Here is a 57,671-nt window from a genome sequence, read left to right as displayed (position 1 = left end):
TTTCAGGCCGGCAGCCTGCGCCGGGCCTTTCGGATCGAGTTCCGCCAGCACCGGCGGCAACGCCGGACGCCATGGGCGAATACCCAGCGAGCGAATCGGATCCGGCTCGTCAGCGCCCTTGAGCCATTTATCCAGCACCAGCTCACGCGGCGAATCCGCTGTGGAACCCTGCTCACGAACCAGCAACTGAAGGGAACCGCTTTCACCAAGACGGCGAACCAGTTGCAGATTTACTGCACCCCAGCCCGAAGTCGGCTCACCATCAATGGCAACAATTTCCTGACCTGCACTCAAACCCGCCCTGGCGGCGATACTGCCGGACTCAACGGCACCAATGACTGGCCGCACCTGCTCGCTGCCAAGCATGGCGAGCACCCAGAAAAAAATCATCGCCAGCAAGAAGTTGGCAATCGGCCCCGCCGACACGATAGCAATGCGCTGACGGACGGATTTGCGATTGAAGGATTGATCGAGCTGATCGGCCGGCACTTCACCTTCGCGCTCGTCGAGCATTTTCACGTAGCCACCCAGCGGGATGGCGGCAATCACGAATTCAGTGCCTTTCTTGTCGTGCCAGCGCAGCAACGGCATACCGAAGCCCACGGAGAAACGCAGCACTTTGACTCCACAGCGACGTGCGACCCAGAAATGGCCGAATTCGTGGAAAGTGACCAGCACGCCCAGGGCTACCAGGGTGCCGACAATCATATAGAGCGCGCTCATCTACTTTCTCCGCAACTTATCCGGTGCTGCATGGGCCAACGTATTGCAGCACTTACCGCCCGTGACGACTCAACCACTGCCCGGCCAGTACTCGCGCTTTCGCGTCAGCCGTGAACACCGCCTCGAGATCATCCACCGCAACCACGGGCTCGAGATTTAACACTTCTTCGATGATACTCGCGATTTCCAGATAGCGAACCCGCCCGTCGAGAAAGGCCGCGACAGCCACTTCATTCGCCGCATTGAGCATGGCTGGCGCGCTATTGCCAGCCTCTGCGGCCTGACGCGCCAGGCGCAGGCATGGGAAACGCTCTTCATCGGGAGCCTGGAAATCCAGGCGCGCAATGGCAAACAGATCCAGCGGTGCGACACCCGAATCGATACGCTCCGGCCAGGCGAGCGCATTGGCAATAGGCGTACGCATGTCGGGATTACCCAACTGAGCCAGGACCGAACCATCGATGTAATCGACAAGCGAATGAATCACGCTCTGCGGGTGAATCACCACTTCGACCTGCGACGGCTTGGCATCAAACAGCCAGCAGGCTTCGATCAGCTCGAGGCCTTTGTTCATCATGCTGGCCGAATCTACCGAAATCTTGCGCCCCATGGACCAGTTCGGATGGGCACACGCCTGATCAGGGGTTACATGCACCAGCTCAGCCATAGGCGTCTGACGGAAAGGACCACCGGAAGCTGTCAGCAAGATACGACGGACACCGACCGCACCCAGCCCACGAGCAAAATCCTGCGGCATGCACTGGAAAATCGCGTTGTGCTCGCTGTCGATCGGCAGCAGCACCGAACCGCTTTTACGCACGGCCTGCATGAATAACGCACCGGACATCACCAGTGCTTCTTTGTTGGCCAGGAGTATTTTCTTGCCAGCCTCGACCGCCGCCAGCGTCGGGCGCAGGCCCGCCGCGCCAACAATGGCGGCCATGACGGCATCGACCTCAGGATCGGCAGCGACCTGACACAGCCCCTCCTCCCCCACCAGAACGCGGGTCGACAACCCGGCCGCACGCAAGTCGTCCTGCAAGCCTCGGGCAGCGCCCTGCTCTGGCACAACGGCAAACCGTGGCGTATGACGGACGCACAACGCGAACAACTCACTCAGGCGAGTGAAACCGCTCAAGGCGAACACCTGATAACGCTCAGGATGACGAGCGATGACGTCGAGCGTACTCAGACCGATCGAGCCGGTAGCCCCCAGAACGGTAATCTGTTGAGGGCGGCTCACGGTGCAGCCATCCACAACAACACCGCGAACACCGGGATCGCTGCCGTCAGGCTGTCGATGCGATCGAGTACACCACCGTGGCCGGGCAGCAGATTGCTGCTGTCCTTGACCCCGGACTGGCGCTTGAACATGCTTTCGGTGAGGTCACCCACTACCGAGATGAACACGATAATTGCGGCACCGATCAACCCTTTGAAAAGCTCGGCAACCGTCCAGTCGCGAACCAGGCCGACAATGACGGTGATGACCAGGCTCAGCGCCAGACCGCCATACACGCCTTCCCAGCTCTTGCCGGGACTGACCTGCGGTGCCAGCTTGCGCTTGCCGAAGGCCCGACCGGAAAAGTAAGCACCGATGTCGGCACCCCAGACCAGCACCATGACGGCCATGATCAACCAGTTGCCCAATGGGTATTGTTTGATCTGCACCAGACCTTGCCAGGCCGGCAGGAGAATCAACAGACCGATCACCAGTTTGGTCGCCGCACTGGACCAACGCTCGCTCGAACGCGGATACGTCAACACCAGGTACGTCGCCACGCCCCACCACAGCACCGAAGCGCCCAACACCCAAGGTGCCAGGCCCGGCAGGATATGCATGACAAACAGCATCAACGCGACGACTGCAGCATAGGCAACGCGGATCGGCTGCTCAGTGAAGCCCGCCAGACGCGCCCATTCCCAGGCACCGAGGGTCACGACCAGCCCGATGAACAGCGCGAAACCGGAGCCTTCGAGCAGGAAAAACCCGCACAAGGCGATCGGCAACAGGATCAGCGCGGTGATGATTCGTTGTTTGAGCATTAAACCCGGGCCCCAGCCTCGACCTGCTCGCTCGTTTTACCGAAGCGGCGCTGGCGAGAAGCGAAATCGGCCAGCGCGGTGCGCATGGCGTCGTGTTTGAAGTCCGGCCAGAACAGGTCGGAGAAGTACAACTCGGCGTAGGCCAGTTGCCACAGCAGGAAGTTGCTGATGCGGTGCTCGCCACCGGTACGGATGCACAAGTCCGGCAACGGCAGATCGCCAGTGGCCAGGCAGGTTTGCAACAGTTCCGGGGTGATGTCTTCCGGACGCAGATGCCCGGCCTGAACTTCCCGCGCCAGACGCTGTGCGGCTTGCGCGATGTCCCACTGACCGCCGTAGTTGGCGGCGATCTGCAGAACGAAGCGATTGGTGCCCGCGGTCATCGCTTCCGCTTCACGCATCGCAGCCTGAAGCTCCGGATGAAAACGCGAACGGTCGCCAATGATGCGCAGACTGATGTTGTTGTCGTTGAGGCGCTTGGCCTCACGACGCAACGCCTTGAAGAACAGATCCATCAAGGCACTGACTTCATCGGCCGGACGCTGCCAGTTCTCGCTGGAGAAGGCGAACAGGGTCAATACCTCGACCTTGGCCTCGGCACACACCTCGATCACTGCACGAACCGCGTCCACGCCCGCTTTATGCCCGGCGACACCCGGCATAAAGCGTTTTTTCGCCCAGCGATTATTGCCATCCATGATGATCGCGACATGACGCGGCACCGCGGACGGCACTGACTGCTTGGTCTTTTCCATGAAAACGCGACCCTTATACGGCCATCAGGTCTTTTTCTTTCTGCGCCAAATTCGCGTCGATTTCAGCCACGTACTTTTTGGTCAGATCATCAATTTCACCAGTGGCGCGACGTTCTTCGTCTTCACTGATTTCCTTTTCCTTGACCAGATCCTTGAGCTGGCTGTTCGCATCACGACGGATGTTGCGCACGGCAACACGGGCATCTTCAGCGACATCGCGAGCCTGCTTGGTGAAGCCCTTGCGGGTTTCTTCGGTCAGAGCCGGCATGGAGATCAGCAGCAACTCACCCAGGTTGGTCGGGTTGAGGTTCAGACCAGCACTGCCGATGGCCTTGTCGACGGCACCGAGCATGTTGCGCTCGAAAGCGACCACTTGCAGGGTACGGGCGTCTTTGACAGTGATGTTGGCGACTTGCTTGATCGGGGTGTCGGAACCGTAGTACGGCACCATCACGCCTTCGAGAATGCTTGGGTGCGCCTGGCCAGTACGAATACGGCCGAAGTTGTGCATCAGCGACTCGACGGATTTCTGCATACGCTCTTTAGCGTCTTTCTTGATTTCGTTGATCATTGTTGGCCTTCCTCGATCAGGGTCCCTTCAGCGCCGCCATGCACGATGTTCAGCAGGGCGCCGGGTTTGTTCATGTTAAATACGCGCAACGGCATCTTGTGGTCGCGGCACAGGCAAATGGCGGTCAGATCCATAACACCCAACTTGCGATCCAGCACTTCATCGTAGGTCAGATGATCGAACTTCTCGGCATGCGGGTCTTTGAATGGATCAGCGGTGTAGACGCCATCGACCTTGGTCGCTTTCAGCACGACATCGGCATCGATTTCGATTGCTCGCAGGCAGGCCGCCGAATCCGTGGTGAAGAACGGATTGCCGGTACCGGCCGCGAAGATCACGACTTCCTTGGCATTCAGGTGGCGCATGGCTTTGCGACGATCGTAGTGATCAGTCACGCCAACCATGGAAATCGCCGACATCACGATGGCCGAGATATTGGCACGTTCCAGCGCGTCGCGCATGGCCAAGGCATTCATCACGGTGGCCAGCATGCCCATGTGGTCGCCGGTGACCCGATCCATGCCGGCCGCGCTCAGCGCTGCACCGCGGAACAGGTTGCCGCCGCCGATCACCAGGCCGACCTGGACGCCGATGCCGACCAGTTGGCCGACTTCCAGCGCCATGCGGTCCAGAACTTTCGGATCGATCCCGAACTCTTCCGAGCCCATCAGGGCCTCGCCGCTAAGCTTGAGTAGAATGCGTTTATAGCGAGCCTGATAACCACTGCCCTGCTGAGCCATTGCGAATCTCTCCTGCGGCGTATTTTAAAAATTCTTTGCGAGCTGTTTACAGCTGGCGTTCACTCTAGCTTGGCGCTGCTTCAGCGCCATCGGAACATGGCTTTGTAAGCCAGTTCCAAAAGGAAACCAATTAAAAATTGGTGCCCCATCTGAAAAGAGGCTGCGCGCGTAAGCGGGCAGCCTCTTCAGGGCGACAGTTAAAAAACCGTCTTATTGCTTGGCGGCAGCCAGCTGGGCAGCAACTTCTTCAGCGAAGTTGTCGACCGGCTTCTCGATGCCTTCGCCTACTTTGAAGTAGGTGAAAGAAACGATTTCTGCACCGGCTTTCTTGGCCAGTTCGCCAACCTTGATTTCAGGGTTCTTGACGAACGCCTGCTCAACCAGGCTTGCTTCAGCCAGGAACTTGCTGATACGGCCTTTGACCATGTTCTCAACAATGTTTTCTGGCTTGCCTTTGATTTTTTCTTCGTTCAGCTGCAGGAACACGGCTTTTTCGCGCTCGATAGCTTCAGCAGAAACTTCCGATGGCAGCAGGAACTCAGGGTTGCTGGCCGCTACGTGCATAGCGATGTCTTTGGCCAGCTCAACGTCGCCGCCCTTCAGAACAACCGCAACACCGATTTTGTTGCCGTGCAGGTAACCACCAACAACATCACCTTCAACGCGAACCAGGCGACGGATGTTGACGTTTTCGCCAACCTTGCCGACCAGTACCAGGCGAGCAGCTTCTTGAGCTTCGATCAGCGGAGCGACGTCAGTCAGCTTGTCGGCGAACGCTTTTTCAACGCTGGCAGCAACAAATGCCTTGAAGTCGTCCTGCAGAGCCAGGAAGTCGGTCTGCGAGTTCACTTCCAGCAGAACGGCGGATTTACCGTCTTCTTTCAGAGCGATAGCGCCTTCAGCAGCCACGTTGCCTGCTTTCTTGGCAGCCTTGATGGCGCCCGAAGCACGCATGTCATCAATGGCTTTTTCGATGTCGCCGCCAGCCTTGGTCAAGGCCTTTTTGCAGTCCATCATGCCTTCGCCAGTACGCTCGCGCAGTTCTTTGACCAACGCTGCAGTAATCTCTGCCATTTCAAAATTCCTCTTGGATAGGTTTTCAACCATTCCACCCGATCGAACGGGCGTTCAATTCTTCCCGAACCACCCTTGTTAGCAGCTGCAAGTTACAAATGATGTAAATGCGCCACCGGACAAATGGTTTTCGAGGTGGCAAAAAGGGGGCCAAGCCCCCTTTTTGCTTACTGAGTCAACGCCAAGGCGTCAGTTACTCAGCTGCAGCTGCCGGAGCTTCTTCAACGAACTGCTCGGTGCCGCCAGCAACGTGGTTGCGACCGCGGATTACTGCGTCAGCCATCGAACCCATGTACAGCTGGATAGCGCGGATTGCGTCATCGTTGCCTGGGATGATGTAGTCAACGCCTTCCGGGCTGCTGTTGGTATCGACTACGCCGATAACCGGGATGCCCAGCTTGTTGGCTTCGGTGATCGCGATGCGCTCGTGATCAACGTCGATAACGAACAGAGCGTCTGGCAGACCGCCCATGTCCTTGATACCACCCAGGGAACGATCCAGCTTTTCCAGGTCACGGGAGCGCATCAGCGCTTCTTTCTTGGTCAGCTTGGCGAAAGTACCGTCTTCGGCTTGTACTTCAAGGTCACGCAGACGCTTGATGGAAGCACGGATGGTTTTGAAGTTGGTCAGCATGCCGCCCAACCAGCGGTGATCGACGTACGGCGAACCGCAACGTGCTGCTTCTTCAGCAACGATCTTGCCAGCGGAACGCTTGGTGCCGACGAACAGAATCTTGTTTTTGCCCTGGGCCAGACGCTCTACGAAAGTCAGAGCTTCGTTGAACATTGGCAGGGTTTTTTCAAGGTTGATGATGTGGATCTTGTTACGCGCGCCGAAAATGTATTTACCCATTTTCGGGTTCCAGTAACGGGTCTGGTGACCGAAGTGCACACCGGCCTTCAGCATATCGCGCATGTTGACTTGGGACATGATAGTTCCTTAATAAGTCGGGTTTGGCCTCCACGTATCCCAATGACCAACCAGCAGCATCAGCTGAAGGCACCCAGGTCATCGTGTCGACACGTGTGTGGATTTAAGCCTTTCGGGGTATCCCCGGAAAGCGGCGCATTTTATATCACAAGGCTCGCAAAAACGGAACCCGGATTCTCAATTCCTGACGCGCGCCTTTATCCGCGCCCTTGGAATCGCTCAAGAATGCGCCTATCTATAGAGAGAAGCGATGTACAGAGGCTCAGATTTGCGCTGTTCGTCTGTTAGAATCGCGTTTTTCAGGGCGGTAAAGATTGATCGCACACTGCCCATTCCGTTTTGACAAGCGCCATCGAGCGTAGAGAGAGCCTGTATGACCGTCACCCTCAAAACCCCGGAGGACATCGCAAAAATGCGTGTCGCCGGCAAACTGGCCGCCGATGTGCTGGAAATGATTGCTGAACATGTCAAGCCGGGCGTCACCACTGAAGAGCTGGACCGCATCTGCCACGACTACATCGTCAACGTGCAGCAGGCCATCCCTGCCCCGCTCAACTACAAAGGCTATCCGAAGTCGATCTGCACCTCGATCAACCACGTGGTCTGCCACGGCATCCCGAACGAGAAGCCATTGAAGGACGGCGACACGCTGAACATCGACGTCACCGTCATCAAGGACGGCTACCACGGCGACACCAGCCGCATGTTCCACGTCGGCACCGTGCCGGTCTGGGCCGAGCGCCTGTCGCAAGTGACCCAGGAATGCATGTACAAGGCCATCGAAATCGTCAAACCCGGCTGCCGCCTGGGCGACATCGGTGAAGTGATCCAGAAGCACGCCGAAAAGAACGGCTTCTCGGTGGTTCGCGAGTTCTGCGGCCACGGCATTGGCAAGGTGTTCCACGAAGAACCGCAGATCCTGCATTACGGCCGAGCCGGCACCGGCATGGAACTGAAAGCGGGCATGACCTTCACCATCGAGCCGATGATCAACCAGGGCAAGGCCGACACCAAGGTGTTGGGCGATGGCTGGACCGCAATCACCAAGGACCGCAAGCTCTCGGCCCAGTGGGAACACACCCTGGCAGTGACCGAAACCGGTTACGAGATCTTCACCCTGCGCAGCGACGACACCATCCCGCGCGTTTCGGCCTGATCCGGTCCGCACAGCTCTCAGCCTTATAGATAGGAAAGCCAATCGATGCCGCAGGTGGATCCCGAACTCTTCGACCGTGGCCAGTTCCAGGCTGAACTGGCCCTGAAGGCCAGCCCGATCGCGGCCTTCAAGAAGGCCATCCGCCAGGCGCGCGAGGTGCTCGACGAGCGCTTTCGCAGCGGCCGGGAGATTCGCCGGCTGATCGAGGATCGTGCGTGGTTCGTCGACAACATCCTGCAAAAGGCCTGGGAGCAGTTCAACTGGAGTGAAGATGCCGACATCGCGCTGGTCGCGGTCGGCGGCTACGGTCGCGGGGAATTGCACCCTTATTCCGATATCGATTTGCTGATCCTGCTGGACAGCGCCGACCACGAAGTTTTCCGCGATTCCATCGAGCGTTTTCTGACGTTGTTGTGGGACATCGGCCTGGAAGTCGGTCAGAGCGTTCGCTCGGTTGAAGAATGCGCCGTTGAAGCCCGCGCCGACCTGACGGTCGTCACCAACCTGATGGAAAGCCGCACCATCTGCGGCCCCGAGCACTTGCGCCAGCGCATGCTCGACGTCACCAGCACTGCGCACATGTGGCCGAGCAAGGAGTTCTTCCTGGCCAAACGCGCCGAGCAAAAGGCCCGTCATCACAAGTACAACGACACCGAATACAACCTGGAACCCAACGTCAAAGGCTCGCCCGGCGGACTACGGGATATTCAGACGATTCTGTGGGTCGCCCGTCGCGAATACGGCACCCTGAACCTGCGGGCATTGGCCGGCGAAGGGTTTCTGGTCGAGAGCGAAAACGCCCTGCTGGCTTCATCCCAGGAATTCCTGTGGAAAGTCCGCTACGCGCTGCACATGCTCGCCGGCCGCTCGGAAGACCGCTTGCTGTTCGACCACCAGCGTTCGATTGCCGGCCTGCTGGGGTTCAAGGGCGATGACGCCAAGCAAGCCATCGAAAACTTCATGCAGCAGTATTACCGGGTGGTCATGAGCATCGCCCAGCTCAGCGACCTGATCATCCAGCACTTCGAGGAAGTCATCCTCGCGCCCGAAGACGAAGCGCCGCCGCAGCCGATCAACTCGCGGTTCCAGTTGCACGACGGCTACATCGAGGCGCGCAACGACAACGTGTTCCGCCGCACGCCGTTCGCCATGCTCGAAATCTTCGTGCTGATGGCCCAGCAGCCGGAAATCAAAGGCGTGCGCGCCGACACCATTCGTCTGCTGCGGGAAAACCGGCACCTGATCGACGACGATTTCCGCAACGACATTCGCAATACCAGCCTGTTCATCGAACTGTTCAAGTGCAAGATCGGCATTCACCGCAACCTGCGACGGATGAACCGTTACGGCATCCTCGGGCGCTATTTGCCGGAGTTCGGCTTCATTGTCGGACAGATGCAGCACGACCTGTTTCACATCTATACGGTCGACGCGCACACCCTGAACCTGATCAAGCACCTGCGTAAGTTGCAGTACACGCAAGTGTCGGAAAAATTCCCGCTGGCCAGCAAGCTCATGGGCAAGCTGCCCAAGCCCGAGCTGATCTACCTGGCCGGCCTGTACCACGACATCGGCAAGGGCCGGCATGGCGATCACTCGGAAATCGGCGCAGTGGACGCCGAAGCCTTTTGCCAGCGCCATCAATTGCCGATCTGGGACAGCCGCCTGATCGTCTGGCTGGTGCAGAACCATCTGGTGATGTCGACCACCGCCCAGCGCAAGGACTTGTCCGACCCACAGGTGATCCATGATTTCGCGCAGATCGTCGGTGACGAAACCCGCCTGGATTACCTGTACGTGCTGACCGTCGCCGACATCAACGCCACCAACCCGACGCTGTGGAATTCCTGGCGCGCCAGCCTGCTGCGCCAGCTCTACACCGAGACCAAGCGTGCGTTGCGTCGCGGCCTGGAAAACCCGGTGGATCGCGAAATGCAGATCCGCCAGACCCAGAGCGCCGCCCTGGACATTCTGGTACGCGGCGGCAACGACCCCGACGACGTCGAGCAGTTGTGGTCGCAACTGGGCGATGACTATTTCCTGCGTCACACCGCCGGCGATGTGGCCTGGCACACTGACGCGATCCTCCAGCAGCCGGCCGATGGCGGCCCGCTGGTGCTGATCAAGGAAACCACCCAGCGCGAGTTCGAGGGCGGTACGCAGATCTTCATCTACGCGCCGGACCAGCACGACTTCTTCGCCGTGACCGTGGCCGCGATGGACCAGCTCAACCTGAACATTCACGACGCCCGGGTCATCACCTCCAGCAGCCAGTTCACCCTCGACACCTACATCGTGCTCGACACCGACGGCGACTCGATCGGCGATAACCCGGCCCGGGTCAAACAGATCCGCGAAGGCCTGACTGAAGCCCTGCGCAACCCCGACGACTACCCGACGATCATCCAGCGTCGCGTACCGCGCCAGCTCAAGCATTTTGCGTTCGCGCCTCAGGTGACGATCCACAACGACGCCCAGCGCCCGGTGACGGTGCTGGAGCTCAGCGCACCGGATCGCCCAGGGTTGCTGGCGCGGATTGGCACGATTTTTCTGGAATTCGACCTGTCACTGCAGAACGCCAAGATCGCCACGCTCGGCGAGCGCGTGGAAGACGTGTTCTTCATTACCGACGCCAACAACCAACCGTTGTCTGACCCACTGTTGTGCAGCCGTTTGCAGGATGCGATCGTCGAACAGCTCAGTGTCAGCCAGGAACCCGATATCAAATTGTCGCGAATCAGTATCTGAATTAACAAATTTCCCCCTGTGGAGACCTGTCCTTTGTAGGAGCCGGCTTGCTGGCGATAGCATCGCCTCGGTGTGTCAGTCGTACCGGAGTGATGCAATCGCCAGCAAGCCGGCTCCTACAGAGGGCAGGCCTCCACATTGAACGAGATCTACCGATGAACAACGCTCTGTCCCAGTTGCAGCCTTACCCGTTCGAGAAGCTCCGCGCCCTGCTCGGCAGCGTCACGCCAAACCCGGACAAGCGCCCTATCGCGCTGTCCATCGGCGAGCCGAAGCACCGTTCGCCAAGCTTTGTCGCCGAAGCCCTGGCAAGCAATCTGGACCAGATGGCCGTGTATCCGACCACCCTCGGCATTGCGGCCCTGCGTGAAGCCATCGCCGCGTGGTGCGAACGCCGCTTCAACGTGCCGAACGGCTGGCTCGACCCGGCACGCAACGTGCTGCCGGTCAACGGCACCCGCGAAGCGCTGTTCGCGTTCACCCAGACCGTGGTCAACCGTGGCGACGACGCCCTGGTGGTCAGCCCGAACCCGTTCTATCAGATCTATGAAGGTGCCGCGTTCCTCGCCGGCGCCAAGCCGCATTACCTGCCGTGCCTGGACGAGAATGGCTTCAACCCGGATTTCGATGCCGTTTCCCCGGACATCTGGAAGCGTTGCCAGATCCTGTTCCTGTGCTCGCCGGGCAACCCGACCGGCGCGCTGATCCCGGTCGAAACCCTGAAAAAACTGATTGCCCTGGCCGATGAGTACGACTTCGTGATCGCTGCGGACGAGTGCTACAGCGAACTGTATTTCAACGAACAAACCCCGCCCGCCGGCCTGCTCAGCGCCTGCGCGGAACTGGGCCGCAAGGACTTCAAACGCTGCGTGGTGTTCCACAGCCTGTCCAAGCGCTCCAACCTGCCGGGCCTGCGTTCGGGTTTCGTGGCCGGTGATGCCGACATTCTCAAAGGCTTCCTGCTGTACCGCACCTACCACGGCTGCGCGATGCCGGTTCAGACTCAACTGGCCAGCGTTGCTGCGTGGAATGACGAAGTGCATGTGCGCGCCAACCGTGCGTTGTATCGCGAGAAGTACGACGCGGTGTTGGAAATCCTCGGCCCGGTGATGGACGTGCAGCGCCCGGATGGCGGTTTTTACCTGTGGCCGAATGTTGAAGGTGATGACGAGGCGTTCTGCCGCGATCTGTTCGTCGAAGAACACGTGACCGTGGTGCCTGGCTCTTATCTGTCCCGTGACGTTGACGGTGCGAATCCGGGTGCCGGTCGGGTGCGCATGGCGCTGGTTGCGCCACTGGCCGAGTGTGTGGAAGCCGCTGAACGCATCCGCGCCTTCATCCAGCGCCGCAAATAAACACAAACCTGTAGGTGCCGGCTTGCCGGCACGAGCGACGCTATTTCACCTGCCCCAGATTGGCTTCGCTCAAGTCCAGCTCCCCCAGCACCTCGCGCAACACGTCATCACCAATCTGGTGGTGACGGCTGAGCTTATACAACTCCAGGCGTTGCGCCCGCAGCGCCTTCAAGCGCAGACGCCGTTCCAGCAGGTCCATCTGAAACGCCAGCGCCTGGGCTTCCGCCGAATCGTTGAACACCTCCAGTTGATGCCGATACTCGGACATGATCCGTGCCTTGAGTTCGACAGCAAGCGCCGCCTGGGCGGCGTCCTGCGGATTGGCCTCTTCGGTTTCGAGCGCATGAATGGCGGCTTCGGCGGTCTTGCGCCAGGCATCGCGCACTTCACTGCGACGCTTGTCGTCAGGGCTCTTCTCGATGCCGCGAAGCAACAATGGCAATGCAATACACGCCGCAATCAGCGACAGCAGAATGACCCCGGCCGCGATGAAAATCAGCAGATCGCGCTCAGGAAACGCCTCATTCCCCATCAGTATCGGCACTGACAACACACCCGCCAGCGTCACCGCACCGCGCACCCCGCCGACGGTCAACAACCAGCAGGAGCGCGCCGTCGGCACTTGCGTCATTTCGCCCTTGCCGCGCCAGCGACGCAGCAGCCCCGACAATCGCCAGATGCTCTGCACCCAGACAAACCGCAACACCACCAACACCAGGAAAATCGCCACCACGTCGAGGCAGCGATACAGCAGCGTTGGCCACAACGACGTTTCGTGGCTGGCCACGGCTTTGATGATGTCCGGCAACTGCAAACCCAGCAGCAGGAAGATCAGCCCGTTAAACGCGAACTCCAGCAGTGACCAGACGCTGCGGTTGAGCAGTCGGGTGCTGGTCTGGCGCGGCAGCAGATCGAGCCAGCTCTGCATCATCCCGGCCGCCACGGCAGACAGAATCCCCGAGCCCCCCAGGCGTTCGGCCAGCACGTATGCCGCAAACGGCAGCAACAACATGAAGACCACGTGAGTCGCCGGATCATCCCAACCGCGAGCGATCATCCACGAGCGCAAACGCCCGACCAGCCAGCTCAACGCAACACCGACCGCCAGGCCACCAACCGCCACCAACACGAACGTCAGGCTAGCGTTGGCCAGCGAGAACACCCCGGTCACCGCCGCGACCAGGGCGAACTTGAAGGTCACCAGGCCCGACGCGTCATTCATCAGCGCCTCGCCCTGCAGCATGTGCATCAGTGGTGTCGGCAGTCGGTTTTGAGAAATCGCCGAGACGGCCACGGCATCCGTCGGCGACAACACCGCCGCCAGGGCAAAGGCCACCGGTAGCGGAATGCTCGGCAACAACCAATGAATGAAGTAACCCGCACCGACGACGGTAAACAGCACCAGGCCGACCGCCAAGGTCAGGATCGGCCCCCGCAGTCGCCAAAGCTCGCGCTTGGGCATGCGCCAGCCGTCGGAGAACAACAGCGGTGGCAGAAACAAAAACAGAAACAATTCCGGGTCCAGGGCGACGTGCAAACCGAGCGTCGGCCAGGCCAGCAAGGCGCCGGCACCGATTTGCACCAGCGGCAATGGCAACGGGATCACGCGTCCGACCAGGCGCGAAACACTGACCAGCATCAACAGGATCAGGACGGTGTAGGCGGTTTGCATAAAGCGCGGTTCCCGGACAATCGACAGCATTGAAGTGCCATATTTGCCGCTTAGACTGCGGGTTGACCGTTGTACCAATGTCGCAGGCTGTCGCCAGTCTCGAAAAAACCCAAACCCTGCAGGAGCCGAGCTTGCTCGCGAAAGCGGCCTGACATTCAACATTGATAGTGGCTGACCTGCCGCTTTCGCGAGCAAGCTCGGCTCCTACAGGGTTTTGGGTTTTAAGCGGACGGTCATGGCATAATCCGTCACCTTTTTTTTCCAGCACCTGTAAAGGGGGCAATTCCTTGACCGATTCAAGCAAAACGTTGCACCTTTTCGGCATCAAAGCCTGCGACACCATGAAAAAGGCGCGCACCTGGCTCGATGAACACGCTGTCAGCTATGACTTTCATGATTACAAAGCGGTCGGAATCGACCGTGAACACCTGAGCCAATGGTGCGACGAGCACGGCTGGCAAGTGGTGTTGAACCGTGCAGGCACGACCTTTCGCAAGCTCGACGACGAACGCAAAGCCGATCTCGACCAGCCGAAAGCCATCGAACTGATGCTCGCACAACCCTCGATGATCAAGCGCCCGGTGCTCGATCTCGGTGACCGAACCCTGATTGGCTTCAAGCCAGATATCTACGCGGCAGCGCTCAAGTAAGCCAGCCCGTTCAATTTTGTTAGAGGTATTTACATGTCCACTTCCGTATTCAGCCTGGCCTTTGGTGTCGGCACTCAAAATCGCCAGGGCGCATGGCTCGAAGTGTTTTACGCTCAGCCGCTGCTCAACCCGTCGGCCGATCTGGTCGCGGCCATCGCGCCGGTTCTGGGTTACACCGAAGGCAATCAGGCCATCGCGTTCAGCACCGCCCAGGCTTCGCAACTGGCTGAAGCACTGAAAGGTGTCGACGCAGCCCAGGCCGCCCTGCTGACCCGTCTGGCCGAAAGCCACAAGCCGCTGGTCGCCACCATTCTGGCCGAAGATGCACCGCTGACTTCCACGCCTGAGGCTTACCTCAAGCTGCACCTGCTGTCCCATCGTCTGGTCAAGCCGCACGGCCTGAACCTGGCCGGCGTGTTCCCGCTGCTGCCGAACGTCGCATGGACCAGCCAGGGCGCGATCGACCTCGGCGAACTGGCCGAACATCAACTGGAAGCCCGTCTGCGCGGCGAGCTGCTGGAAGTGTTCTCGGTAGACAAATTCCCGAAAATGACCGACTACGTCGTGCCGGCCGGCGTGCGTATCGCTGACGCGGCCCGTATCCGTCTGGGCGCTTACGTCGGCGAAGGCACCACCGTGATGCACGAAGGTTTCGTCAACTTCAACGCTGGCACCGAAGGCCCGGGCATGATCGAAGGCCGCGTTTCCGCTGGCGTGTTCGTCGGCAAGGGTTCGGACCTGGGCGGCGGTTGCTCGACCATGGGCACCCTGTCGGGCGGTGGCAACATCGTGATCAAGGTCGGCGAAGGCTGCCTGATCGGCGCCAACGCCGGTATCGGTATCCCGTTGGGCGACCGCAACACCGTTGAATCGGGCCTGTACGTGACCGCTGGCACCAAAGTGGCGCTGCTGGACGAAAACAACAAACTGGTCAAAGTCGTGAAGGCTCGTGAACTGGCCGGTCAGCCGGACCTGCTGTTCCGCCGCAATTCGGAAACCGGTGCCGTGGAATGCAAAACCCACAAATCGGCGATCGAACTGAACGAAGCGCTGCACGCTCACAACTAAGCAGAGCGTCACGACCACCTGTTCTTGTAGGAGCGAGGCTTGCCCGCGAAGCTTTTGGGGATCTCACCGGCCCCTTCGCGAGCAAGCTTCGCTCCTACAGGTCCGGCGTAGCCCAGACCATCAGGTCAGGCGTACGTCCGCCCATGTTTAGCAGGGCCCGATACCATGATGATTCTCTCCCCCTGGCGCGCCGATTTTCCGGCCATCGCCGCCCTGCAACGGCAAGACCAGACCTATCTGGACAACGCCGCCACCACGCAAAAACCTCAAGCCCTGCTGGATGCCCTGGCGCATTACTACGCCAATGGCGCAGCCAACGTGCATCGGGCGCAACACTTGCCCGGCGCGCATGCCACCCAGGCGTTCGAGGACAGCCGCAATAAAGTCGCGCAATGGCTGAATGCCGGTGATTGCGGACAGATCATCTTCACCCACGGCGCGACCTCGGCGCTGAACCTCCTGGCCTATGGCCTGGAACACCTGTTCAATCCGGGCGATGAAATTGTCATCAGCGCCCTGGAGCACCACGCCAACCTGCTGCCATGGCAGCAACTGGCCCACCGTCGCGATCTGAAACTGGTGATCCTGCCGCTGGACGCCGACGGCTTGATCGACCTCGACACCGCCGCCGCGTTGATTGGCCCGCGAACCCGCTTGCTGGCGGTCAGTCAGCTGTCCAACGTGCTTGGCGCCTGGCAGCCATTGCCCGCGCTGCTGGCGATGGCCAAGGCACACAACGCGTTGACCGTGGTCGATGGCGCCCAAGGCGTGGTCCATGGCCGACACGATGTGCAGGCGCTGGGTTGCGACTTTTATGTCTTTTCCAGCCACAAGCTCTATGGCCCGGATGGCCTGGGGGTGTTGTTCGGCCGCCATGAGGCGCTCAAGCAACTGCGCCATTGGCAGTTCGGCGGCGAAATGGTGCTGGATGCGGATTACCAGCACGCACGCTTTCGTCCTGCTCCGCTCGGTTTCGAGGCAGGAACGCCGCCGATCTCCAGCGTGATTGGTCTCGGGGCGACGCTCGATTACCTCGCCGGCCTCGATCAGGATGCGGTTTCGGCCCATGAAGCCGCGCTGCATGACTATTTGTTGAAAGGTCTTGAGGCGCGCGACGGCATTCGCTTGCTGGGCAAACCGCAACTGGCCCTGGCGAGTTTTGTCGTCGAGGGTGTGCATAACTCTGATCTGGCGCACTTGCTGACAGAACAGGGGATCGCGGTGCGCGCCGGTCATCATTGCGCGATGCCGCTGCTGAAAAGCTTTGAACTGGCCGGGGCGATTCGGGTGTCGTTGGCGCTTTACAACGATTCCGAGGACCTGCAACGGTTCTTTGATGCGCTGGATCAAGCGCTGGAGTTGTTGCGATGAACCTCCCTGCCGATGCCGTCACAGCGCTGGAAACGTTTCAGAACGCCGCCGGCTGGGAGCAACGCGCGCGACTGCTGATGCAATGGGGCGCCCGGCTGCCGGCATTGAGCGATGTGGATAAGGTCGACGCCAACCGCGTGCATGGCTGTGAAAGTCAGGTGTGGTTGGTGGGATCGTTGCAGGACGGTCACTGGCAGTTTGCCGCGAGCAGCGATGCGCGGTTGATCCGCGGGTTGGTAGCGTTGTTGCTGGCGCGGGTTAACGGGTTGTCGGCGGTCGAATTGCAGCAGGTGGATTTGCCGGACTGGTTCAATCAGCTTGGACTCAGCCGACAGTTGTCACCTTCGCGTAGCAATGGCCTCAATGCCGTGCTCCAGCGGATGAATGAGTTGGCCGCGCCCCTGTAGGAGCGAGGCTTGCCCGCGAAAGCGGTGTGTCAGATAAAACGCCTTCGCGGGCAAGCCTCGCTCCTACAGAGATGGTGTTTCAAACACCTGGTTTGATGCGATCCGCCGGCCGCCGCACACCCGCCACAATCTTATCCACAGCCTTGGTCGCCGCGACCATGCCGAACGTCGCGGTCACCATCATCACCGCACCAAACCCGCCCGCGCAGTCCAGCTTCACGCCATCCCCGACAAAACTCTTCTGCAGGCAAATGCTGCCGTCCGGTTTCGGATAACGCAGCTGCTCGGTGGAAAACACGCACGGCACGCTGTAATGACGGGTCACGGTGCGGGAGAAGTTGTAATCGCGACGCAGGGTCGAGCGCACTTTCGAGGCCAACGGGTCGTTGAATGTGCGGTTCAGGTCGCAGACCTGGATCAACGTCGGGTCGATCTGCCCGCCCGCCCCGCCCGTGGTGATGATCTGGATCTTGCGGCGTTTGCACCAGGCGATCAGCGCAGCCTTGGCGTTGACGCTGTCGATGCAGTCGATCACACAGTCGATGTTCGGCGTGATGTATTCGGCCATGGTGTCGCGGGTGACGAAATCCGCCACCGCGTGCACCGTGCAATCCGGGTTGATCCCGCGCAGGCGCTCAGCCATCACCTCGACCTTGGGCTTGCCGACGGTGCTGTCCAGCGCATGCAACTGACGGTTGGCATTGCTGACGCAGACGTCGTCGAGGTCGAACAGCGAAATCTCGCCCACGCCACACCGCGCCACCGCTTCCGCAGCCCAGGAGCCGACGCCACCGACGCCGACGATCGCCACGTGCGCCGCGCGCAAGCGCTCTAGCCCTTCGATGCCATACAAACGGGCGATGCCTGCAAACCGCGGATCTTCTGTGCTCATGACCATTACCCCAAAAACCGGCGCGCATTATAGGGCCACACGCCAAAAGATCTAAGCTACAAGCGACAAGTGTAAGAACTTATGTGAAAGCCGATTGCCCAATGTCGTGCAATTCCCTGTCCGATGTACGTTCAGTGAACTGCCGGTGTAGGATGCGCGCCCCTTGGCGATCGCCAACCGTTCCTTCGTTCCACAGCCTTTGGAACCCGAAATAGCTATGTCATCGCGTAAATTTGGACTCAACCTGGTCGTGGTGCTCGCCATCGCAGCCTTGTTTACCGGCTTCTGGGCGCTGATCAATCGCCCGGTCACCGCCCCCAACTGGCCTGAACAGATCTCCGGTTTCTCGTACTCGCCGTTCCAGCAAGGCCAGTATCCGCAGAAAGAGCAGTACCCGACCGACGATCAAATGCGTCGCGATCTGGAAATCATGAGCAAGCTGACGGATAACATCCGTACCTACTCGGTCGATGGCACCCTGGGAGACATTCCCAAACTGGCAGAGGAATTCGGCCTGCGGGTCACCCTGGGGATCTGGATCAGCCCGGACCTGGAACGCAACGAGCGGGAAATCACCCGGGCCATCGAAATCGCCAACTCCTCACGCAGCGTGGTTCGTGTGGTCGTAGGCAACGAGGCCATCTTCCGTAAGGAAATTACCGCTGCCGAACTGAGCGTGCTCCTTGATCGCGTTCGCGCAGCCGTGAAGGTGCCGGTCACCACGTCCGAGCAATGGCACGTCTGGGAAGAACACCCGGAACTGGCCAAGCACGTCGACCTGATTGCCGCGCACGTCCTGCCTTACTGGGAATACATCCCGGTGGACAAGGCCGGCCAGTTCGTCCTCGACCGTGCCCGCGACCTGAAAAAGATGTTCCCGAAAAAACCGCTGCTGCTCTCGGAGGTTGGCTGGCCGAGCAACGGCCGCATGCGTGGCGGCACCGATGCCAGCCCGGCAGATCAGGCGATCTACCTGCGTACGCTGGTGAACAAGCTTAACCGCCAGGGTTTCAACTACTTCGTGATCGAAGCGTTCGACCAGCCGTGGAAGGCCAGTGACGAAGGTTCGGTGGGCGCGTATTGGGGCGTGTTCAACGCTGCGCGTCAGCAGAAATTCAACTTCGAAGGCCCGGTCGTCGCGATCCCGCAATGGCGCGTGCTGGCCATCGGCTCGGCGGTGTTGGCCCTGCTGTCCCTGACCTTGCTGATGATTGACGGCTCGGCCCTGCGTCAACGTGGCCGCACCTTCCTGACTTTTATCGCCTTCTTGTGCGGTTCGGTGCTGGTGTGGATCGGCTACGACTACAGTCAGCAATACAGCACCTGGTTCAGCCTGACCGTAGGATTTCTCCTCGCACTCGGCGCACTCGGGGTCTTTATCGTCCTGCTGACCGAGGCGCATGAACTGGCCGAAGCAGTCTGGACCCACAAACGCCGGCGTGAATTCCTGCCGGTGGTGGGCGATTCGGACTACAGGCCGAAAGTGTCGATTCACGTGCCGTGCTACAACGAGCCGCCGGAGATGGTCAAACAGACCCTCAACGCCCTGGCCAACCTCGACTATCCGGACTTCGAAGTCCTGATCATCGACAACAACACCAAGGACCCGGCCGTCTGGGAGCCGGTGCGCGATTACTGCGCAACCCTCGGTCCGCGCTTCAAGTTCTTCCACGTCGCACCGCTGGCCGGCTTCAAGGGCGGCGCGCTGAACTACCTGATTCCGCACACCGCCAAAGATGCCGAAGTGATTGCGGTGATCGACTCCGATTACTGCGTCGACCCGAACTGGCTCAAGCACATGGTGCCGCACTTCGCCGATCCGAAAATAGCCGTGGTGCAGTCGCCGCAGGATTATCGCGACCAGAACGAAAGCACCTTCAAGAAGCTCTGCTACGCGGAATACAAAGGCTTCTTCCACATCGGCATGGTCACCCGTAACGACCGCGACGCGATCATCCAGCACGGCACCATGACCATGACCCGGCGCTCGGTGCTCGAGGAACTCGGCTGGGCCGACTGGTGCATCTGCGAAGACGCCGAGTTGGGTCTGCGCGTGTTCGAGAAAGGCTTGTCGGCGGCGTACTACCACACCAGCTACGGCAAAGGCCTGATGCCCGATACCTTTATCGACTTCAAGAAACAGCGTTTCCGCTGGGCCTACGGTGCGATTCAGATCATCAAGCGTCACACCGCGAGCCTGCTGCGCGGCAAGGACACCGAGCTGACTCGTGGCCAGCGTTACCACTTCCTCGCGGGCTGGTTGCCGTGGGTGGCGGATGGCATGAACATCTTCTTCACCGTGGGCGCACTGTTGTGGTCGGCGGCGATGATCATCGTGCCGCAACGGGTCGATCCGCCGTTGCTGATTTTCGCGATCCCGCCATTGGCGCTGTTCGTGTTCAAGGTCGGCAAGATCATCTTCCTCTACCGTCGCGCCGTTGGCGTGAACCTCAAGGATGCGTTCTGTGCGGCGCTTGCCGGGCTGGCGTTGTCGCACACCATCGCCAAAGCGGTGCTGTACGGCTTCTTCACCAGCAGCATTCCGTTCTTCCGCACGCCGAAAAATGCCGACAACCACGGCTTCTGGGTGGCGATTTCGGAAGCGCGTGAAGAGATGTTCATCATGCTGCTGTTGTGGGGCGCGGCGCTTGGGATCTTCCTGGTGAACGGGCTGCCGAGCAACGACATGCGCTTCTGGGTGATCATGTTGCTGGTGCAGTCGCTGCCGTACCTGGCGGCGCTGATCATGGCGTTCCTGTCCTCGCTGCCGAAACCGGCCGTCGAGGCCGAAACGGCACCGGCAGTCTAAATCTTTGCAGATGCACTAAACGGCGGCCAATGGCCGCCGTTTTGCTTTAAGATAACCGCCATTTTCCAGGCCTTGCCCCCCATTTCCCGTAGGAGCGAGGCTTGCCCGCGAACGAAGCGACTCGGTGTAACAGATACACCTCATTATCGTTCTTCGCGGGCAAGCCTCGCTCCTACAGATAAAGCACCGGAGTTTTCCATGACGGCCCACGCCGACCTTTCGCCGACCCTTCAACTCGCCATCGACCTGATCCGCCGTCCGTCCGTGACGCCGGTCGACGCCGATTGCCAGAAGCAGATGATGCAGCGCCTGGGCGATGCCGGTTTTATGCTTGAGCCAATGCGCATCGAAGATGTGGATAACTTCTGGGCCACCCACGGCAAGCACGACGGCCCGGTGCTGTGCTTCGCCGGCCACACCGACGTGGTCCCGACCGGCCCGGTGACCGCCTGGCAGATCGACCCGTTCAACGCACTGATCGACGAACACGGCATGCTCTGCGGTCGTGGCGCAGCGGACATGAAAGGCAGCCTGGCATCCATGACCGTGGCCGCCGAGCGCTTCGTCGCCGATTACCCGGATCACAAGGGCAAAGTCGCGTTTCTGATCACCAGCGATGAAGAAGGCCCGGCGCACCACGGCACCAAAGCGGTGGTTGAACGCCTGGCGGCGCGCAAGGAGCGTCTGGACTGGTGCATCGTCGGCGAACCGTCGAGCACTACGCTGGTCGGTGACGTGGTCAAGAATGGCCGTCGCGGTTCCCTCGGCGCCAAGCTGACCGTACGCGGTGTGCAAGGTCACGTCGCTTATCCGCACCTCGCCAAGAACCCGATCCACCTCGCCGCCCCGGCGCTGGCCGAACTGGCCGCCGAGCATTGGGACCACGGCAACGATTTCTTCCCGCCGACCAGTTTCCAGATTTCCAATGTGAATTCCGGCACTGGCGCGACCAACGTGATCCCCGGTGATCTGGTGGCGGTGTTCAACTTCCGCTTCTCCACCGAATCCACCGTCGAAGGCCTGCAGAAACGCGTCGCCGATATCCTCGACAAGCATGGCCTGGACTGGCACATCGACTGGGCGCTGTCCGGTCTGCCATTCCTCACCGAACCGGGCGCGTTGCTGGACGCCGTCGCGTCGAGCATCAAGGACATCACCGGTCGCGAAACCAAAGCCTCCACCAGCGGTGGCACCTCCGATGGCCGCTTTATCGCGACCATGGGTACACAGGTGGTTGAACTGGGCCCGGTCAACGCGACGATCCACCAGGTCAACGAGCGCGTGCTGGCCGCCGACCTCGACGTGCTGACCGAAATCTACTACCAGACCCTGATCAAGTTGCTCGCCTGATGCTCGCCTGCCCGATCTGCAGCGAACCGCTGAACGCGGTGGACAACGGCGTGGCCTGCCCCGCCGGGCATCGTTTCGACCGTGCGCGTCAGGGTTACCTGAACCTGTTGCCGGTGCAGCACAAGAACAGCCGCGACCCTGGGGATAACCTGGCGATGGTCGAAGCCCGGCGCGACTTCCTGAACGCCGGCCATTACGCACCGGTGGCCAGGCGTCTCGCTGAGCTGGCGGCGCAATACGCGCCGCAGCGCTGGCTCGACATCGGTTGTGGCGAGGGTTACTACACCGCGCAAATTGCCGAGGCGTTGCCGAACGCTGACGGTTACGCGCTGGACATCTCCCGGGAAGCGGTCAAACGCGCCTGCAAACGCAACCCGCAGCTGACCTGGTTGATCGCCAGCATGGCGCGGGTGCCGTTGGCGTCCGGCAGTTGTCAGTTTCTCGCCAGCGTCTTCAGCCCACTGGACTGGGAAGAAGCCAAACGCCTGCTCAGCCCCGGCGGCGGTTTGATGAAAGTCGGGCCGACCAGCGGCCACCTGATGGAATTGCGCGAGCGGCTGTACGACGAAGTGCGTGAGTACACCGACGACAAGCATCTGGCCCTGGTGCCGGACGGCATGGCGCTGCAACACAGTGAAACCCTGGAATTCAAGCTGACGCTTGCAAGTGGTCAGGATCGCGCCAACCTGTTGGCCATGACGCCTCACGGCTGGCGCGCCAGTGCCGAACGCCGGGCGGCGGTCATCGAGCAGACAGAGCCGTTCGAGGTCACTGTTTCGATGCGCTACGATTACTTTGTTCTTCAATCTTAATTTTTGGTCTTGAGCAGCAGCTTGAGGCCGGCTAAATCCGCGAATGGATTTTTCAGACCCGCAGTGAGGACATCCATGCGCCAACCCGATATCGAGATTTACCTGAAAGACGCCGACGTCGACCACAAGGCCGTATCCGCCTGGCTCGGCGCGGCTCTGGGCCCGTGCACCGATTGGGTTCAGAAAGGTCAGACCTACAAGTGCAAGGCTGGCAACGTGCCAGTGACCTGGCTGCCGAAAGCGGTAGGAAAATGGAACAGCCTGTACCTGGAAAGCGACCAGACCCCGTGGGAAGACGACATCGCCTGCGCCCGCGCCGCGTTTGCCGCGCTGAACGTAGAAGTACGTTGTGCGCCGGGCAGTTGGGTCGAGGAAGAAGGTGAAGAGACAGCGGATCGCTGGATGCGCATCAGCGCCGATGGCGAAGAAGAGATCACCTGGAAAACTGCGTAACCCATCACACCACGAACCTGTAGGAGCGTGGCTTGCCCGCGAAGCTTTTAGCGTCAGTGATGACGCCTTCGCGGGCAAGCCTCGCTCCTACAGTGGGTTTTGGGTGATCTGGAGGGTGGTTTTACAGCCCCACCACATCCTCAGCCTGCAAACCCTTCTCCCCCGTCACAACGCCGTACTCGACCTGCTGGCCTTCAGTCAGCGAACGATGCCCCTCACCGCGAATCGCGCGGTAGTGCACGAACACGTCCACCCCGTCCTCGCGCTGGATGAAGCCATAGCCCTTGGCGTCGTTGAACCACTTCACGTTGCCGGTTTCGCGTGTTGCCATTTGTTCATACTCCCTTTTTATTATTGATCGGGCTTTTCGCAGGAAAGCCTCGGGAACGTCAGCCTGCGCATACCGGTCCCATGAGGGTGACGGCGACAGTGCGCCGAGTATATGTCAGACATTTAATCTCTCAATAGCACTTTGATTGCCGCTTTTTTGCCGATTTTCAGTGAATCCGGCACACTATCGACCGCCCGAGCAAACGCTCGGTTTATTCCACTCATGCAGAAGCCGTATGACCCGTTCCCCGTTCCGCCGTCTTGTGTTTGGCACCCTGCGCCGACTGCTCTATCTCTGGGTTCGCTCGGAGACGATCAATCAGTCGTCGTTCACCCTCAACCTCGACCGCAGCCGTCCGGTGTTCTATGTCCTGCAAAACCCTTCGCTGACCGACCTCGCCGTGGTCGACACCGAATGCAGCAAGGCCGGCCTGCCGCGCCCGGTGCTGCCGGTGTCTGTCGGCAATCTGCTGGAACCTGCCGCGTTCTTTTACCTGACACCGGAGCCCGACTGGCTCGGTCGCCAGGACAAACGCGGCGCGCCACCGACCCTGACCCGACTGGTCAGCGCCCTGAGCCAGAACGCTGCCGAAGACGCGCAGATCATTCCGGTCAGCGTGTTCTGGGGCCAGTCGCCGGACAGCGAATCGAGTCCATGGAAACTGCTGTTCGCCGATAGCTGGGCGGTTACCGGGCGCCTGCGCCGCTTGCTGAGCATCATCGTGCTGGGGCGCAAGACCCGCGTGCAATTCTCCGCGCCGATTCACCTGCGTGAACTGATCGAGCACAACAAGGGCCACGAGCGCACCGTGCGCATGGCCCAGCGGATTCTGCGGGTGCATTTCCGCAACCTCAAAGCCGCGGTGATCGGCCCGGACATTTCCCACCGTCGCAACCTGGTCAAAGGCCTGCTCAACCAGCCGCTGGTCAAGCAAGCGATCCTCGACGAAGCCGAACGCGGGAATATCTCCCCCGAGAAAGCCAAGGCCCAGGCCCTGCGTTACGGCAACGAGATCGCCTCGGACTACACCTACACCGCGATCCGCTTCATGGAAGTGGTGCTGAGCTGGTTCTGGAACAAGATCTACGACGGCATCAAGGTCAACAATATCGAAGGCGTGCAGAAGGTCGCCCCGGGTTACGAAGTGATCTATGTGCCGTGCCACCGCAGCCATATCGACTACCTGCTGCTGTCCTATCTGCTGTTTCGCAACGGCCTGACCCCGCCGCACATCGCCGCCGGGATCAACCTCAACATGCCGGGGATCGGTGGCCTGCTGCGTCGCGGCGGTGCGTTCTTCATGCGCCGTACCTTCAAGGGCAACCCGCTGTACACCTCGGTGTTCAACGAGTACCTGCACACCCTGTTCACCAAAGGTTTTCCGGTCGAGTATTTCGTCGAGGGCGGCCGCTCGCGCACCGGGCGCATGTTGCAACCGAAAACCGGGATGCTGGCGATCACCTTGCGCAGCTTCCTGCGCTCCTCGCGCATGCCGATCGTGTTCGTGCCGGTGTACATCGGTTATGAACGCGTACTGGAAGGCCGGACTTACCTCGGCGAACTGCGTGGTGCGAGCAAGAAGAAAGAATCGATCTTCGACATCTTCAAAGTCATCGGCGCCCTGAAGCAGCGTTTCGGCCAGGTGGCGGTGAACTTCGGCGAGCCGATCAAACTGGCGGAATTCCTCGACAGCGAACAGCCAGACTGGCGTCAACAGGAACTCGGCCCGCAGTTCAAACCGGCCTGGCTCAACGAAACCACCAACCGCCTCGGCGAGAAAGTGGCGCAGCACCTGAACGAAGCGGCAGCGATCAACCCGGTCAACCTCGTGGCGTTGGCATTGCTGTCCACCAGTCGCTTGGCACTGGACGATCGCGCCATGGCGCGGGTGCTGGATCTGTATCTGGCGCTGCTGCGCAAGGTTCCGTACTCGCCGCACACTACGCTGCCGGAAGGTGACGGCCGCGCGCTGATCGAGCATGTGAAGGACATGGACCTGCTGTCCGAACAGAGCGATGCGCTGGGCAAAATCCTCTATCTGGATGAGCAAAACGCCGTCCTGATGACTTACTACCGCAACAACGTGCTGCACATTTTCGCGTTGCCGGCGTTGCTCGCGAGCTTCTTCCAGAGTGCGTCGCGCATGAGCCGCGAGCAGATCCTGCGCTACACCCGCGCACTGTATCCGTACCTGCAATCGGAGCTGTTCATTCGCTGGTCGCTGGACGAACTGGATGCCGTGATCGATCAATGGCTCGAAGCGTTCGTCGAGCAAGGCCTGCTGCGTTTCGAGAACGACGTTTACCTGCGCCCGGCACCAAGCTCGCGGCATTTCGTGTTGCTGACGCTGCTGTCGAAGAGCATCGCCCAGACGCTGCAACGCTTCTACATGACCGTTTCCCTGTTGCTCAACAGCGGCCAGAACAGCATCAGCGCCGAAGAACTGGAAGACCTGTGCACGGTCATGGCCCAGCGCCTGTCGATCCTGCATGGCCTGAACGCGCCGGAATTTTTCGACAAGAGCCTGTTCCGCCACTTCATCCAGACGATGCTCGACCTCGACGTGCTCAAGCGTGACGAGGCCGGCAAGCTGAGCTATCACGAACTGCTCGGCGAACTGGCCGAAGGTGCGGCGAAACGGGTGTTGTCGGCGGAGATCCGCTTGTCGATCCGTCAGGTGGCGTTGCATCGCAGTGAGGATGCGGCGGAGTTGGTCACGCCTGTTTGATCGCGCGGCCCCCAGGGGTTCAGAAGCAAGGAAGCTTCCGATCCACCCTGACATCAATTCACCCCCTAATCAGGGAATTCCCCTACATCTAGTTCCGGTGCCTTGGCGATAGGCTGACCCCTCGTCATTTCCGACGATTTATTTGATAAGGAAATCAAAATGAGCAGCGAACCTGTAATGAACATCAGCGGTACCGTGTACTACCTGCACAAGATTGCCCTTCCACTGAACTCGACACTTTACGTCGATCTGCTGGATGTCACTGAGACTGATGCCCCAGCCAAACTACTTGCCCGACAAGTTATCTCTGATGCGGAAAAGAAAGCGTTAACCTTTTCCCTGCTGTACCAGGTTGCGGATGTCCTGCCTGGCAATAGCTATGCAATCCGTGCACGCATCGAAACCCCCGAGCATATGATTTACAAGACCATCAAACTTCATCGAGTGGAGCTGGGTGTAAACCACCTGCGCCCGGAGGACGTTGTCGTTCGTAGCGTTCGTGAAACACCGGAAGGTAACTTCTAAGCCCTCGCCTGAAAAAAACGCTAAATTGTCGTTGGCGCCAGTCTTCTTCAGGTGCCAACGACAAGGATTGAATGCATGAAAAAACTTTCGCTTCTGGGACTGGCTGCTTTGCTCAGTGCCTGCCAAACCCCGCAACCCGCCGCCAAAACCAGCCTCGATGGCGAAGTCTTCTACCTGCAACGCATCGCCCTGCCGCCGACTGCCACCCTGAGCGTCAGCTTGCAGGACGTATCGCTGGCCGACGCTCCTGCCGTGGTGCTCGACGAGCAGAAAGGCCCGGTCAAAGGCCAGGTGCCACTGCCGTTCCATCTGAGTTACGATCCGGCCCAGGTCAAACCCGGCCATCGTTATTCCGTCAGCGCGCGAATCGAAGTGAATGGCCAGCTGATGTTCATCACCACCGAACATCACGCCGTGCAACTGAATGGCAGCGACCCGCAGCCATTGAAAATTCGCGTCGACGCCGTCCGTTAATTCTTTTTTTGCTCATTTTTTTCCGAACAAGGAAGCCGCCATGTTCCGCCCTACCCTTCGCTTTGCCGGCCTGTTTGCAGGTTTGATGATTTCCGCCAGTGCCATGGCGCTGTCGCTCAGTGACTTGTCGCAAAAGGACGCTACCGGCGGCCTCAAGGATGCCCTGACCCAAGGCGCGCAACTGGCCGTGAAACAACTCGGTACGCCGGGCGGCTTCAGTAACAACCCGGACGTGAAGATCGAACTGCCGGGCAAACTGGGCAAGGTCGCCAGCAAAATGAAACAATTCGGCATGGGTGATCAGGTCGATCAGCTGGAAACCAGCATGAACAAAGCAGCGGAAACGGCCGTGGTCCAGGCTCAGCCGATCCTCGTGGATGCCGTGAAGAAGATGACGGTCGAAGATGCCAAGGGCATTCTCAGCGGCGGTAATGACTCCGCCACGCAATACCTGAACAAAACCAGCCGCGAACAGATCCGCGCCAAGTTCCTGCCGATCGTCAAACAAGCCACCGACCAGGTTGGCCTGGCCAAGCAGTACAACTCGTTCGCCGGACAAGCCGCGACCATGGGCGTGGTGGATGCGAAAAGCGCCAACATCGAAAGCTACGTGACCGAGCAGGCCCTGAACGGTTTGTTCGAGATGATCGGCAAACAGGAAGAAACCATTCGCCAGAACCCTGCGGCGGCGGCGACCAGTTTGGCGAAGAAGGTGTTTGGTTCGCTCTAAGCCTTAGTACAAGGCTCTGTGGGAGCAGGCATGCTCCCACACTGATTCAGGCCGATACAGGCCGTAGGAAAAACACCCACTCCCGCCCCACCTTCCTCTTCTCAAACACCTTCAAATCCGCCAGCCCGTTCAAGGTCGCCGACGCGGTGTTGTAAGAGCAGTTGAGATTTTCCTTCACATTAACTGCCGTAAATTCCTTGGCCATCCCGCTCTTGGCCACCTGGAATACGGCACGCTGCTTCTCGGTCAATTGCTCAAAAAAACCGGACGCCAACAACCAGCGATCAAAGCTGTCGGCGTACGCCAGACTTTTCCGATACGCCTTGGTGAAACCACTGACAGCACGCAAGACGACCGAACACTGGAAATCAATGAAGTACGTCAAGTCGAGGTCATCAGCTTCAGTGTTCAGGTAAGAGCGCCCGTACTTCACTGGCGCATTGCGCAACAAAATGCTGATCGCAATGTAACGAAAGGCAGAGAAGTCACTCTTGAACATGTACCAGTAGAACAACGCCCGCGCGACCCGCCCGTTCCCATCACGGAAAGGATGCTCATAGCCCAGGGCAAAATGCAGCGCGATGCCTTTGATCAGGGGATGAAGGTATTCCACGTGCTCAGGATCGTTGTGCGACTGGTTGATCCACTTCGCCAGCAACTGCAATCGTGACATCACCCCCGCTGCAGGAGGGGGCGTATGAACGGTGTTGCCTTCGCCATCCTGCACCACCACGTCATCGCTGCCCCTGAACTCCCCTGGCGAATATTGCGCATCATCAATACCTTCGACGCCAACCCGGTGCATGTCCAAAATCAGCGCGACACTCAGGGGTTCATAACGTTTTTCCCAGGCGAAGTTCATCATTTTGAAATTGCCGATCACCATTCGCTCATCCGGCGTGCGCGGCCGGCGCTTGCGCTTGAGCATGTCCTTGGCCACACGCGTGGTCGTCGCTGCACCTTCGAGTTGGCTGCTGCTGATCGCTTCGTCTTCGATCAGATCATTCAACAGATAGCTGAAATGCGCATGCTCGCCGATCTGACTGGTCATGAATTCCAGTGCAGCCGTTGTGGTTTGTCGATCGACGGCGGAAACCGCCTTGTGCGCCAGCGGCGTGAGCATGAAGTTGCCCCACCGAACAGGCTCGCCCAGCGGCAAAAGACTTGAGTACTGTGCCGTTCTGGCTTTCTTTACCAGCGCCCAACACAGGTTCGAATCCAGCCCCGGCGCCCAGCGATAACGCAACTCATCGAAGGGAAGATAGCGTCCCTGATCATCCAGCGGTTTGAGCAGGGCGAGGTAATCCGAGAGGCGCTCTTTGTGGGGTGACTTCCCCAACAGGTCGAACACCGGATCGGTCCGCCCCTTCAGCTTCGGTGGCTTTTTCATTATTGCTGTCTCAAAACCTCATGAAACTGAAGCTTGAGTACAGCATTCAGGTCCCTCTGACTCAATATCAGAGGTTTCTGAAATAGTTGTAGGAGCCGAGGATGCCTTCGCGGGCAAGCCTCGCTCCTACAGGGAATATGTCGTTCGCAAATTATACGGTCGACTCAAAACCTGTAGGAGCAAGGCTTGCCCGCGAAGGCGTCTTTGAATCCAACAAAAGTCAGGCGGGTTCTTTCTTGATGCGGAACCATGCCGCATACAGCGCCGGCAAAAACAGCAACGTCAACGCCGTCGCAACAATCAATCCACCCATGATCGCCACCGCCATCGGCCCGAAGAACACGCTGCGGGACAGCGGGATCATCGCCAATACGGCGGCGAGTGCGGTCAGCACGATCGGCCGGAAACGACGCACTGTGGCTTCGATAATCGCCTGCCACGGTTTGAGCCCGGCGGCGATGTCCTGCTCGATCTGGTCTACCAGAATCACCGAGTTACGCATGATCATCCCGGACAGCGCGATGGTCCCGAGCATGGCCACGAAACCGAACGGCTGGCGAAACACCATCAGGAACAGGGTCACCCCGATCAATCCCAATGGCGCTGTAAGAAACACCATCACCGTGCGTGAGAAGCTTCGCAGTTGCAGCATCAACAACGTCAGCACCACCACGATGAACAGCGGCACACCGGCCTTCACCGAATTCTGCCCACGGGCGGAATCTTCCACGGTGCCGCCGACTTCCAGCAAGTAGCCGTCAGGCAGCTCCGCGCGGATCGGATCGAGCGTCGGCATGATCTGCTGCACCAGCGTCGCCGGTTGTTCCTTGCCATAGATATCGGCGCGGACCGTCACGTTCGGCAAGCGGTTGCGGTGCCAGATGATGCCCTCTTCAAAACCGTATTCCAGCGTCGCGATCTGCGACAACGCCACGCTGCGACCGTTGTCGGTCGGCACCGCCAGGCTTGGCAGCAACGACAGTTCAGTGCGTTCATGCAACGTGCCGCGCAGCAGGATTTCGATCAACTCGTTGTCTTCGCGGTACTGACTGACGCTGGAACCGGTCAGCGAGCTTTGCAAAAACTTCGACAGGTTCGCCGTGCTCACGCCCAGCGCTCGGGCGCGGTCCTGATCGACGTTCAGATAAACCACTTTGCTCGGCTCTTCCCAGTCCAGGTGGACGTTGGCCACATGGGGATTCTCGCGAACCTTGGCCGCCACTTTTCGAGCCAGGGCGCGGACATCCTCGATGTGTTCGCCGGTGACCCGGAACTGCACCGGATAGCCCACTGGCGGGCCGTTTTCCAGACGCGTCACCCGCGAACGCAGGGCCGGGAATTGCTCGTTGAGGGTTTCGATCAGCCAGGTGCGCAGGGTTTCGCGGTCCTCGATGGTCTTGGCCAGGACGACAAACTGGGCGAAGCTCGCCGCAGGAAGTTGCTGATCCAGCGGCAGGTAAAAGCGCGGCGAACCGGTACCGACGTAGGCCACGTAATTATCGATGCCGGCGTGATCCTTCAGTAAACCTTCAAGGCGTTTAACCTCGTCGGCGGTGTTGCTCAGCGAAGCGCCTTCGGCCAGTTTCAGATCGACCATCAACTCCAGTCGTCCCGAGGCCGGGAAGAACTGCTGCGGTACAAAACGGAACAACACGATGGAGGCGATAAACAACACCACTGTCAGCGTGATCACCGTTTTGCGCCAGCGCACGCACCATTCCACCAGCCGTCGGACACGTTCATAAAAAGGCGTGTCGTACGGATCAGGCTGACCAATGCCGTGTTTCGCTGCATGAATCTTCGCCAGGTCCGGCAAGAGTTTTTCCCCCAGATACGGTACGAAAACCACAGCGGCAATCCACGACGCCAGCAGCGCGATGGTCACTACCTGGAAGATCGAGCGCGTGTACTCGCCAGTGCCCGATTGCGCAGTGGCAATCGGCAGGAAACCGGCGGCCGTGATCAGCGTGCCGGTGAGCATCGGGAACGCGGTGCTGGTCCAGGCGTAACTCGCGGCTTTGATCCGGTCAAAGCCCTGCTCCATTTTGATCGCCATCATTTCCACGGCGATGATCGCGTCGTCCACTAGCAAGCCCAACGCCAGCACCAACGCGCCAAGGGAAATCTTGTGCAGGCCGATGCCCAGGTAATACATGCAGGCGAAGGTCATCGCCAACACCAGCGGAATCGCCAGCGCCACTACCATGCCGGTGCGTACGCCGAGGGAGAAGAAGCTCACCAACAGGACGATGGCCAGGGCTTCCACCAACACTTGCACAAACTCACCAACACCGGTTTTCACCGCGGCGGGTTGATCGGAAACCTTGCGCAGTTGCATGCCGGCCGGAAGGTTTTTCTGGATCCTGGCGAACTCGATTTCCAGCGCCTTGCCCAGCACCAGAATGTCGCCGCCTTCCTTCATCGCCACGGCCAGACCGATGGCGTCTTCGGCCATGAAACGCATGCGCGGCGCCGGAGGATCGTTGAAGCCACGACGCACGTCCGCGACATCGGAGATACGGAACGTGCGATCACCGACGCGAATCGGGAAGTTCCTGATCTCTTCGACCGTCTGAAAATTCCCCGAAACCCGTAGCTGCAATCGCTCACTGGTGGTTTCAAAGAAACCGGCCGTGGACATCGCGTTCTGCTCTTCAAGCGCCTGCTGCACCGCCGCCAACGGCAAACCGAGAGTGGCGAGTTTGACGTTGGAGAGTTCGATCCAGACCTTCTCGTCCTGCAACCCGAGCAGGTCGACCTTGCCCACATCCTTGACCCGTTGCAGCTGAATCTGGATGCGGTCGGCGTAGTCCTTGAGCACCGCGTAATCAAAACCGTCGCCGGTCAGCGCGTAGATGTTGCCGAAGGTGGTGCCGAATTCATCGTTGAAGAACGGGCCCTGAATGCCCGGTGGCAATGTATGACGAATGTCGCCGATCTTCTTGCGGACCTGGTACCAGAGATCCGGAATCTCCACCGAGTGCATGGAGTCACGCGCAACGAACGTCACCTGGGATTCACCCGGTCGAGAGAACGACACGATGCGCTCGTACTCGCCGGTTTCCATCAGCTTCTTTTCAATGCGTTCGCTGACCTGGCGCGACACTTCCTCGGCGGTGGCCCCCGGCCAGTTGGTGCGGATCACCATGGCCTTGAAGGTGAACGGCGGGTCTTCGCTCTGGCCCAGCTTGGTGTAGGAAAGTGCGCCGACAATCGCCAGCAACAGCATCAGGAACAGTACGATCTGGCGGTTACGCAGCGCCCATTCGGAAAGATTGAAACCCATCAGGGATTACTCCTTGCCCGCTAGATTGACCACGCGGTTGGAGCGATCCACCGGGCGCACTTGCTGCCCGTCGTGAAGCACATGCACACCGGCCGCCACCACCCAGTCACTGGCGTTCAGGCCTTCGAGCACCGGCACGGTTTTCTCGCCGAACGGGCCGACCCGGACCGGCGCTTTCTTCAGGGTGTTGTTGACGCTGAGCACCCAAACGTAAGTGGCACCGTTTTCGGCGGTAACCGCCGAGAGCGGCACCGACAGCGCCACGACGTCGGCAGTCTGGATAAACACCCGGGCGCTCTGGCCGAGCTCGGCCGGAACCTTGCCGGCGTTGAAGGCAATGCGGGCAGCGAAGGTGCGGGATTTCGGGTCGGCGGCAGGCGACAACTCACGGATGCGCCCGGCAAAACGCTGGTCAGGTTGCGTCCAGAGTTCCACCGACACCGGCTGCCCGACCTTGAAACGACCGAAGCTCTGTTCCGGCAGGCTGATCAACACTTCGCGCTCGCCATCGGTGGCGAGGGTAAACACGGTTTGACCGGCGGCGACAACTTGCCCGACTTCCACCGCTCGCTTGGCCACCACACCATCCTGAGGAGCACGCAGCACGGCGTAGCTGGCCTGGTTGGTCGAGACGTTGAATTCGGCCTTGATCTGCTTCAGGCGCGCTTCACCGGATCTGTATAGATTTTCGGAATTGTCGTACTGCGAGCGGCTGACCATCTGACGATCCATCAGGGTCTTGTAGCGATCGCGCTCGGCACGTACGAGATTGAGATTGGCTTCGGCAGCCGCGACCTCAGCGCGGGTGGCTTCCAGTTGCAGGCGGACGTCCTGGGGATCGAGTTCGGCCAGCGGTTGATCGGCCTTGACCCGCTGTCCTTCTTCGACCAGTCGTCGGCTGACTTTGCCGCCAATGCGAAACGCCAGATCCGGCTCGTAGCGAGCACGGACTTCACCGGGATAGCTTTCCATCGCCTGTGTCGAAGGCTCTGGCTGCACCACCATGGCCGGTCGGACGGTGACTTGCGGTGCCTCTTCGTGACCACACGCAGACAATAAAAGCGCCAGACTGACTGGCAATGCGAGGGGCAAGGCATAGCGGAACATGGTGAAGGACCTTTCGCTAATGGTGCTTGGAATAATTATACTGACCAGTATGTTATTAATAGCAAACTCACCAGTCCAGTATTAAAAGCGAATAATGCCGAACAACTTTTCAGCACCCAATGGTCCGGGCCGCCCCAAGGATCTGGCCAAACGCCAGGCAATCCTCGATGCGGCGAAAATCCTGTTCCTGAGCAATGGCTATGCGAGCACCAGCATGGACGCCGTCGCGGCTGAAGCTGGCGTGTCGAAGCTGACCGTCTACAGCCATTTCAACGACAAGGAGACGTTGTTCTCCGCCGCCGTTGTCGCCAAATGCGAAGAGCAATTGCCTACGCTGTTTTTCGAATTGCCTGACGGCATTTCAGTGGAGACGGTGTTGTTGAATATCGCGCGCGGCTTTCATCACCTGATCAACAGCGATGAATCGGTGAACCTGCACCGGTTGATGATGACGCTGGGCAGCCAGGATCCGAAACTCTCGCAGATCTTCTTCGAGGCCGGGCCGGAGCGCATGCTGCATGGCATGGAGCGGCTGCTGACCAAGGTTGATCAAAGCGGTGTGTTGAGCATCGACAAGCCACGTAACGCGGCGGAGCATTTCTTTTGCCTGCTCAAGGGCGCGGGGAATTTTCGGTTGTTGTATGGCTGTGGCGAACCGTTGACCGGGGATGCGGCGGAGGAACATGTGCGGGAAGTGGTGGAGTTGTTTATGCGGGCTTATCGGCCAGAGACAGCCTGTTAATTATTGGGTGTCTGGACTGGCCTCTTCGCGGGCAAGCCTCGCTCCTACAGGGGCCGCGGTGCTTTTGTAGGAGCGAGGCTTGCCCGCGAAGGGCGCGACTCGGTCTTAAGGCTTGAGCGCCTTCTTCGGATAAATGTCATACCGACTGGATTTCCCGTCCAGCGCATGACTCGGCTTCGGCCCGGCAATGCACGGTGCCTTGCGCGGACGCTTCACCACCACCCGGTGGCTGGCCAATGCCAACGCCGCTTCGAGCAACGCCGGCGCATCCGGGTCATCCCCCACCAACGGCCGGAACAGGCGCATTTCCTTCTTCACCAGCGCAGTTTTCTCACGATGGGGAAACATCGGGTCGAGGTAGATGACCTGCGGCGGCTCGCCTTCCCAGTTGCGCATGACTTCGATCGAGTTGCCCTTGAGCAATCGCATACGCGCCACAATCGACGCCACGTCGAAATCTTCCGCGCCGCGCGCCAGACCATCCTCAAGCAAGGCGCCAATCAGCGGCTGACGTTCGATCAGGCTCATCTCACAACCCAGGCTCGCCAGCACGAACGCGTCCTTGCCCAGCCCCGCCGTGGCGTCCAGCACCCGCGGGCGCAAGCCTTGGGCGATGCCGACCGCCTTGGCGATCATCTGGCCGGTGCCACCGCCGAACAAGCGGCGATGGGCGGCGCCACCCTCGACGAAGTCCACCCGCACCGGTCCCGGTGCGTCCGGGCCGAGCTGTTGCAGTTGCAAACCCTGTTCACCCACCTGCAAGGCAAATTCACCGTCATCGACCTGCAAAGGCAGGCCCAGGCGCTCGGCCCATTGCTCGGCCTGTGGCTGAAAAGCCGTGCCCAGGGCCTCGACATGGATGCGGCAAGCCGCCGGTTGCTCAATCATGGGAAAACACGCTCAAAAAAATTAATGATCGGCAGAAACGGCCGATAACAAAACTAACGAGCATTTTGCCAGAGCTGAGCGTCGACCGAGAGAAATGTCAGACATTCAACGCACATCGATAGGTTACATCTCGCCCCACGGCGATTTTGGCCTGCGAAACTCCCAAGCACTGAGCGGCGTCAGTCACCTGTGGCAGGATTTCTTTGCCCAGGCCCTGGCCGAACAGTCGGGCGATGTCGTGCCGGCGTCTCTCAACTTTCCACCGGTCGATCTCGAAAGCCCGGAAGAACCCACGGTTGGCAGTGAACTGCTGGCGCACATCGTTTCCCAGCGTGAATGCGATGTGAAGGAAACCCAGGTCAAGCCACCCGAGCCGCTGTTCCTGCCGATCGCCGAGTTCGAAATGGACCTGGCCGACAAACCATTCCCACCGTTCCCACCGGAAGAAATCGCTGCCCAGCAAAAGCAGCAGAACTTCGAAAGCGGCTGGGTTCGCCCGATCGTACTGACGGCGGGGCAACCCGTGCCAGAAGCCGGCCCGGCACCGCAACCACGTCCACTGCACCTGCCGATCGCCGAATTCGAAATGGACCTGCTGGACAAGCCATTCCCGCCGTTCCCGCCGGAAGAACTGGCGGAACAACAGAAAAACTTCGATTTCGATATCGGCTGGGCGCGCCCGATCGTGTTGCAGAACCTGCGCATCGCCGCCTGACCCTCAGCGACACCCTCTCCTCACGCAGCCGCATCAGTTTGTAGCGGGTGAGCGATCACCCGCAAAAACCGCGTTGTCAGCCTTTGAACAATTGATTGGCCTGTGCGTACGGCATCGACCGCGAGGTAAAGCCGAACGTGCCCGAGGTCTTGATCTCTTCGGCTGCTCGGTAGAATTCACCAAGCGCTGCCAGCGCAAGCGCCGAACCGACGCTGATACGCTTGACGCCCATTTCGCTCAACTGCTCGACCGTCAATTTCAACCCGCCGGACATCAACACATTGACCGGTTTCGGCGCCACGGCGCGCACCACCGCCAACACGTCTTCAGCACTGCGCAATCCCGGCGCATAGAGCACGTCGGCGCCCGCCTCGGCAAAGGCCTGCAAGCGGCGAATGGTGTCGTCCAGATCGGGATTGCCATGCAGAAAATTCTCGGCCCGGGCCGTCAGCGTGAACGGGAACGGCAAACTGCGGGCGGCGGCGACGGCGGCTTCGATTCGCGCCACTGCATGCTCGAAGCAGTAAATCGGCGCGTCTGCACGTCCCGTGGCGTCTTCGATCGAACCACCGACAGCGCCTGCTGCAGCGGCTCGCAGAATGCTTTGGGCGCATTCGGCGGGGTCGTCGGCAAAACCGTTTTCCAGATCGACCGCAACCGGCAGGTCCGTCGCCGCGACAATCGCCCGAACGTTCGCCAGGGTATCGTCCAGCGTCAGCCCACCATCGGGTCGCCCCTGAGAAAAGGCAAAACCGGCACTGGTGGTCGCCAGCGCCTCGAAGCCCAGGTTGGCGAGCATTTTCGCCGAGCCGGCGTCCCACGGGTTGGGAATGACAAAAGCCCCGGCGCGTTCATGCAGTGCTTTGAAGGCTTGGGCTCGAAGGGTTTGCGCATCCATTGGCAGGCTCCTGAAAAAGGCAGGGAATCCGCCTCAGAGCAGGCCAAGTTGCTCCGCGGCGGGCTCTCTGTATAGCTCAGGCAGCGGCGGCAAGCCAGGTAAACGCAGCATCAGCTTTGCGTGAAAACGTTGCGCCAGTTTCGCCGCCAGCAGGTTGTCGGCGGTGTGCAGGAAGATATACGGCGTGCGCCCTTCTTCGATCCACAAGGCGATTTTCTCGACCCAGGGCACCAGGAACGGGTCGTTGGCTTCCAGTTGCGGATGGCCAATGAAGCGCACTTGCGGGAATTGCGTGAAGGCCGCCGGACGTGGCGGAACCCTGGGTTTCTTCGATTGGGCGTGGAGCACCGACGGATCGGTGGACGTGCAACTGAACAACGCCCGCGGATCGAGGCAGATGCGTTCGACCCCGCGATCCAGCAGCAGGCGATTGAGCGAGCGCTCGGCCTCACCCTTGGCGAAGAAATCGTCATGCCGCACTTCGATGGCCAGCGGCCGGTCCACTGCGTCGATAAAACCCGCCAGCTCGTGCAATCGTTGCGGCGTGAAGCTTTTCGACAACTGCAACCACAGCGGCGACACCCGCTCGCCCAAAGGGCTGAGCAATTGCAGGAAGGTTTCGGTGGCGGTCAATTGTTCGCGCAGGTCACCGCCGTGGCTGATGTCGCCGGGGAATTTGGCGGTGAAGCGAAAGTGTTCGGGCATGGTCTCGGCCCAACGCTGCACGGTGCTGGCAGCCGGGCTCGCGTAGAAGGTCGTGTTGCCTTCCACGGCGTTGAACACTTGAGAATACAGATTGAGAAATTCGGAGGTTTTCGCGTCTTGCGGATAAAGATAATCGCGCCAGGCGTTTTCACTCCAGGACGGGCAGCCAAGGTAGTAAGGCAGCCGCATCAGATATACAGGTCGAGACCCATCACATCCGAATCCCAATCGACAAAATTGGCGGTGCTGAGGTAGCTGGCCAGGGCCATCGCGACGCTTTTACTCATGGCGCGGTGGTAAATCATGTCTTGTTGGCGCGCCGGCAGATTGCTCAGGCGTTGCGCGGAGGCTTTGGCGGCGCGGGCGGCCATTTGCTCTTCCGAAGGGAACTCCAGCTCGCCCTCGATATCGACGGAATCGTCCTCAACCACATGCCCTTTGCGAGGCTTGCGCTTGATGGGGTAGGACTGAGAGGAAAGGCCGTCTATGCGCATAATGTCATGCTCGGTATCAGTGATGGCAGTTTAGTGGCGCATAGCCCACTTCGCAAACCGCTTGGTGATAACTAGAACACAGAATTGCGAAAAGGTTTAAAGGCGGGGGGATAAAACGACGATTGGTTACATCCATTAGATCGTCTTCGCGGGCAAGCCTCGCTCCTACAGGATTCACTCAAACCCTTGTAGGAGCGAGGCTTGCCCGCGAACGGAACAACTCGGTATCGCTGATTAACGCGCCTTGGGCGTCGCAACCTTGTCCCGCAGATAAACCGGCTGCGCCTCGTCCGCCACAATCGCTTCACCCCGTTCCCAGGCAAATCGCGCCAGGGTCAGCAGGTCTTCGGCGTGAGGCAGCATGCCTGCGTCCTGACCGCTCAGGCTGACGGCGATGCGATCGGCATAACCCCAACCGGTGCCGGCGCCAAACCAGTCACCGCTGGCATCCGCCGGCAACGCCGCCACTTCCGGCGGCAATACAGCTTCGTTGCCGACCAGACGCATCTCACCCGCCGTTTCGCGGTAGCAGCCCCAATACACTTCATCCATGCGCGCATCGATGGCGGCCGCGACCTGGCTCACACCGTGTTCGCGATACGCCCGCTGCGCCAGCACCGCCAGGTTCGACACCGGCAGGACCGGGCGATCCAGGGCAAACGCCAGGCCCTGTACCACGCCGATGGCGATACGCACGCCAGTGAATGCGCCCGGCCCACGGCCAAAAGCGATGGCATCGACCGCTTGCAAGGTGGTCCCGGCATCGGCGAGCAATTGCTGGATCATCGGCAACAGCTTCTGCGCATGCAGGCGCGGGATCACCTCGTAATGGCTCGTCACTTTGCCGTCATGCAGCAAGGCAACGGAGCAAGCTTCAGTCGCGGTGTCCAGGGCCAGCAAGGTGCTCATCGATGTTTCCGTAAGAGAGGTCAGAAAAAGTGCGCCAGTATAAACAACTACGGCCCGCAAGCGGGCCGTAGAAGATGAAGCGGTTCAGACTTTTCAGCTCAGCGCTTCAAGCACCTTGCCGGTGATCGCTTCAACCGAACCGACACCAGCAATGTGGCTGTACTTCGGTTTGCCTTGAGCCGCCGACAGCTTCTGGTAGAAATCCACCAGTGGCTTGGTCTGCGAGTGGTAGACCGACAGGCGATGACGCACGGTTTCTTCAGTGTCGTCCTTGCGCTGCACCAGATCTTCACCGGTGATGTCGTCTTTACCAGCAACTTTTGGCGGGTTGTAGACGGTGTGGTACACGCGGCCGCTGGCCTCGTGAACACGACGACCAGCAATACGCTGAACGATTTCTTCGTCATCGACCGCGATTTCGACCACGTGGTCCAGCTCGACGCCGGCCTTCACCAGGGCTTCAGCCTGAGGAATGGTGCGCGGGAAACCGTCGAACAGGAAACCGTTGGCGCAATCCGCCTGGCTGATGCGCTCCTTGACCAGATTGATGATCAGGTCATCGGAAACCAGGCCACCGCTGTCCATGACGCTCTTGGCGATCAGGCCCAGCTCGGTGCCGGCCTTGACCGCAGCACGCAGCATGTCGCCGGTGGAGATTTGCGGGATGCCGAACTTTTCGGTGATGAACTTAGCCTGAGTACCTTTACCGGCCCCGGGAGCTCCCAGCAGAATGACGCGCATCGATGTGCTCCTCAATTTTTATATAGATAACAAAGGATTCGCCTCGTGGGGCCAATCTCAAAACAGGGTCGTGACCGCCCAAACGGCCAAAGGCTGATCAAGATACACAGCAGATCCTACGCACACAAGCCGTCGAAAGTCGGAGAAACCCGCGCCTTGCGTGACCTTGCGACGGGGTACCCCAAGTCGCAACCCCATCATTAAGTGTCGCCTTGCAGCACTTTCCAACCCCGCGCAAACCGGCACTCGACGCCCGCGTCGAGTGCCCGAACCCACGACGAAAACCTTAGCCGGTATTTCGCAAACCGGCGGCAATCCCCGCCACAGACACCAGCAACGCCTGTTCTACCGGGCTGCCCTGCGCCACTTCCTGCAGGCGCGAACGTGCCAGCAACTCCGCCTGCAATAGATGAAGCGGGTCGAGGTAGGTGTTGCGCAAGCGGATGAATTCGAGGGTAGCTGGGCTATGTGCCAGTAGCTGCGACTGACCGGTCAACCCCAGAACAATCGAACACGCCTGCGACAATAGGTCGCGTAAGTGCGCACCCAAAGGCAGCAGATCCGGCTCGACCAGCCGCTCATCGTAGGAGCGGGCGATATCCGCGTCGGCCTTGGCCAGGACCATCTCCAGCATGTCGATGCGCGTGCGGAAGAATGGCCACTGCTCGCGCATTTGCCCCAGCAGCTCGCCTTCGCCCCGCGCCAGCGCCTTGCTTAACGCGGCTTCCCAGCCGAGCCAGGCCGGCAACATCAAGCGGGTCTGGGTCCAACCGAAGATCCACGGGATCGCCCGCAGGCTTTCGATCCCGCCAGCGCGGCGCTTGGCCGGGCGACTGCCCAGTGGCAGGCGCCCCAACTCCTGCTCCGGGGTGGACTGGCGGAAATACTCGACGAATTGCGGATTTTCCCGCACCACGGCGCGGTAAGCACTGACACCGTCTGCCGCCAATTCGTCCATCAAATGGCGCCAGGCGGGTTGCGGTGGTGGCGGTGGCAACAACGTCGCCTCCAGCACCGCCGCCAGGTACAGGTTGAGATTTTGCTCGGCGATGTCCGGCAGGCCGAATTTGAAACGAATCATTTCCCCCTGCTCGGTGGTGCGGAAACGCCCCGCCACCGACCCCGGCGGCTGCGACAGAATCGCCGCGTGCGCCGGACCGCCACCACGCCCCACGGTGCCACCGCGACCGTGGAACAACAGCAGTTCCACTTGCTGCTCGCGACAGATGTCGACCAGACGCTCCTGCGCCCGATACTGCGCCCAGGCCGCCGCCGTGGTGCCGGCGTCCTTGGCCGAGTCGGAATAGCCGATCATCACTTCCTGCGGGCCTTGCAGGCGCGCACGATAACCCGGCAGCAGCAACAGTTTTTCAATCACCGGGCCGGCGTTATCGAGGTCGGCAAGGGTTTCGAACAGCGGCACCACGCGCATCGGCCGCAAAACACCAGACTCTTTGAGCAACAGTTGCACGGCCAGCACGTCGGAAGCGGCGCCGGCCATGGATATCACGTACGAACCGAGCGAAGCGCCCGGTGCGGCGGCGATTTCCCGGCACGTGGCGAGCACTTCAGCGGTGTCGGCGGAGGGTTTGAAGTACGCCGGCAACAACGGCCGACGGTTGTTCAACTCGCGCATCAGGAAGGCGATGCGCTCCTCTTCGCTCCAGTCTTCGTAGCGACCGAGCCCGAGGTAATCGGTGATTTCCGTCATCGCCGCCGTGTGGCGGGACGAGTCCTGACGTACATCGAGACGCACCAGGAACAAGCCGAAGGTCACCGCACGACGCAGGCAATCGAGTAGCGGTCCATCAGCGATCACGCCCATGCCGCACTCATGCAGCGACTGGTAGCAGAGCTCCAGCGGGTCGAGCAAATCGCGGTTGTTTTGCAGCACATCGGCGGGGGCCGGCGTGGCGGTTGTCAAGGATGTGTGGGCCCAGCTTCGAGTGGCGCGCAGGCGTTCGCGCAGCTGTTTAAGGACGGCACGATAGGGTTCGGCGCTGTCGCCTGCCTTGGCTTTCAACGCGTCGCTGGCCTGTTGCATCGACAGCTCGGCGGCGAGGTGATCGACATCGCGCACGTACAGATCGGCGGCCATCCAGCGTGCCAGCAGCAACACCTCACGGGTCACGGCAGCCGTGACGTTGGGGTTGCCATCGCGGTCGCCGCCCATCCACGAAGCAAAGCGAATCGGCGCGGCTTCCAGCGGCAAATGCAGGCCGGTGGCGTCATGCAGGGCTTTATCGGCCTTGCGCAAATAGTTCGGGATCGCTTGCCACAGCGAATGCTCGATCACCGCGAAACCCCATTTGGCTTCGTCCACCGGGGTCGGGCGGGTGCGACGGATTTCTTCGGTGTGCCACGCTTCGGCGATCAGGCGCTGCAATTTCGATTGAATCTGCTCGCGCTCGGCGCTGGTCAGGTCGCGGTGATCCTGAGCGGCAAGTTGCGCAGCGATGGCGTCGTACTTCTGGATCAGCGTGCGGCGCGCGACTTCGGTCGGGTGCGCAGTCAACACCAGTTCGATTTCCAGGCGCCCCAACTGTCGTGCCAGGGATTCGGCCGCATGACCTTCGGCCAGCAGGCGCGTTAGCAACTCCGGCAATACGCGCGCCTCGAACGGCGCGGGCTGGGACTCTTCGCGGCGATGGATCAGTTGATATTGCTCGGCGATGTTGGCCAGGTTGAGAAACTGGTTGAACGCCCGCGCCACCGGCAGCAACTCGTCTTCGCTCAGCTGATTGAGGCTGGCGCTCAGTTCGGCGTCCATCGAACCGCGACGGTCGGCCTTGGCGCCTTTGCGGATCTGCTCGATCTTGTCGAGAAAATCGTCCCCGTACTGTTCACGAATGGTGTTGCCCAACAGCTCACCCAACAGGTGAACATCCTCGCGCAAGCGTGCATCAATATCGGTCATCAGCCGTTCTCCAGCGAAAAATCCGGGGTGCCTTGTGGTTCAAGAGTGCCGCCGTAAAGCGCTTCTTACAAGCACACGACGAAGGGACTTTAAACCCCGGGCACGCAAGCTAGTCTGAAGAGTAAGCCGCACAACGGCTTTCGCCGGCCATGGCCGGACACTTACCCGGCCTGCTACGAACAGGCGTGCCATGAGGTTTTTATGAAAATCCGCGAGCTTGCCCATCATTGGGAAGAAAACGCCAAGGGTCGCCTGACCGACACCGGCTACTCGATTCATCTGGATGTGGAGGCCGCCGCGCGCTTGGCGGCGATCATCGAGATGTACCCCAAGCGGCACCCTGAAGAACTGCTCGGCGAGTTGATCGGCGCGGCGCTCGAAGAGCTGGAAAAGAGCTTCCCGTACGTGAAAGGCTCGACCATCGTGGCCACCGACGAAGAAGGCGATCCGCTGTACGAAGACATCGGCCCGACCCCGCGTTTTCTCGCGCTGTCCCGGCGGCATTTGCACGATTTGTCGTCTGGTGAGGACAAGCAGAAACACTGAATTCACCGCAGAACCTGTGGGAGCGAGCTTGCTCGCGATAGCGGTGTGTCAGGCGACATCAATGTTGAATGTTAAGCCGCCATCGCGAGCAGGCTCGCTCCCACATTTGACCTGCGTGACTTTCAACAATTGCGTGTTTCCGCCCTTGGAATACCCCCTCCTATCGCCAAAGTTCCCGATTTAGAGCCTTGTCCGTTCGGTCAAAGTTTTTCGGGCGACAGGCCATATTCTCTGAACTTTTAAAAAATGCCTCGGGTCGTAACCAGTAACCACGCCTGGGACGGCCGTTTCAAAACGCTTCGGAAATTGATGGTTGCGGCTCCTTGCCCAGGATGGATGTTCAGTTTTTCAGGAGTTATTCCAATGGAGTTGAAGACCATGAAGATCAACACTGCCAAGCCCGCTTCCACCCCCCTGCGCAGCCTGAAACTGGCCGCCCTGGCCATCGGCAGCAGCTTCGTTCTGGCCGGTTGCGCCGGTAACCCGCCGACCGAGCAATACGCCGTGACCCAATCGGCCGTAAACAGCGCCGTCAGCGCGGGCGGCACCGAATTCTCGGCGGTTGAGATGAAGTCCGCCCAGGACAAGCTCAAACAAGCCGAAATCGCGATGCACGACCAAAAGTACGACGAAGCCCGAGTGCTCGCCGAACAGGCCGAGTGGGACGCGCGCGTCGCCGAACGCAAAGCCCAGGCGATCAAAGCCGAACAGGCGGTGAAGGACTCTCGGATTGGGGTTCAGGAACTGCGTCAGGAAAGCCGGCGCACCGTGCAATAAGCGCCGCCACGACGTACTTCTTACTCGACTTAAAAGGACGATACCCACATGCGCAATCAATTGATGATCCCTGCCCTGCTGGCCGCAAGCGTTGCACTGGCTGCCTGCTCGACGCCGCCTAATGCGAACCTTGAACAGGCCCGCACCAACTACAGCGGCCTGCAAGCCAACCCGCAGGCGAGCAAAGTCGCGGCACTGGAAACCAAGGACGCCAGTGATTACCTGGACAAAGCCGACAAGGCTTATCTGGACAAGCGAGACGCGAACGAAGTCGACCAACTGGCCTATCTGACCAATCAGCGTGTTGAAGTGGCGAAGCAAACCATCGCCCTGCGCACCGCTGAAGCCAATCTGAAGAATGCTGCCGCACAGCGCGCCCAGGCACGTCTGGATGCTCGCGACGCGCAGATCAAACAGTTGCAGGACAGCCTGAACGCCAAGCAGACCGATCGCGGTACGCTGGTAACCTTTGGTGATGTGTTGTTCGCAACCGACCGTGCCGACCTGAAGTCCAGCGGCCTGGCGAACATCAACAAACTGGCGCAGTTCCTTCAGGAAAACCCGGACCGCAAGGTGATCGTCGAAGGCTACACCGACAGCACCGGCACGGCGTCGCACAACCAGTCGCTGTCCGAGCGTCGCGCCGGTTCCGTGCGCACGGCACTGGTGAAAATGGGCGTTGATCCTGCGCGCATCGTTGCCCAGGGTTATGGCAAGGAATACCCGGTTGCTGAAAACGGCGACGCTTCGGGTCGTGCCATGAACCGCCGTGTAGAAGTGACCATTTCCAACGACAACCAGCCGGTGATCCCGCGTTCGGCGGTGAGCGCCAACTAAGCTTCATGCCGTAACGCAAAAGCCCCGCCTGATCGGATCAGGCGGGGCTTTTTGTTTTCGCGGTTTGGCAGAACACCGCGTCGCGTCCATCGCCAGCAAGCCGGCTCCTACAGGATCAACGCAAACCTGTAGGAGCCGGCTTGCTGGCGATGAAGGCAACGCGGTCTGTGTGATTTAACCGCGTTACAGTTACTGCTCCAGCTTTTGCGGGGTTTCCTGGCCCATGCAGCGCACGGCTTTTTTCTTGTTGTTGACCAATACGCCGGTCAGGCCTTTCTGTTCAGTGTCGAACATCACCAGCACGCCATCGATGCACTGGGCGACTTGTGGAGCCGGTTCCAGGGAGACTTTGTAATCTTCGCCCGGCACGGTCTTGAGCATGGTGAAGTCGCTGAGCAGCAGCGCATCTTCGGGTTTGGCGAAGTGCAGGTAACCGTAGTACCACAAGGCCCCGACGGTGCCGAGGATGCTGCAGATACCGGTGATGATCAGCGGGATGGCGTTACGTTCTTCACTCATTGCGGACTCTCTGGTGGTTCATCTTCTGAATTCGGGGGTGCCGGGTAGTTGGGAATTTCACCCAAGCGGCGCAGACCGTTGAAATGCTGCGGGTCATCAAGGTATCGCAGCATGACCTTGCGCCAGACCGGGTCGGCGAACGTCTGCACATGACCACCACGGGTCAGTTGCAGCACTCGCGGCGGCGGCGCAGCTTGATACAGACGGATGCCGTTGGAAAGGGGCACGATCGGATCGTCGATGCTGTGATAGATCAGTTTCGGCACGCCGTTGAGCTGCGTCATCGAGTGGATCGCGCTGTCACCGTCCGGCACCAGCCACGACAGCGGCACCTGGAACGCCCACGTCAGCCAGGAATTGCTCAGGGCGAATTGGCCGATGCTGCGATAACTGGCGGGCACGCCATCGAGGACGAAGGCCTTGAGTTGTTTCTGGCGTTCGGGATGCTGAACCAGGTAATGCACGGCCATTGAGCCGCCCAGACTTTGCCCGAGCAGGATCAACGGTTTGCCTTTGACCTCCGGCGCCTGGTCGAGCCACTTGAACGCCGCGTCGATGTCCTGATAGATCGCCGGCAAACTCGGTTCGCCTTCGGACAAACCGTAACCGCGATAATCGATCAGCAGTACTTGATAACCCTCTTCCGGCAACCACCAGCTGCCGCCCAGATGCATCGGCAGATTGCCGCCGTTGCCGTGCAGGTGCAGCACCGTGCCTTTGACTTCGACGCCTTTTTTCGCCGGCAGCCACCAGCCGTGCAGCTTGAGGCCGTCGGCCGTGGTGAGGGTGACGTCGCGGTATTCGAGTTTGGCTTTTTCCGGGGTGAACAGCTGTCCTGGCTCGGGGTAGAACAGCAAAGAGCTGCACCCGCCGAGGGTTAGAAGCAGGAAGAGGATGCCGAGGATTCTCATCCGTTGAAACCTCGCTTTTAGGATTGATAGCAAGTCCTGTAGGAGCGAGGCTTGCCCGCGAAGGCGGCATAACATTCAACAGGCATGTTGACTGACACAACGCCTTCGCGGGCAAGCCTCGCTCCTACAAGGTATGCGGTGATTACAAGATGTTGGAGTAATCCGCTTCGATCCGGTCCAGGCTCAGGTGGTTCAGGAAGTTGGAGAAGCACATCCACGCCGACAGCGCGTTCATGTCACGGAACTGTTCCGGCAGGTATTTCGGCGGCACCACCAGGCCTTCATCGACCAACTGGCGCAAGGTGCGCATGTCTTCCAGCGTGGTCTTGCCGCAAAACAGCAGCGGCACTTGCTCAAGCTTGCCTTTACGCACGGCCAACTGAATGTAGTTGTAAACCATGATAAAGCCCTTGAGGTAGGACAAGTCTTTGGTAAATGGCAGACCGTTCGGCACCGAACCACGGAAAACCCGACTGGCGTTGCCGTAGCTTTCCGCCATTTCAAAGCCCTGCTCGCGGAAGAACTCGAAGATCTGCAGGAAGTCCGCGCCCTCCTCCACCATGTGAATGGCGCGGGTGCGGTTGGTCAGTTTGCGCAGGCGGCTCGGATAAGAGGCAAAGGTGATGATTTCCATCAGGATCGCCAGGCCTTCCTGGGTCACCGTCGACGAGGGCGGCCCCTTGGACAGGAAAGTGCAGATCGGCTGGTTCAGACCGTTGAGCGTAGTGCCGACATGCACCAGCCCTTCGTGGACTTCCAGCGCACGCACATCGCGCTCGTTGAACATCGCGTCGGTGCGGATCTTGATGTAGTCGGCGCCGGCCGCCGCATCGGCGACGATGCCGTCGGACTCGAACACCCTAATGGTTTCCTCGGCCTCGCCAAACACTTTGCTCAGCCGGGTTTGCAACAAATGCACGGCGTCCTTGGCGGTGAGGATTTTCGGCTCGTCCTTCAGGTCACCACGACCATCGATGTTATTCAGATAATCGGAGAGCATCAGGCCGAGGTCGGACAGGGTCGGGTCACCGGCGTGAAACGCATCGGATGCCGCGCCATACAACTCCTGGGAAATCAGGCCGAAATCCTCGGTGCCGCGCGCTTCAAGCATGCGCACCACCATCCGGTATTCCTTGCACATGCGCCGCATGATCTGGCCGACCGGGTTGAACTGGCCGAGCTGACGGGTGATGTCGCGCTCGATGTTCTGGAATTCCAGTTTCACTTTGCTGGAGTCGAAGGACAGCGGCCGGTTCAGGTAGTAATCACGGTCCACCGCCGGCATTTCCTTGCCCTTGGCCTTGAGGAAACCCTTGCGGATGCTCTCGTCCCACTTCACTGCATCCAGGACGCGAATCGGCGTCTGCGCCAGCACAATGCGATCGGACAACATGCGTATCGTCTGCTGGTAATCGTCCACCCGAAACTCCTGTAGAAAAACCGTTATGTGCTGGGTTTATTTGGCTTTGGCCAGGCGCTGATAGCGCACGGCTTCGACGAAGACATCGGAATTGGCCGGATCGTCGAGGTAAGCGAAGACCTGGTCCATGCGTGTGTTGATCAGCACGCCGTCGCCGTCGTCGGTCTGGAAACCTTCGCCGCTGAGGACTTTTTGCCCCAGGGCCTGGTTGATCTGCTCGAGGTCGAGGTTGTAGACCACCAGTTCATGCTTGTCGGTGAGTTCGAAACCGGCAATGGTGAAATGCCCGCCGAACTGTGCCGGGACTTTCGCCGACAGGTACCAGCGGTTGCCATGGCGCGAGACAGTGAAGGGATAGGCTTCGCGTTCCTTGGGTTTGGCCTTGAAGTAGCTGACCGCCTGATAGCGATTGTCGCCGATGCGCGTCAGCTCCAGGTTCAGCGGCTCGCCCCAGGCGTTGGTGCTGGTCCATTTGCCGAGTAATCCTTTGGGCGCGGGGTCGCTCGTGGGCAATGGCTCCCTGAAGGTCACCAGACAGCCACTGAGCAGCAGGATCGACAAGGCGATCACAACGACGCGCCAGGCTTTCATTCAATACTCCCTATGAACACAGTCCCCGAATGCTCACTGTCCCTGTAGGAGCGTGGCTTGCCCGCGAAGGCGATGTGTCAGTCACACATCATCTGTTGAATGTTAAATCGCCTTCGCGGGCAAGCCTCGCTCCTACAGGTTCATCGCAGGATCACACCGACGCCAATACCAGATGCATGTAGCGGGTCAGAATACCGAGCATTTCAGCTTCGGCGTCAGGCTCGGCGTCGTTGAGCAGCCCCTGATATTCCATCCGTCCGATAATCGCCGTCAACACTTTGGCATCCTGGTGTGGCTCACGGGAACCCAAAACCTGGAAAAGCTGACACGTACCCTGCAGGAGAATCTGCTGATGCGAGCGCACCAGCTCCGCCAGGCGCGGGTTCAGCAGCGCTTCCTGACGGAATGCCTGTTCGGCCATCAGGTGTTCGCGACGGTTGATCAGTTGCCGGTGAACATAGTCCGCCATCAACCGTGCAATGTCGTCCGCCAGTTGCGAGCGCGACTCGGGGCTGCCGTCGCCGCTGACGACCATCTCGCGCAGCAGCCCTTCATTGTTCACCCACAACTTGGCCATGAACGCCGCGCTGCGCTCCACGTATTGGGCAAAGGTATCGGTGAGCAAGTCATCGATGTCCTTGAAATAGTAAGTGGTGGCCGACAGTGGCACACCCGCTTCTGCAGCAACCGCACGGTGACGCACGGCCCGCACGCCATCGCGCACGACAATGCGCATGGCCGCATCGAGAATGTCCTGTCGACGCTGCTCGCTGCCCTGACGGCTGGCCTTGCGGCCCTGGTACTGAACACTTTCAGCGACCGCAGTGGCGATACCCGCTGCACCTTCTTGAGCCATTGCACGGTTCACGACAGGAATTCCTCTCTCATTTCAAAAGTAACCAATTGATACGTTTGTACCAGACAGGCAATAAAAAGCCGCCTGTTATAGGCGGCTTTTTAATTGAAACATTTACGCTTGCGGCCGCATGTGCGGGAACAGGATCACGTCGCGGATCGACGGGGAGTTGGTCAGCAGCATCACCAGACGGTCGATGCCGATGCCTTCACCGGCCGTTGGCGGCATGCCGTACTCCAGCGCGCGAACGAAGTCGGCGTCGTAGTGCATGGCTTCGTCGTCGCCAGCGTCCTTGTCGGCCACCTGCGCCATGAAGCGCTCGGCCTGGTCTTCCGCGTCGTTCAACTCGGAGTAGGCGTTGGCGATTTCACGGCCACCGATGAACAGCTCGAAACGGTCGGTAACGTTCGGGTTGTCGTCGTTGCGACGGGCCAGCGGCGACACTTCGAACGGGTACTGGGTAATGAAGTGCGGCTGCTCCAGCTTGTGCTCGACCAGCTCTTCGAAAATCATCACCTGCAATTTGCCCAGGCCTTCGAAACCCAGCACCTTGGCGCCGGCTTTCTTGGCGATGGCACGGGCCTTGTCGATGTCATTCAGATCATCGGCAGTCAGCTCAGGGTTGTACTTGAGGATCGAATCGAACACCGACAGACGCACGAACGGTTCGCCGAAGTGGAACACCTTGTCGCCGTAAGGCACGTCGGTGCTGCCCAGAACCAGCTGCGCCAGCTCGCGGAACAGTTCCTCGGTCAGGTCCATGTTGTCTTCGTAGTCGGCGTAAGCCTGGTAGAACTCCAACATGGTGAATTCAGGGTTGTGACGGGTCGAAACGCCTTCGTTACGGAAGTTGCGGTTGATCTCGAACACTTTCTCGAAGCCGCCAACCACCAGACGCTTGAGGTACAGCTCCGGCGCGATACGCAGGAACATTTCCATGTCCAGCGCATTGTGGTGCGTTTCGAACGGCTTGGCCGCCGCGCCACCCGGAATGGTTTGCAGCATCGGCGTTTCCACTTCCAGGAAGTCACGCTGCATCAGGAAGCTGCGGATGTGGGCGATGACTTGCGAACGCACGCGGAAAGTCTGGCGCACGTCTTCGTTGACGATCAGGTCAACGTAACGCTGACGATAGCGCTGTTCGGTGTCGGTCAGGCCGTGGTGCTTGTCCGGCAGCGGGCGCAGGGATTTGGTCAGCAGGCGCACGCTGGTCATTTCAACGTACAGGTCGCCCTTGCCGGAACGGGCCAGGGTGCCTTCGGCGGCAATGATGTCGCCCATGTCCCAGGTTTTCACCGCGGCCAGGGTTTCTTCGGACAGGGTCTTGCGGTTGACGTAGACCTGGATGCGACCGGTCATGTCCTGGATCACCATGAACGAGCCACGGTTGAGCATGATGCGACCGGCAACCTTGACCGGGATTGCAGCCTCTGCGAGCTCTTCCTTGGTCTTGTCCACGTACTGTTTCTGCAAGTCTTCGCAGTAGTTTTCGCGGCGGAAGTCGTTCGGGAAGGCATTGCCCTTGGCGCGCTCGGCAGCAAGCTTTTCCTTGCGCAGGGCGATCAGGGAGTTTTCTTCCTGTTGCAGGGCTTGCGGGTCGAGTTCTAGGTCGCTCATGTCTTTAGATATTCCATCTGGTTCGTTGCCCCCGGCCTGCGGCCGGGGATCGCCAGCGAGCTGGCTCCTACAGGGGATCGGGGGGTGTCAGCCGATCCCGTATTGCATTGCTTACAAGCCCGACTTCAGGCTCGCTTCGAGGTATTCATCGATATCACCGTCGAGTACCTTGTCGCAGTCACTGCGCTCGATGTTAGTGCGCAGATCCTTGATGCGCGAGGCATCGAGTACATAAGAACGGATCTGATGACCCCAGCCGATATCGGACTTGGTGTCTTCCAGCGCCTGGGACGCCGCGTTGCGCTTCTGCATTTCCTGCTCGTACAACTTGGCCCGCAGCATTTTCATGGCGGTGTCCTTGTTGGCGTGCTGGGAACGTTCGTTCTGGCAGCTGACCACGGTGTTGGTCGGTACGTGGGTGATACGTACGGCCGAGTCGGTGGTGTTTACGTGCTGACCACCGGCACCGGAGGAGCGATAGGTGTCGATCCGCAAGTCTGCCGGGTTGATTTCGATTTCCACCTTGTCATCGATCTCTGGCGAGACGAACACCGCGGAAAACGAGGTGTGGCGACGGTTGCCGGAGTCGAACGGGCTCTTGCGCACCAGACGGTGTACGCCGATTTCGGTACGCAGCCAGCCGAAGGCGTATTCGCCCTTGATGTGCACGGTGGCGCCCTTGATACCGGCGACTTCACCGGCCGACAGTTCCATGATGGTGGCGTCGAAGCCGCGTTTGTCAGCCCAGCGCAGGTACATGCGCAGCAGGATGTTGGCCCAGTCCTGGGCCTCGGTGCCACCGGAGCCGGCCTGGATGTCCAGGTAGGCGTTGTTCGGGTCCATTTCATGGCTGAACATGCGGCGGAATTCAAGCTTGGCGAGGTTTTCCTCGAGACGGGCCAGCTCGGCGACGACATCGCCCACTGCGCCTTCGTCGTTTTCTTCGACGGCCATGTCCAGCAGGTCGCGGCAATCGGCCAGACCGGTGTTCAGCTCGTCCAGGGTATCGACGATCTGTGCCAGCGCAGAGCGCTCGCGGCCCAACTCCTGGGCATATTCAGGTTTGTTCCAGACGCTCGGATCTTCAAGCTCGCGATTGACTTCGGTCAGACGCTCGTGCTTTTGATCGTAGTCAAAGATACCCCCGAATAGTTTCGGAGCGCTCGGACAGGTCCTTGATGGTGTTAAGGATCGGGTTGATTTCCATGGCGGGCAGCACTCGTTGGCGAACTTTTGAAAGCCGGCGAGTATAACGGCAAACGGCCGGAAACGGCAGCCCGCTTGGCCGAAAAGGCCCGGTGTGTTTTCGGAGCGGCCGTACACCGATCAACTGTAGGAGCCGGCTTGCTGGCGATAGCGGACTGATAGCCGGCCTGTGTTTTCGGTCGGAGTACATATCCGTTCTTTTGGTGACGGCGGCTATCGGTTTCGCCCTTACGGCGAGTCACTTGGAAGAGCCCCAAGTAACCAAGGGCTCTTGCCCCTTTCGTTCGGTGCCTCGCCTAGGCTCGGCATGCCCTCGCTCCGGTCCTGCTCCGTGGGCCCGCCGCCATCGGCCATCCATGGCCGGGGGCGGCTAACCCGGCATCCATGCCGGGTTGCCCACTACGCAGAACCTCCACTCGGCCTCTCGAGGGGGCGCTCAGATCAAAAGCGGAAGGCGAGCTAACGCTCGGCCTGATGAGTGGTGGGAGTCAAAAGCGTACGCGATTCCCTGTAGGAGCCGGCTTGCTGCGGGCGGCGTTCCGACGATAGCGGTGGGTCAGTCAACCTGTTTATTGGCTGGACGGACGCTATCGTCGGAACGCCGCCCGCAGCAAGCCGGCTCCTACAGGGGATGAAGTCCCTGTTACTCGATACCCACCTGATTGCGCCCATTGTTCTTCGCCAGGTACAGCCCCTTGTCCGCCGCCGAGATCAATTGACGGCAATCGGCGCCCGGTTGCGGGGTCATGGTCGACAGGCCGATGCTGATGGTCAGGCTTGAGCCTTCGCTCGGTGAGATGTGCGGGATTTTCAGTGCCGCCACGGTCTGGCGCAGTTTTTCCGCGACCAGTCGCGCACCGCCCGGTGATGTATTGGGCAGGACCAGCGCGAATTCTTCACCACCATAACGGGCCGGCAAGTCAGAAGGTCGGGCGCTGGCGTCGCGGATGGCCGTGGCGACTTTGCGCAGGGCTTCGTCGCCTTCGAGGTGGCCAAAGTTGTCGTTGTAGGACTTGAAGTAGTCCACATCGATCATCAGCAACGACAATTGGCTCTGGTCGCGCAAAGAACGTCGCCATTCCAGTTCCAGGTACTCGTCGAAGTGACGACGGTTCGACAGGCCGGTCAGGCCGTCCGAGTTCATCAGGCGTTGCAGCACCAGGTTGGTGTCGAGCAATTGCTGCTGGCTAACCCGCAACGCGCGGTACGCGGCGTCACGCTGCAGCAGGGTCATGTAGGAGCGCGAGTGATAGCGGATGCGCGCCACCAGTTCGATGTTGTCCGGCAGTTTGACCAGGTAATCATTGGCCCCGGCCGCGAATGCCGCGCTTTTGATCAGCGGGTCTTCCTTGGTCGACAGCACAATGATCGGAATGTCCTTGGTGGCCGGGTGATTGCGGTATTCGCGCACCAGGCTCAGGCCGTCGAGACCGGGCATGACCAGGTCCTGGAGGATCACCGTCGGCTTGATCCGGATCGCCTGCGCAATCGCCTGATGCGGGTCGGCGCAGAAGTGGAAGTCGATGTTTTCTTCATTCGACAAACCGCGGCGCACCGCTTCGCCGATCATGGCCTGATCGTCCACCAACAACACCATGGCGGCGTTTTCGTCGGTTTTGAAGCCGTCGAGCTGTAAGTCATTCATGTGCGGTCACCTGAGTACTGCCTGGGCCAGGATTGCTGCTGAGCATAGTCATTTGGCAAAAATCTCCAGCAATCGTGGCGCTATCTTTTCCAGCGGGCGAATTTCTACAGCGGCGTCGATGGCCGCTGCCGCTTTCGGCATGCCATACACCGCGCTGCTTTGTTGGTCCTGAGCGATGGTCAGGTAACCCTGTTGGCGCATGAGTTTAAGCCCCTGCGCGCCATCGCGTCCCATGCCGGTCAATAAAACCCCTACGGCATCGCCATTCCAGTAACTGGCCACACTCTCGAAAAACACATCGATCGAGGGACGATAGATCTCGTTGACTGGCTCGGCGGTGTACGCCAGCGTGCCGTTTTTCAATAAGCGGATATGGTGGTTGGTGCCGGCCAGCAGCACGGTGCCCGCCTGCGGTGGCTCACCTTCCTGGGCCAGGCGCACGTTCAGGCCGCTGGCGCCGCTGAGCCACTCGGCCATGCCGGCGGCGAACACCTGGTCAACATGCTGCACCAGCACAATGGCGGCGGAAAAATTTATCGGCAGCCCCTTGAGCAGTATTTCCAGGGCTGCCGGCCCACCTGCGGAGGAACCGATGGCGATCAGTTTTTGCCGGGAACCTGAGTGGCGCAACGGGCCCGGCGCAGGCCGCACGCGATTGCCCTTGTCGCCGATAATCCAACCGATGTTGAGGATTTTGCGCAGCAACGGCGCCGCTGCTTCCTGGGCATTGCCGGCACCGATTGCCGGCGTATCGACCACATCCAAAGCACCGTGGCCCATGGCCTCGAACACCCGGTGCACGTTCTGCTGACGGTCGACCGTGACGATCACGATGGCACACGGCGTCTCGGCCATGATTCGCCGCGTCGCCTCGACGCCATCCATCACCGGCATGATCAGGTCCATCAGGATCAGGTCCGGGGTGTTTTCCACGCAACGCTGCACGGCCTCGGCGCCGTTGCTGGCGACCCAGATCACTTGATGCTCCGGCTCAAACGCCAAGGCGCGACGCAGGGCCTCCACCGCCATGGGCATGTCGTTGACGATTGCGATTTTCATGCCCGCGCTCCTCCTATGAGCTCAACCACTGCATCAAGCAGGGCGTCGTCGTGAAAACTGGCTTTGGCTAGATAATAGTCGGCCCCGGCGTCCAGTCCACGACGACGGTCTTCTTCGCGATCCTTGTAGGACACCACCATCACCGGCAGCGATTGCAGGCGGTTGTCCCGGCGCAACAATGACACCAGTTCGATACCGTCCATGCGCGGCATATCGATGTCGGTGATCAGCAGATCGAAATCCTCGGAACGCAGGGCATTCCAGCCATCCATACCGTCCACCGCCACGGCCACGTCGTAGCCGCGATTGAGCAACAGTTTGCGTTGCAACTCGCGGACGGTCAGCGAATCGTCGACCACCAGAACCCGTTTGCGCGCGGCTTCGGCCGCCTGATTGCTGTGACGGGCAATCCGCTCCAGACGCCCGGTATTGAGCAGTTTGTCCACCGACCGCAGCATGTCTTCAACATCGACGATCAGCACCACCGAACCGTCGTCGAGCAGCGCGCCTGCAGAAATGTCCTGCACTTTGCCCAGACGCTCGTCCAGCGGCAAGACCACCAGCGTGCGCTCGCCGACAAACCGCTCGACCGCCACACCGTAGATCGCATCGCGCTCGCGGATGACCACGACCTTGAGGGTTTGCTGACTGTTGGTGCTCGCCGGACGCTGAAGCAATTGGCTGGCCGCAACCAACCCGACATGCCGGCCTTCGTACCAGAAATGCTGACGGCCTTCGACCTGCACGATGTCCGCCGGCTCCAGGTCGCACATGCGCTCGATGTGGGCCAGCGGAAACGCATACGCCTCTTCGCCGACCTCCACCACCAGGCTGCGCACCACCGACAGGGTCAGCGGCACTTCGAGATGGAAGCGGCTGCCCTCGCCCGCCGTCTGCTCCAGCACCACCGCGCCGCGCAACTGGCGGACCATGTGCTGAACCGCGTCGAGGCCGACGCCACGTCCGGACACTTCAGTGACCGCGTCGCGCAGGCTGAAACCCGGCAGGAACAGGAACGTCAGCAACTCCTCTTCGCTCAACTGCGCGGCGGTGTCGGCCGGGGACAACTGACGTTCGATGATGCTGCGGCGGACCTTTTCCAGGTCGACGCCGTTGCCGTCATCGCTCAGTTCCAGCATCAGCAGACCGGCCTGATGCGAGGCGCGCAGGCGGATCACACCTTCTTCCGGTTTACCGGCCAGTAGCCGTTGCTCCGGGGATTCGATGCCGTGGTCGACGGCGTTGCGCAGCAGGTGCGTCAGCGGCGCTTCGAGTTTTTCCAGGACGTCGCGATCGACCTGGGTTTTCTCGCCCTCGATCTCCAGCCGCACCTGTTTACCGAGGCTGCGCCCCAGGTCGCGGACCATGCGCACTTGCCCGCTCAGCACATCGGCAAACGGCCGCATGCGACAGGCCAACGCGGTGTCATAGAGCACTTGCGCGCGTTGACTGGCCTGCCAGGCGAACTCGTCCAGCTCGGCGTTTTTTTCCACCAGCAATTGCTGGGATTCCGCCAGCAACCGACGCGCATCGTCGAGGGCTTCCCGGGCTTCCAGGCTCAAGGTCTGATCCTTGAGATGGACATTGAGGTTTTCCAGCGCCCGCAGGCCGTTGTTCTGCATGCGCTTGAGGCGTTGCATGGTGGCCAGGTGCGGTTTGAGCCGCAGGGTTTCCACCAGGGATTTGCTCGACAGGTCGAGCAGGCTGTTCAAGCGTTCGGCCGTAACGCGCAATACGCGCTCGCCACTTTCGGTGGTGCGTTTGGTCTTGGGCGAGGGCTCGGCGGCAGCTGCCGAAGGGGCTTGCGTGGCGGCCGGCATGGGCGACTCAACCGTGGCCGTCGGCGGCTCCAGCTGCAGTTCTGCCATCGGCGGCGCGATGGGGGCAACCGTCGCCATGTGAACAAGCAGCCGTCCCATCAAGACGACATAAGCTTCGATATCCGCAGGCGCCGGTGCGTTGTTCGGCGTCGCGATGCGCATCAGCAAATCGGTGCCCTGCAGCAAGGCATCAATGTGCTCGGGCCGCAGATACAACCGGCCTTCCTGGGCGCTGACCAGGTAATCTTCCATCACATGGGCAACGCTGACGCCGGCATCGACGCCAACAATTCGCGCCGCGCCTTTGAGCGAGTGAGCCGCGCGCATGCACGATTCAAGGTAATCGGCCTGGGTCGGATCGCGTTCAAGCGCCAGCAGCCCCGTGCTCAACACCAGGGTCTGGGCCTCGGCTTCGAGGCTGAACAGTTCCAGCAAAGAGGCGTCGCGCATTTGCTCGGGGGTCATGTGAGGCTCCGGGTCACGGCGGACAGCAGCTGTTCTTCATCCAGCCAACGCAGGCTGCGACCTTTGAATTGCAATACGCCACGGGTGTATTTGGCGCTGGCCTGCGTACCGGAACGCGATGCGGCCTCAAGGAGGCGCTCGTCGATGGCATGGATCCCGTCGACTTCGTCCACTGGCACCACCACCGGCCCGCCGTGGGCCGCGATGATCAACATGCGCGGCATCACGCGCGCACCAGG

52 protein-coding genes (2 of these 52 only partly in view) are annotated in these 57,671 nt (G+C 60.1%); 20 read left to right on the top strand and 32 right to left on the bottom strand.

Features of this window, described 5'->3' with window-relative positions; translation table 11 throughout:
* The 8 genes from rseP to rpsB form a co-directional block, all read right to left on the bottom strand.
* Window positions 1-723 carry the 5' portion of a sigma E protease regulator RseP gene (rseP, locus tag KGA82_RS27740; RefSeq protein ID WP_192228496.1) on the bottom strand. 630 nt of this gene lie to the left of the window's left edge, so only the first 723 of its 1,353 coding nucleotides appear in the window; the start codon lies at window positions 721-723; its stop codon lies beyond the left edge, outside the window.
* Window positions 724-775: 52 nt separating this feature from the next.
* Entirely contained in the window at window positions 776-1,966 is a 1,191-nt protein-coding gene (gene ispC / locus KGA82_RS27735) for a 1-deoxy-D-xylulose-5-phosphate reductoisomerase (protein ID WP_008028975.1), read from the bottom strand.
* Entirely contained in the window at window positions 1,963-2,769 is an 807-nt protein-coding gene (locus KGA82_RS27730) for a phosphatidate cytidylyltransferase (RefSeq protein WP_008039396.1), read from the bottom strand. The genes ispC and KGA82_RS27730 overlap by 4 nt, the downstream gene beginning before the upstream one ends.
* On the bottom strand, window positions 2,769-3,524 hold the full coding sequence (gene uppS / locus KGA82_RS27725; RefSeq protein WP_008039394.1) for a polyprenyl diphosphate synthase: 756 nt from the start codon (window positions 3,522-3,524) through the stop codon (window positions 2,769-2,771). Before uppS ends, KGA82_RS27730 begins: the two co-directional genes overlap by 1 nt.
* Before the next feature lie 13 nt (window positions 3,525-3,537).
* A complete protein-coding gene (gene frr, locus KGA82_RS27720) occupies window positions 3,538-4,095 on the bottom strand; it encodes a ribosome recycling factor (protein WP_008028968.1) in 558 nt (185 codons plus the stop codon).
* On the bottom strand, window positions 4,092-4,835 hold the full coding sequence (pyrH, locus tag KGA82_RS27715) for a UMP kinase (RefSeq protein WP_003172271.1): 744 nt from the start codon (window positions 4,833-4,835) through the stop codon (window positions 4,092-4,094). Before pyrH ends, frr begins: the two co-directional genes overlap by 4 nt.
* 210 nt (window positions 4,836-5,045) lie before the next feature.
* On the bottom strand, window positions 5,046-5,909 hold the full coding sequence (tsf, locus tag KGA82_RS27710; RefSeq protein ID WP_008028965.1) for a translation elongation factor Ts: 864 nt from the start codon (window positions 5,907-5,909) through the stop codon (window positions 5,046-5,048).
* 193 nt (window positions 5,910-6,102) lie between these two features.
* Complete coding sequence (gene rpsB / locus KGA82_RS27705; RefSeq protein ID WP_008028964.1) at window positions 6,103-6,840, bottom strand: 30S ribosomal protein S2; 738 nt, start codon at window positions 6,838-6,840, stop codon at window positions 6,103-6,105.
* 373 nt (window positions 6,841-7,213) lie between these two features.
* Between rpsB and map the strand changes: the two genes are divergently transcribed.
* From map to dapC, 3 genes are all read left to right on the top strand, one after another.
* The gene (map, locus tag KGA82_RS27700; protein ID WP_008028962.1) at window positions 7,214-7,996 is read left to right on the top strand and encodes a type I methionyl aminopeptidase; all 783 of its coding nucleotides are present in this window, start codon (window positions 7,214-7,216) and stop codon (window positions 7,994-7,996) included.
* Between the two features lie 45 nt (window positions 7,997-8,041).
* A complete protein-coding gene (locus KGA82_RS27695) occupies window positions 8,042-10,744 on the top strand; it encodes a [protein-PII] uridylyltransferase (protein ID WP_008039391.1) in 2,703 nt (900 codons plus the stop codon).
* Between the two features lie 155 nt (window positions 10,745-10,899).
* Window positions 10,900-12,099, top strand: a complete 1,200-nt coding sequence (gene dapC / locus KGA82_RS27690; RefSeq protein ID WP_008039390.1) for a succinyldiaminopimelate transaminase — start codon at window positions 10,900-10,902, stop codon at window positions 12,097-12,099.
* Between the two features lie 40 nt (window positions 12,100-12,139).
* Here the strand turns inward: dapC and KGA82_RS27685 are convergent, their stop codons facing one another.
* On the bottom strand, window positions 12,140-13,771 hold the full coding sequence (locus tag KGA82_RS27685) for a Na+/H+ antiporter (protein WP_008039389.1): 1,632 nt from the start codon (window positions 13,769-13,771) through the stop codon (window positions 12,140-12,142).
* 287 nt (window positions 13,772-14,058) lie between these two features.
* Here KGA82_RS27685 and KGA82_RS27680 point away from each other — a divergent pair, with 287 nt between their 5' ends.
* The 4 genes from KGA82_RS27680 to KGA82_RS27665 all read left to right on the top strand — a co-directional run bounded on the left by KGA82_RS27680 (window position 14,059) and on the right by KGA82_RS27665 (window position 17,267).
* Entirely contained in the window at window positions 14,059-14,421 is a 363-nt protein-coding gene (locus tag KGA82_RS27680; protein WP_008039388.1) for an ArsC family reductase, read from the top strand.
* A gap of 33 nt (window positions 14,422-14,454) precedes the next feature.
* Entirely contained in the window at window positions 14,455-15,489 is a 1,035-nt protein-coding gene (dapD, locus tag KGA82_RS27675) for a 2,3,4,5-tetrahydropyridine-2,6-dicarboxylate N-succinyltransferase (RefSeq protein WP_207285811.1), read from the top strand.
* Window positions 15,490-15,654: 165 nt separating this feature from the next.
* On the top strand, window positions 15,655-16,860 hold the full coding sequence (locus KGA82_RS27670; RefSeq protein ID WP_223453195.1) for an aminotransferase class V-fold PLP-dependent enzyme: 1,206 nt from the start codon (window positions 15,655-15,657) through the stop codon (window positions 16,858-16,860).
* Complete coding sequence (locus KGA82_RS27665) at window positions 16,857-17,267, top strand: SufE family protein (protein WP_223453194.1); 411 nt, start codon at window positions 16,857-16,859, stop codon at window positions 17,265-17,267. The genes KGA82_RS27670 and KGA82_RS27665 overlap by 4 nt, the downstream gene beginning before the upstream one ends.
* A gap of 79 nt (window positions 17,268-17,346) precedes the next feature.
* On the opposite strand, the gene tcdA is transcribed toward KGA82_RS27665, so the two are convergent.
* On the bottom strand, window positions 17,347-18,165 hold the full coding sequence (gene tcdA / locus KGA82_RS27660) for a tRNA cyclic N6-threonylcarbamoyladenosine(37) synthase TcdA (protein ID WP_008039374.1): 819 nt from the start codon (window positions 18,163-18,165) through the stop codon (window positions 17,347-17,349).
* A gap of 211 nt (window positions 18,166-18,376) precedes the next feature.
* Here tcdA and KGA82_RS27655 point away from each other — a divergent pair, with 211 nt between their 5' ends.
* From KGA82_RS27655 to KGA82_RS27640, 4 genes are all read left to right on the top strand, one after another.
* Window positions 18,377-20,968: a glycosyltransferase gene (locus tag KGA82_RS27655; protein ID WP_032829235.1), complete on the top strand. Its 2,592-nt coding sequence runs from the start codon at window positions 18,377-18,379 to the stop codon at window positions 20,966-20,968.
* Window positions 20,969-21,166: 198 nt separating this feature from the next.
* On the top strand, window positions 21,167-22,318 hold the full coding sequence (dapE, locus tag KGA82_RS27650; protein WP_008035465.1) for a succinyl-diaminopimelate desuccinylase: 1,152 nt from the start codon (window positions 21,167-21,169) through the stop codon (window positions 22,316-22,318).
* Window positions 22,318-23,130 (top strand): putative RNA methyltransferase, encoded by an 813-nt coding sequence (locus KGA82_RS27645; protein WP_008035467.1) that lies wholly within the window; start codon window positions 22,318-22,320, stop codon window positions 23,128-23,130. Before dapE ends, KGA82_RS27645 begins: the two co-directional genes overlap by 1 nt.
* A gap of 75 nt (window positions 23,131-23,205) precedes the next feature.
* The gene (locus KGA82_RS27640; protein ID WP_008035469.1) at window positions 23,206-23,583 is read left to right on the top strand and encodes a hypothetical protein; all 378 of its coding nucleotides are present in this window, start codon (window positions 23,206-23,208) and stop codon (window positions 23,581-23,583) included.
* A 121-nt stretch (window positions 23,584-23,704) separates the two neighbouring features.
* On the opposite strand, the gene KGA82_RS27635 is transcribed toward KGA82_RS27640, so the two are convergent.
* Window positions 23,705-23,914 (bottom strand): cold-shock protein, encoded by a 210-nt coding sequence (locus KGA82_RS27635; RefSeq protein ID WP_008035470.1) that lies wholly within the window; start codon window positions 23,912-23,914, stop codon window positions 23,705-23,707.
* A gap of 235 nt (window positions 23,915-24,149) precedes the next feature.
* Here KGA82_RS27635 and plsB point away from each other — a divergent pair, with 235 nt between their 5' ends.
* The 4 genes from plsB to KGA82_RS27615 all read left to right on the top strand — a co-directional run bounded on the left by plsB (window position 24,150) and on the right by KGA82_RS27615 (window position 28,371).
* The gene (gene plsB / locus KGA82_RS27630; RefSeq protein WP_223453193.1) at window positions 24,150-26,642 is read left to right on the top strand and encodes a glycerol-3-phosphate 1-O-acyltransferase PlsB; all 2,493 of its coding nucleotides are present in this window, start codon (window positions 24,150-24,152) and stop codon (window positions 26,640-26,642) included.
* Window positions 26,643-26,801: 159 nt separating this feature from the next.
* Window positions 26,802-27,167 carry a YbaY family lipoprotein gene (locus KGA82_RS27625; RefSeq protein ID WP_223453192.1) on the top strand — a complete coding sequence of 122 codons (366 nt, stop codon included), beginning with the start codon at window positions 26,802-26,804 and terminating at the stop codon, window positions 27,165-27,167.
* A gap of 75 nt (window positions 27,168-27,242) precedes the next feature.
* Window positions 27,243-27,641, top strand: coding sequence for a YbaY family lipoprotein (locus KGA82_RS27620; protein WP_223453191.1), 399 nt, complete (start codon window positions 27,243-27,245; stop codon window positions 27,639-27,641).
* A 40-nt stretch (window positions 27,642-27,681) separates the two neighbouring features.
* Window positions 27,682-28,371, top strand: a complete 690-nt coding sequence (locus KGA82_RS27615) for a DUF4197 domain-containing protein (RefSeq protein ID WP_223453190.1) — start codon at window positions 27,682-27,684, stop codon at window positions 28,369-28,371.
* A gap of 46 nt (window positions 28,372-28,417) precedes the next feature.
* Here the strand turns inward: KGA82_RS27615 and KGA82_RS27610 are convergent, their stop codons facing one another.
* From KGA82_RS27610 to KGA82_RS27600, 3 genes are all read right to left on the bottom strand, one after another.
* Window positions 28,418-29,761, bottom strand: coding sequence for a Fic family protein (locus tag KGA82_RS27610; protein WP_223453189.1), 1,344 nt, complete (start codon window positions 29,759-29,761; stop codon window positions 28,418-28,420).
* 220 nt (window positions 29,762-29,981) lie between these two features.
* On the bottom strand, window positions 29,982-33,047 hold the full coding sequence (locus KGA82_RS27605; RefSeq protein WP_223453188.1) for an efflux RND transporter permease subunit: 3,066 nt from the start codon (window positions 33,045-33,047) through the stop codon (window positions 29,982-29,984).
* A gap of 6 nt (window positions 33,048-33,053) precedes the next feature.
* Entirely contained in the window at window positions 33,054-34,154 is a 1,101-nt protein-coding gene (locus KGA82_RS27600) for an efflux RND transporter periplasmic adaptor subunit (RefSeq protein WP_223453187.1), read from the bottom strand.
* 94 nt (window positions 34,155-34,248) lie between these two features.
* Here KGA82_RS27600 and KGA82_RS27595 point away from each other — a divergent pair, with 94 nt between their 5' ends.
* Window positions 34,249-34,896, top strand: a complete 648-nt coding sequence (locus KGA82_RS27595; protein ID WP_008039356.1) for a TetR/AcrR family transcriptional regulator — start codon at window positions 34,249-34,251, stop codon at window positions 34,894-34,896.
* Between the two features lie 105 nt (window positions 34,897-35,001).
* Here the strand turns inward: KGA82_RS27595 and KGA82_RS27590 are convergent, their stop codons facing one another.
* A complete protein-coding gene (locus tag KGA82_RS27590; RefSeq protein WP_263290802.1) occupies window positions 35,002-35,784 on the bottom strand; it encodes a class I SAM-dependent methyltransferase in 783 nt (260 codons plus the stop codon).
* A 94-nt stretch (window positions 35,785-35,878) separates the two neighbouring features.
* Between KGA82_RS27590 and KGA82_RS27585 the strand changes: the two genes are divergently transcribed.
* Window positions 35,879-36,499 carry an energy transducer TonB gene (locus tag KGA82_RS27585; protein WP_192228485.1) on the top strand — a complete coding sequence of 207 codons (621 nt, stop codon included), beginning with the start codon at window positions 35,879-35,881 and terminating at the stop codon, window positions 36,497-36,499.
* Window positions 36,500-36,575: 76 nt separating this feature from the next.
* Here the strand turns inward: KGA82_RS27585 and KGA82_RS27580 are convergent, their stop codons facing one another.
* The 6 genes from KGA82_RS27580 to ppc all read right to left on the bottom strand — a co-directional run bounded on the left by KGA82_RS27580 (window position 36,576) and on the right by ppc (window position 43,163).
* Window positions 36,576-37,397: an oxaloacetate decarboxylase gene (locus KGA82_RS27580; protein WP_192228484.1), complete on the bottom strand. Its 822-nt coding sequence runs from the start codon at window positions 37,395-37,397 to the stop codon at window positions 36,576-36,578.
* A gap of 33 nt (window positions 37,398-37,430) precedes the next feature.
* Entirely contained in the window at window positions 37,431-38,291 is an 861-nt protein-coding gene (locus KGA82_RS27575) for a DUF72 domain-containing protein (protein ID WP_008039350.1), read from the bottom strand.
* Window positions 38,291-38,596, bottom strand: a complete 306-nt coding sequence (locus KGA82_RS27570; RefSeq protein WP_008035498.1) for a hypothetical protein — start codon at window positions 38,594-38,596, stop codon at window positions 38,291-38,293. The genes KGA82_RS27575 and KGA82_RS27570 overlap by 1 nt, the downstream gene beginning before the upstream one ends.
* Before the next feature lie 234 nt (window positions 38,597-38,830).
* Entirely contained in the window at window positions 38,831-39,505 is a 675-nt protein-coding gene (gene tsaB, locus KGA82_RS27565; RefSeq protein ID WP_223453186.1) for a tRNA (adenosine(37)-N6)-threonylcarbamoyltransferase complex dimerization subunit type 1 TsaB, read from the bottom strand.
* Window positions 39,506-39,598: 93 nt separating this feature from the next.
* The gene (gene adk, locus KGA82_RS27560; protein WP_008039344.1) at window positions 39,599-40,246 is read right to left on the bottom strand and encodes an adenylate kinase; all 648 of its coding nucleotides are present in this window, start codon (window positions 40,244-40,246) and stop codon (window positions 39,599-39,601) included.
* Between the two features lie 286 nt (window positions 40,247-40,532).
* Entirely contained in the window at window positions 40,533-43,163 is a 2,631-nt protein-coding gene (ppc, locus tag KGA82_RS27555) for a phosphoenolpyruvate carboxylase (RefSeq protein ID WP_192228482.1), read from the bottom strand.
* 201 nt (window positions 43,164-43,364) lie between these two features.
* Between ppc and KGA82_RS27550 the strand changes: the two genes are divergently transcribed.
* The 3 genes from KGA82_RS27550 (at window position 43,365) to KGA82_RS27540 (ending at window position 45,323) form a co-directional block, all read left to right on the top strand.
* Complete coding sequence (locus tag KGA82_RS27550) at window positions 43,365-43,709, top strand: hypothetical protein (RefSeq protein WP_008024664.1); 345 nt, start codon at window positions 43,365-43,367, stop codon at window positions 43,707-43,709.
* A gap of 363 nt (window positions 43,710-44,072) precedes the next feature.
* The gene (locus tag KGA82_RS27545) at window positions 44,073-44,486 is read left to right on the top strand and encodes a DUF4398 domain-containing protein (protein ID WP_223453185.1); all 414 of its coding nucleotides are present in this window, start codon (window positions 44,073-44,075) and stop codon (window positions 44,484-44,486) included.
* 48 nt (window positions 44,487-44,534) lie between these two features.
* Entirely contained in the window at window positions 44,535-45,323 is a 789-nt protein-coding gene (locus tag KGA82_RS27540) for an OmpA family protein (protein ID WP_008039336.1), read from the top strand.
* A 189-nt stretch (window positions 45,324-45,512) separates the two neighbouring features.
* Here the strand turns inward: KGA82_RS27540 and KGA82_RS27535 are convergent, their stop codons facing one another.
* The 11 genes from KGA82_RS27535 to KGA82_RS27485 all read right to left on the bottom strand — a co-directional run.
* On the bottom strand, window positions 45,513-45,842 hold the full coding sequence (locus tag KGA82_RS27535) for a hypothetical protein (RefSeq protein ID WP_008039335.1): 330 nt from the start codon (window positions 45,840-45,842) through the stop codon (window positions 45,513-45,515).
* Entirely contained in the window at window positions 45,839-46,753 is a 915-nt protein-coding gene (locus KGA82_RS27530) for an alpha/beta hydrolase (RefSeq protein ID WP_008034180.1), read from the bottom strand. The genes KGA82_RS27535 and KGA82_RS27530 overlap by 4 nt, the downstream gene beginning before the upstream one ends.
* A gap of 142 nt (window positions 46,754-46,895) precedes the next feature.
* The gene (locus KGA82_RS27525; RefSeq protein WP_191630131.1) at window positions 46,896-48,146 is read right to left on the bottom strand and encodes a flavohemoglobin expression-modulating QEGLA motif protein; all 1,251 of its coding nucleotides are present in this window, start codon (window positions 48,144-48,146) and stop codon (window positions 46,896-46,898) included.
* 63 nt (window positions 48,147-48,209) lie between these two features.
* On the bottom strand, window positions 48,210-48,764 hold the full coding sequence (locus KGA82_RS27520) for a hypothetical protein (RefSeq protein WP_008034193.1): 555 nt from the start codon (window positions 48,762-48,764) through the stop codon (window positions 48,210-48,212).
* Between the two features lie 151 nt (window positions 48,765-48,915).
* Window positions 48,916-49,632: a TetR/AcrR family transcriptional regulator gene (locus tag KGA82_RS27515; protein ID WP_008034197.1), complete on the bottom strand. Its 717-nt coding sequence runs from the start codon at window positions 49,630-49,632 to the stop codon at window positions 48,916-48,918.
* A 102-nt stretch (window positions 49,633-49,734) separates the two neighbouring features.
* A complete protein-coding gene (gene lysS / locus KGA82_RS27510; RefSeq protein ID WP_008034198.1) occupies window positions 49,735-51,237 on the bottom strand; it encodes a lysine--tRNA ligase in 1,503 nt (500 codons plus the stop codon).
* 111 nt (window positions 51,238-51,348) lie between these two features.
* Window positions 51,349-52,444, bottom strand: a protein-coding gene (prfB, locus tag KGA82_RS27505; protein ID WP_157214382.1) for a peptide chain release factor 2 whose coding sequence is annotated in 2 segments (ribosomal slippage) — window positions 51,349-52,371 and window positions 52,373-52,444 — 1,095 coding nt in all. Because the reading frame shifts where the segments join, the coding sequence is not laid out codon by codon here.
* 642 nt (window positions 52,445-53,086) lie between these two features.
* Entirely contained in the window at window positions 53,087-54,088 is a 1,002-nt protein-coding gene (locus KGA82_RS27500; protein ID WP_008043779.1) for a PleD family two-component system response regulator, read from the bottom strand.
* Window positions 54,089-54,136: 48 nt separating this feature from the next.
* On the bottom strand, window positions 54,137-55,147 hold the full coding sequence (locus KGA82_RS27495) for a chemotaxis response regulator protein-glutamate methylesterase (protein ID WP_192228477.1): 1,011 nt from the start codon (window positions 55,145-55,147) through the stop codon (window positions 54,137-54,139).
* Entirely contained in the window at window positions 55,144-57,432 is a 2,289-nt protein-coding gene (locus KGA82_RS27490) for a hybrid sensor histidine kinase/response regulator (protein WP_008043781.1), read from the bottom strand. The genes KGA82_RS27495 and KGA82_RS27490 overlap by 4 nt, the downstream gene beginning before the upstream one ends.
* Window positions 57,429-57,671 carry the final stretch of a chemotaxis protein CheW gene (locus KGA82_RS27485; protein ID WP_008029751.1) on the bottom strand. The gene runs 441 nt beyond the window's last position, so only the last 243 of its 684 coding nucleotides appear in the window; its start codon lies beyond the right edge, outside the window — the gene reads right to left on this strand; the stop codon is at window positions 57,429-57,431. Before KGA82_RS27485 ends, KGA82_RS27490 begins: the two co-directional genes overlap by 4 nt.

This window comes from Pseudomonas sp. BF-RE-22 (genome assembly GCF_019956155.1).
Classification (GTDB): domain Bacteria; phylum Pseudomonadota; class Gammaproteobacteria; order Pseudomonadales; family Pseudomonadaceae; genus Aquipseudomonas; species Aquipseudomonas migulae.
The sequence above is the reverse complement of the archived record's forward strand: the minus strand, read 5'-3'. Positions and strand labels throughout refer to the sequence as shown.

Bases quoted from the DNA above. Each gene is read 5' to 3' on its own strand.
- KGA82_RS27550 (WP_008024664.1), top strand. From the start codon at position 43,365: ATGAAAATCCGCGAGCTTGCCCATCATTGGGAAGAAAACGCCAAGGGT.
- KGA82_RS27610 (WP_223453189.1), bottom strand. From the start codon at position 29,761: ATGAAAAAGCCACCGAAGCTGAAGGGGCGGACCGATCCGGTGTTCGAC.
- KGA82_RS27695 (WP_008039391.1), top strand. From the start codon at position 8,042: ATGCCGCAGGTGGATCCCGAACTCTTCGACCGTGGCCAGTTCCAGGCT.
- KGA82_RS27685 (WP_008039389.1), bottom strand. From the start codon at position 13,771: ATGCAAACCGCCTACACCGTCCTGATCCTGTTGATGCTGGTCAGTGTT.
- KGA82_RS27580 (WP_192228484.1), bottom strand. From the start codon at position 37,397: ATGGATGCGCAAACCCTTCGAGCCCAAGCCTTCAAAGCACTGCATGAA.
- frr (WP_008028968.1), bottom strand. From the start codon at position 4,095: ATGATCAACGAAATCAAGAAAGACGCTAAAGAGCGTATGCAGAAATCC.
- KGA82_RS27635 (WP_008035470.1), bottom strand. From the start codon at position 23,914: ATGGCAACACGCGAAACCGGCAACGTGAAGTGGTTCAACGACGCCAAG.
- tcdA (WP_008039374.1), bottom strand. From the start codon at position 18,165: ATGGTCATGAGCACAGAAGATCCGCGGTTTGCAGGCATCGCCCGTTTG.
- dapE (WP_008035465.1), top strand. From the start codon at position 21,167: ATGACGGCCCACGCCGACCTTTCGCCGACCCTTCAACTCGCCATCGAC.
- tsf (WP_008028965.1), bottom strand. From the start codon at position 5,909: ATGGCAGAGATTACTGCAGCGTTGGTCAAAGAACTGCGCGAGCGTACT.
- plsB (WP_223453193.1), top strand. From the start codon at position 24,150: ATGACCCGTTCCCCGTTCCGCCGTCTTGTGTTTGGCACCCTGCGCCGA.
- KGA82_RS27615 (WP_223453190.1), top strand. From the start codon at position 27,682: ATGTTCCGCCCTACCCTTCGCTTTGCCGGCCTGTTTGCAGGTTTGATG.
- KGA82_RS27525 (WP_191630131.1), bottom strand. From the start codon at position 48,146: ATGTTGTCCGATCGCATTGTGCTGGCGCAGACGCCGATTCGCGTCCTG.
- KGA82_RS27620 (WP_223453191.1), top strand. From the start codon at position 27,243: ATGAAAAAACTTTCGCTTCTGGGACTGGCTGCTTTGCTCAGTGCCTGC.
- ppc (WP_192228482.1), bottom strand. From the start codon at position 43,163: ATGACCGATATTGATGCACGCTTGCGCGAGGATGTTCACCTGTTGGGT.
- KGA82_RS27495 (WP_192228477.1), bottom strand. From the start codon at position 55,147: ATGAAAATCGCAATCGTCAACGACATGCCCATGGCGGTGGAGGCCCTG.
- KGA82_RS27490 (WP_008043781.1), bottom strand. From the start codon at position 57,432: ATGACCCCCGAGCAAATGCGCGACGCCTCTTTGCTGGAACTGTTCAGC.
- KGA82_RS27500 (WP_008043779.1), bottom strand. From the start codon at position 54,088: ATGAATGACTTACAGCTCGACGGCTTCAAAACCGACGAAAACGCCGCC.
- map (WP_008028962.1), top strand. From the start codon at position 7,214: ATGACCGTCACCCTCAAAACCCCGGAGGACATCGCAAAAATGCGTGTC.
- KGA82_RS27530 (WP_008034180.1), bottom strand. From the start codon at position 46,753: ATGAGAATCCTCGGCATCCTCTTCCTGCTTCTAACCCTCGGCGGGTGC.
- KGA82_RS27520 (WP_008034193.1), bottom strand. From the start codon at position 48,764: ATGAAAGCCTGGCGCGTCGTTGTGATCGCCTTGTCGATCCTGCTGCTC.
- KGA82_RS27535 (WP_008039335.1), bottom strand. From the start codon at position 45,842: ATGAGTGAAGAACGTAACGCCATCCCGCTGATCATCACCGGTATCTGC.
- KGA82_RS27575 (WP_008039350.1), bottom strand. From the start codon at position 38,291: ATGCGGCTGCCTTACTACCTTGGCTGCCCGTCCTGGAGTGAAAACGCC.
- KGA82_RS27625 (WP_223453192.1), top strand. From the start codon at position 26,802: ATGAGCAGCGAACCTGTAATGAACATCAGCGGTACCGTGTACTACCTG.
- tsaB (WP_223453186.1), bottom strand. From the start codon at position 39,505: ATGAGCACCTTGCTGGCCCTGGACACCGCGACTGAAGCTTGCTCCGTT.
- adk (WP_008039344.1), bottom strand. From the start codon at position 40,246: ATGCGCGTCATTCTGCTGGGAGCTCCCGGGGCCGGTAAAGGTACTCAG.
- KGA82_RS27640 (WP_008035469.1), top strand. From the start codon at position 23,206: ATGCGCCAACCCGATATCGAGATTTACCTGAAAGACGCCGACGTCGAC.
- KGA82_RS27595 (WP_008039356.1), top strand. From the start codon at position 34,249: ATGCCGAACAACTTTTCAGCACCCAATGGTCCGGGCCGCCCCAAGGAT.
- KGA82_RS27645 (WP_008035467.1), top strand. From the start codon at position 22,318: ATGCTCGCCTGCCCGATCTGCAGCGAACCGCTGAACGCGGTGGACAAC.
- KGA82_RS27665 (WP_223453194.1), top strand. From the start codon at position 16,857: ATGAACCTCCCTGCCGATGCCGTCACAGCGCTGGAAACGTTTCAGAAC.
- KGA82_RS27540 (WP_008039336.1), top strand. From the start codon at position 44,535: ATGCGCAATCAATTGATGATCCCTGCCCTGCTGGCCGCAAGCGTTGCA.
- KGA82_RS27655 (WP_032829235.1), top strand. From the start codon at position 18,377: ATGTCATCGCGTAAATTTGGACTCAACCTGGTCGTGGTGCTCGCCATC.
- lysS (WP_008034198.1), bottom strand. From the start codon at position 51,237: ATGAGCGACCTAGAACTCGACCCGCAAGCCCTGCAACAGGAAGAAAAC.
- pyrH (WP_003172271.1), bottom strand. From the start codon at position 4,835: ATGGCTCAGCAGGGCAGTGGTTATCAGGCTCGCTATAAACGCATTCTA.
- KGA82_RS27670 (WP_223453195.1), top strand. From the start codon at position 15,655: ATGATGATTCTCTCCCCCTGGCGCGCCGATTTTCCGGCCATCGCCGCC.
- KGA82_RS27605 (WP_223453188.1), bottom strand. From the start codon at position 33,047: ATGGGTTTCAATCTTTCCGAATGGGCGCTGCGTAACCGCCAGATCGTA.
- dapC (WP_008039390.1), top strand. From the start codon at position 10,900: ATGAACAACGCTCTGTCCCAGTTGCAGCCTTACCCGTTCGAGAAGCTC.
- KGA82_RS27570 (WP_008035498.1), bottom strand. From the start codon at position 38,596: ATGCGCATAGACGGCCTTTCCTCTCAGTCCTACCCCATCAAGCGCAAG.
- KGA82_RS27730 (WP_008039396.1), bottom strand. From the start codon at position 2,769: ATGCTCAAACAACGAATCATCACCGCGCTGATCCTGTTGCCGATCGCC.
- rpsB (WP_008028964.1), bottom strand. From the start codon at position 6,840: ATGTCCCAAGTCAACATGCGCGATATGCTGAAGGCCGGTGTGCACTTC.
- KGA82_RS27590 (WP_263290802.1), bottom strand. From the start codon at position 35,784: ATGATTGAGCAACCGGCGGCTTGCCGCATCCATGTCGAGGCCCTGGGC.
- KGA82_RS27585 (WP_192228485.1), top strand. From the start codon at position 35,879: ATGTCAGACATTCAACGCACATCGATAGGTTACATCTCGCCCCACGGC.
- KGA82_RS27600 (WP_223453187.1), bottom strand. From the start codon at position 34,154: ATGTTCCGCTATGCCTTGCCCCTCGCATTGCCAGTCAGTCTGGCGCTT.
- uppS (WP_008039394.1), bottom strand. From the start codon at position 3,524: ATGGAAAAGACCAAGCAGTCAGTGCCGTCCGCGGTGCCGCGTCATGTC.
- KGA82_RS27545 (WP_223453185.1), top strand. From the start codon at position 44,073: ATGGAGTTGAAGACCATGAAGATCAACACTGCCAAGCCCGCTTCCACC.
- dapD (WP_207285811.1), top strand. From the start codon at position 14,455: ATGTCCACTTCCGTATTCAGCCTGGCCTTTGGTGTCGGCACTCAAAAT.